Origin of the sequence: Dactylosporangium sp. NPDC000555 (assembly GCF_040300025.1) — a bacterium.
Taxonomy (GTDB): Bacteria; Actinomycetota; Actinomycetes; order Mycobacteriales; family Micromonosporaceae; genus Dactylosporangium.
In genome coordinates this window covers 1-57,671 of sequence record NZ_JBEPDB010000026.1, presented here as the reverse complement: position 1 = coordinate 57,671, position 57,671 = coordinate 1, and the positions used below count along the sequence as shown (strand labels likewise).

Genomic DNA, 57,671 nt, shown 5'->3' with positions numbered 1-57,671 from the left:
CATGACAATGCTGTAGCAGTTGAAGATAATCTCCTCGTGGCTCAGCGGCCGGCCGCCAACCTCCTGGGTGACCAGCAGGCTCACGATGTCGTCGTACGGCTTGGCGCGGCGCGACTCGGCCAGCTCGGCGAAGTAGAGCAGCAGGTCGTTGCGCGACGTCCAGGTTCCCTCGGCGGTGGGTTCGCCGTCCGCGGAGGAAAGGGCGGAGGATGTAAGCGAGATGATCAGCGCGCGGTCGCTCTCCGGTACGCCGAGCAGGTCACAGATCGCGGCCAGCGGGATGTACGCTGCGACGTCGTTCGCGAAGTCGCACCCCGGGCGGTCGAGCGCCCGGGAGATCTGTGTCCAGGTGCCGCGCCGCACGCTTTCCACCACGGTCTCCAGCGCGCGGGGGGCGAACGGCCGCTTAAGCGCGCCGCGCAGCGCGCCGTGCCGGGGCCCGTCGGTGACCGCGAGCATCCGGCCAGCCGCCGAGTCGCCACCGTTGAGGAGTGTGTCCAGCACGTTGCCGCGCTCCGAGGTGAACGTCTCGCTGTCCTTGTAGACGGCTGCGACGTCGTCGTAGCGGGTGACCACCCAGAAGCCGTCGGCGTCGCCGGTCGGCCCGTGCCGGTGTACCGGGTCCTTGTCACGGAGCAGGCGCCACAGCTCACCGAGGTCGCGCTCGGCGTGTACGCGGGGGTCGGCAAGGTCGATGCCGTCTAGCGGATCGTTCATGATCTCGTCTCCAGTTCGTGCGGCGACTGGGTGGCTCCCGGGAAGAACGCCGTCGTCGCGCCTGCCGTCTCCCCGCCGTCGACGACGAACTCCTGGCCCGTCACGAAGGCCGCCCGCGGTGAGGCGAGGAAATGGAACATCTCGGCGATCTCCTCCGGTGCGGCGTGCCGGCGGGCCGGGATCCGCTCGTTGACCTCGGCGAGCATCTCCTCGGTGTACTCGGCGCGCTGCATCGGCGTCAGCACCGCGCCGGGCGTCACGCAGGCGGTCCGGATCATCGGGCTCAGCTCCATCGCGAAGGTCTGGCACAACGAGGTGACACCGGCCTTGGTCGCGTTGTAATCGGCGTACAACGGATAGCCGCGGGTGCCGTTGACCGAGGCCGTGGCCAGCAGGACGCCGTACCCCTGCCGCACCATCACCTGCGCCGCGTGCTGCCAGAGCGCCAGCACGCCGATCAGGTTGACGCCGATCGTGCGGCGGACGTCCGCCTCGGTCAGCTCGAGCACGCCGTGTCGCACGCTGATGCCAGCGTTGGCGACCACCACGTCCAGGCGGCCGTGCTCGGCGGCGACCGCGGCGACGGCGGCACCTACCGCGTCCCAGTCGGACACGTCCACCTTCATCCAGGCGGCGCCGCTGCCCGCGGGCTGCCGCGCGATGTCGAGGTTGACGACACGGTCACCGTCGCGGCCGAAGCGTTCCGCCGTCGCGTGCCCGATGCCGCTGGAGGCACCGGACACGATGATCACCCGGGGCGTGCTCACATCAGCACCCGTCGCTGGTCGGGGTGGTAACCGCCGAGACCGCGGCGAAGGTTACGGCTGACGGTCAGCTTCTTGAGCCACCGGTCGGTGCCGTCGTAGCGAGCCTGGAAAGAGCGCCGGCCGTGTGCCGCCACATAGTTGTCGACGATGAGCAGCATGCCGGGCTCGACGACCACGTCCTGCTGCACCCGTTCCAGCTCGGCCATGAAGCGGTCGAGCGTGGTCTCCGCCTCGACGTCACCGGGCAGGCAGCGCATGAACGGCCGGTCGATGCGCAGGTACGGGTTGGGGCGGTCACCGAACAGCACCGCCGTCGGTGTCGGATCGCTGAGCATCCGGCGCATCTTGAGCAGCGCGGGATGGTCGGGGTGGCACATCTCCAGCTGCCGGATGTGCTCGGTGTCCGGCAGGATGCAGAAGCGGTCCTCCGAGAGCACCGTCCGGTCGCGTTCGTCCAGGCGCAGGTCCCGCACCGAGGCGATGATTGTGGGAACCTGGTCGTTGTTGCGCAGTCCCATCAGCAGCAGGTAGTCGCATCGGTTCGGGTGGAACCCGTCCTCGGTGTGGAACTCCAGTAGGCTCTCGCTGCCGTAGCCGCTCTGCCGCTCCTCGTCGCCCCGGATCGGCAGGACGTTCTGGATCAGCCGGCCGTCCTGCAGGGTCGCCCAGCCGAACGGCTCACCCAGCGTCATCCCGCTCAAGGCCAGGAACAGCTCCTGGATCCGAGCCGTGTCGCCCTCGATCGCGGCGCGCCAGTGGCCGGGCGTCGGCCCGACGACCTCGTCGCGGATCGGGAAGCCGCGCACGACACAGGCCGCGGAGTGCTCGGTGCGCCGGAACGACTCGAGGAACATGCGCAGGCGCGGCGGCAGCAGCAGCTCGGACACGGACCAGGCCAGGTCGTAGAACTCCGAGCCGGTCGGGTCGCCGTACTTTCCACGCAGCCGCTCGGCCAGCGCGGTCAGCTGCGCGACCTCGTCCTCGTCCAGGTTGTACTCGACCGGGCGGTCCAGCTGGGCTCCGGTCCGGTGTGTTTCGGTCCTCTGGTGCAGCGATTCGGTGGTCAACGCGCTCCTCATTCCCTAGTGGCCGGATCGGCCGCGGTCGGTCGGTCCTGTGCGGGCCCGCTGCGGGTGGTGCGGGCCCGCGGGTGGAAGCGATCCGGTCGAGCAGGGTCCCGACCTGGAACGGATCGCCGGGTCATTCGGTCCAGGTCGCGATGAACTGGTCGTGCTCGTCCGCGTCGAGCTGCACGAGCGCGGCCGCAGGCGGGGTGATCACCGGGATGGCGCCGGCGTGCGCGGCGGCCAGGGCCAGCTCGGCGACGGTGCGGTGGGTGAAGACGTCGCGCGGGGCGAGGACCAGGCCCTCCTTGCGTGCGCGGGTCACCAGCTGGATGGAGGCGATGGAGTCGCCGCCCAGCTCGAAGAAGCTGTCGTCGATGCCCACGTCGTCGATGCCGAGCAGCTCGCCGACCAGGCGGCAGAGCAGCCGCTCGGCGTCGTCGCGCGGCTCGCGCCGGCCGGCCGGATCGTCGCGGCCGGGTGCGGGCAGCGCCGCCCGGTCGAGCTTCCCGCTCGGCGTGGTCGGCAGTGAGTTCATAGCGACGTACGCGTTGGGCACCATGTACTCCGGCAGCGTGCCGGCGACGTGCTCGCGCAGCGCGGCCGCGCTGGCCGACCGGCCCGCCGTGGGCACGTAGTAGGCGACCAGCCGCTTCACGTCGGGCTGGTCCTCGCGCACGGTCACCACGGCCACGTGCACGCCGGGATGCGCCGTGAGCGTGGCCTCGATCTCGCCCAGCTCGATGCGGAAGCCGCGCACCTTCACCTGGTCGTCGACGCGGCCGAGATACTCTCGATCGCCGCCTGGAGTGCGCCGGGCGAGGTCGCCGGTGCGGTACAGCCGGCCGCCCGGCGGCCCGTACGGGTCGGCCACGAACCGCTGCGCGGTGACGTCCGGCTGGCCAGCGTAACCGCGCGCGAGGCCCGCGCCACCCAGGTAGAGCTCCCCGATCACGCCGTCCGGCACCGGCCGCAGTGCGTCGTCAAGCAGGTACACCCGGGTGTCGGTGATCGGGCGGCCCAGCGGCGGGCTGACCCGGCCGGACAGCGGGGCGCTCATGGTCGCCATGACCGTGGACTCGGTCGGCCCGTACGCGTTGACCATCGTGCGCCCCGCCGACCAGCGCGCCACCAGGTCGGGAGCACAGGCCTCACCGCCGACGACGAGCGCCATCCCGGGCGGGAGGTCCCCGTCCGTGACGGCGGCCAGTGAGGACGGCGGCAGCAGCAGACAGGTCACACCGTAGGCCGCGACGGTCCGTGCCAGGGGCGGGCCGGGCAGCAGCTCGTCCGCGGGTGCCACCACCGCGCAAGCTCCGGTGAGCAGCGCGGCGCAGAACTCCCACACCGAGGCGTCGAAGCTGGGCGAGGCGTACAGCAGCACCCGCCCTCCGGGCCGCAGGCCGAGGCCCTCCTCCTGGTCGGCCAGCATGCTCGCCACCCCGCGGTGGGTCACCAGGACGCCCTTCGGCCGGCCGGTGGATCCGGAGGTGTAGATGACGTACGCGGCACCGTCGGGCCGCCGCGCGACCGCCGGGTCGCCAGGGTCCGCGCAGTCCGCGTCCAGCTCGTCGATCAGCAGGGGGGCCGGCCCGTCCGCCCGGTGCAGCGCCGGCACGCCGGCGTCGCGGGTGGTCAGGACGAGATCGGGCCGGGCGTCGCCGAGCATGAACGCGATCCGGTCGGCGGGGTAACCGACGTCGATCGGCAGGTACGCGCCGCCGGCCTTGAGCACGGCCAGCATCGCCACCAGAGTCCGCGGCGACTTCGGCACGGCGATCGCGACGATGCTCTCCGGGCCGGCGCCACGCCGGATCAGCTCCCGCGCCAGCACGTTGGCCCGCGCGTTGAGCTCGGCGTACGTGATCGTCCCGCCGGCGTGCAGCACGGCCGGTGCGTGCGGCGCCCGGCGCACCCACCGCTCGAACAGCTCCGGGACGGTGACCGGCTCGACACCGCGCACCGAGACGGCCGCGGCTTGCACCGCCTCGTCGCGTTCCCCGGCGCTCAGCAGCGCGATGCCGCCGACCGGGATATCCGGTCGTTCGACGAAGGCACGCAGCACCTGGCGCAGCCGGCCCAGCAGCAGCGCCACCCGGTCCCGCTCGAACAGATCGCCCCGGTAGTTGAGCTCCAGGCTCAACTCGTCGCCCGGCACCACCACGAGGCTCAACGGGTAGTGCGTGGCGCCGGGTGCGACGCCCGCGGCGAGCGCGATCCGCAGTCCGGGCACGGGCCGGCGCACGGCGGCGCCGTCGAGCGGCGTGTTCTCGAAGCCGACCACGGTGTCGAACAACTCGCCGAGGCCGGCGGCGCGCTGCACGTCCGCCAGGCCGAGGTGGTGGTGGTCGATCAGGGCGGCCTGCTCACTCTGCAGCCGTTCGAGCGCGGCGGCCAGCGACTGCGCCAGGTCGAGCCGCACCCGCACGGCGACCATGTTCATCAGCAGACCGACGATCATCTCCGCGCCGGGCAGCCCGGCCGGACGGCCCGCCACCGTCGCCCCGAACACCACATCGCGGCGACCGGTGAGCTGGCTGAGGACGATGGCCCACGCGCCCTGCACCACGGTGTTCAGGGTGACGCCGGCGGCGCGCGCGGCGGCGTGCAGCCGAGCGGTCTCGTCGGTGCCGAGCCGCTCGGCGACGAGGTTCGAGATGACCGCGTCGGCGGCTTCGGCGCCTGGTGCCGCCAGCGTGGGCTCGTCGAGACCGGCGAGTGCGGCCGTCCACGCAGCCACGGCGGCCGGCTTGTCCTGGCCGGACAGCCAGTGCAGGTAGTCGCGGAACCCGGTGACCACGGGCGGGACGGCGTCCGCAGTCGCGGGGTACAGGTCGAAGAGGTCGCGGAACAGGATCGGCAGCGACCAGCCGTCGAGCAGGATGTGATGGTGGGTGACCAGAAGCAGGTGCCGCTGCAGCGCCAGGCGAACCAGCGTCACCCGCAGCAGCGGCGGCGCGGCGAGGTCGAAGCGGCGGATCCGGTCACCGGCGATCAGCTCGTCGAGCCGGACGCGCTGCCGGACCGGGTCGGCGTCGCTCAGGTCCACCTCGATCCAGGGCAGCTCGGCCGCCTGCGGCACGATCTGCACCGAACGACCCGAGTCGAGCTGGACGAACCCGGCCCGCACGCTGTCGTGCCGGTCCAGCAGGTCCCGGAACGCCTGGCGCAACCGAGCCGGCGACAGGTCCCCAGTGATTTCCAGCGGCCGCTGGGTGTTGTAGACGTCGATGCCGTCGGGCGCCAGCAGCGCGTGGAACTGCATGCCGGCCTGGAGCGGCGTCAGCGGCAGGACGTCGGTCAGCGGGGCCGCACAGCGGACCGCCAGCTCTTCGCGCTCGCCGTCGGTCAGCTCCAGCAGCGGACCGGCCGGCGCCGGGCGCGATACCTGCGGGGCATGGTCGCGGGCCGCGGTGGCCAGGGCCGCCACCGTCCGGTGCACGAACACGTCGCGCGGGCTCAGCTCGAGCCCGGCGCGCCGCGCGCGCCCGGCGAGCTGCATGGACAGGATCGAGTCGCCGCCTATGTCGAAGAAGTCCTCGTCGATGCCGGTCGGCGTGCCGAGCAGCTCCTGGAACAGGTCGCACAGCAGCCGTTCCCGGTCGTTCGTCGGCGGCTGCATCTCGCCACGGGCAGCCTCCTGCGGCGCGGGCAGGGCCGTACGGTCGAGCTTGCCATTGCCGGTGAGCGGCAACGCGGCCAGCACCATGACGGCCGACGGCGTCATGTAGTCCGGCAGGGCCGCCCCGGCCGCGCGCAGCACCGCCGCGGTGTCGACGGCGGTACCACCGGCCGGTACCAGGTAGGCGACGAGCCGTCGTACGCCCGGACGGTCCTCGCGCACCATGACGGCCGCCTGACCCACGGTGGCGTCCCGGAGCAGGACCGACTCGACCTCACCGGGCTCGATCCGGAAGCCACGGATCTTCACCTGGTCGTCGGCGCGCCCGGCGAAGACCAGGTTGCCGTCGGACTGCCAGGCGCCGCGGTCGCCGGTGCGGTACATCCGGTCGCCGGGGTGCCCGAACGGGTCCGCGACGAAGCGCTCGCCGGTCATCGCCGGCTCGTTCAGGTAACCCCGGGCAAGGCCCGCGCCGGCCAGGTAGATCTCGCCGGTGATGCCCCACGGCAGCGGGCGCAACCGGTCGTCGAGCACGTAGGCCTGGGTGTTGTCGGCCGGGCGCCCGACCACGGGCCGAGCCGACTCGGGCACACGGCCGTACATGGCGTCGACCGTGCACTCGGCCGGCCCGTACAGGTTGTAGACCGACGTGTCGCCCTCGCGCAGCTGCTGCCAGAGGGCGTCGTCGACCGCCTCGCCGCCGAGTGCCAGCGTCCGCAGCCGGTAACCCGGCACACGCATCAGGTCGGCGGCGAGCAGTTGCCGGGCGAAGCTGGGCGTGGTATCGATCACGTCGATCGCCTCACGGGCGGCGTAGCCGACCAGCGCGTGCGGGTCCTTGCGCACCTCGTCGCCGATGATATGCAGCTCATGCCCGGCGACCATCCAGAGCACCTGGCTCCACGAGGCGTCGAAGACCAGCGCGTTGGTGAGCGCCACCCGGAACACCCGGCCGCCGTCGCGGTTGGTCTCCGGGCGGAAGAATTTCGAGTGGTGGCTGTGGAAGACGTTGGCCAGGCTTCGGTGCTCGACGGCCACGCCCTTGGGTCGGCCGCTCGATCCAGAGGTGTAGATGACGTACGCCAGGTTCGCGGCCCGCAGCGGCCGCAGCCGGTCGGCGTCGGTCAGGTCCCGCGCCGGCCACGGCGAGTCGCCCAGCTCGTCCAGCAGCATCAGCGGCGCACCACCGCCGGGCAGGCGCCCGGCACACGCCCGGGTGGTGAGCACGACCGTGGGACCGGCCTGCTTGCACACCTCTTCGATGCGGGCGGGCGGGTGGTCGAGGTCGATCGGCACGTACGCGGCGCCGGCCTTCAGGATGGCCAGGATGGCGACCACGGTGCCGGCGTCGCGAGGCAACGCCATGCCGACGAAGGACTCCGGGCCGGCGCCGCGCGCCACGAGGGCCCGGGCGAGCCGGTTGGCCCGCGTGTTCAGCTCGGCGAAGGTGAGCCGCTCGCCGTCGGCGACCACGGCGACGGTGCCCGGCGTACGTCGTACCTGAGCCTCGAACAGGTCGGGCAGGGTCTCGGCGGAACGCGGCCGCTGGGTGTCGTTCCAGTGGCACAGGACCGTATCGCGTTCGCCGGCGGTGAGCAGGTCGATCGTGCCGACCGGCCGGTCCGCGGCGGTGACGGCCGCGCGCAGCAGCAGCACCATCCGATCGGCGAGGGCGCCAGCCAGCTCGGGGCCGAACGCGTCCGGCCGGTAGTTCAGCTCCAGCCGCAGCCGCGGGCCGGGGTAGACCGCGAGGCTCAGCGGATAGTGGGTGCCCTCCCGGGTGTCGCCGGCTGGATCCTGCCGCAGCGTGATCGTCAGCCCGGGTACGGCCGTCGCGCTGACCGACGGGTCGATCGGATAGTTCTCGAACGAGACGGTGGTGTCGAACAGCTCGGTCCGGCCGTCCAGCCGCTGGATGTCGCGCAGGCCCAGGTGTTGTACGTCGCTCAGCGCCGCCTGCTCGTCCTGGAGCCGGCCGAGCAGCGCGCCTAGCGACTCGTCCGGGTCGATCCGCACGCGCACGGGGATGGTGTTGATCAACATGCCGACGACGCGGTCGATGCCCGGCACCTCGGCGGGACGGCCGGCGACCGTGCCGCCGAACACCACGTCACGCCGCCCGGTCAGCAGGTTGAGCAGCAGCGCCCAGCAGCCCTGGACCACCGAGTTGACGGTGACGCCGCGGTCGCGGGCGGCGGCGACCAGCGCGGCCGTGGTGTCGGCCGGCAGCTCGCGGCGTACCAGGCGCTGACGCTCGGGCGCCTCGGTGGCGACGCCCGGCGCGACCAGGGTCGGCCCGTCCAGTCCGGCCAGCGCGGCGTGCCAGATGCGCTCGGCGCGGCCCTGGTCCTGCTGGCTGAGCCAGCCCAGGTAGTCCGCGGCCGGGACGGCGGGCTCCAGCTCGGCGGGGTCGCCGCCGCGCCGGTAGAGCCGAAACAGGTCCCGGATGACGATCGGCAGCGACCAGCCGTCGAGCAGGATGTGCTGGTTGGTGATGACCAGTACGTGCCGGTCCGCGGCCAGGCGCACCAGCGTGAAGCGGATCAGCGGCGGGCTGGTCATGTCGAACCGCGCGGTGCGGTCGGCGGCGAGCGCCCGCTCCAGGTGGGCGTGCTGCTCCGCACCCGCGACGTGCTCGAAGTCGATCTCGGCGAAGGCGGGCACCGCGGCCCGGGCGACCGCTTGGATCGGCTCGCCGGAGCGCCGCTGCAAGAACGCGGCGCGCAGGCTGGGGTGGCGCCGCACCACGGCCTCGGCGCAGCGCCGCAGCAGCGCGGTGTCTACGTCGCCGGCGATCTCCAGCGGGGTTTGCATGTGGTAGAAGTCGACGCCCTCACCGTCGTCGTAGAGGGCGTGGAAAAGCATGCCTTCCTGCAGCGGAGACAGCGGCAGGACCGCCTCCAGCGACGTCTGTTTCACTGCGAGACCTCCCATTGCGCTTCGAGCTCGTCGAGCTCGTCCAGGTCGAGGGTGACCAGCGGGCCGATCGGTGCGACGTATGCGGTGTCGCCGGGGCTGAGCGAGCCGGCGGCCAGGGCCAGGGCCGCCACGGTCCGATGGGTGAAGACGTCGCGCGGCGTGATCGCTAGCCCCTCGGTCCGCGCCCGGCCGGCGAGTCGGGTTGCGGTGATGGAGTCGCCGCCGAGGTCGAAGAAGCTGTCGTCGATGCCGACCGGGCCGGCGCTGAGCAGCTCGGCATAGAGCCGGCAGAGCAGCGACTCGCGGTCGTCGCGCGGCGGCCGGCTGCCCTCCACACCGGCGAACCGTGGCGCCGGCAGGGCGGCCCGATCCAGCTTCCCGTTGGGGGTGCGGGGCAGTTCGGCCAGCGTCTCGAAGGCCGCCGGCACCATGTAGTCCGGCAGGGCCGCGGCCGCGGCCGCCCGCAGCGCACCGACGTCGGCGCTCTCCGGCACCACGTACGCGACGATCCGCACCGTGCCGGGCAGGTCCTCCCGGGCGATCACCGCCGCCCGGACCACCGCCGGATCCGCGGTCAGCACGTTCTCGATCTCGCCCAGCTCGATCCGGTGACCGCGGATCTTGACCTGGAAGTCGGCGCGCCCCAGGAACTCCAGCTGACCGTCGGCGCGGCGCCGGCCCAGGTCACCGGTCCGGTACATGCGGGTGCCCGGCGGGCCGTACAGGTCGGCGACGAACCGCTCACCGGTCAGGCCGGCCCGGCCGTGATAGCCGCGAGCCACCTGGGCACCCGCGATGTAGATCTCGCCGGTGGTGCCGATCGGCGCGGGCCGCAGGAACTCGTCCAGGACGTACACCCGCAAGTTGTCGGCCGGCGCCCCGATCGGCACAACGCCGGCCGCCACGCGCGGCACGGCCGCCCAGGTCGTGTAGATCGAAACCTCGGTCGGGCCGTACAGATTCACCAGCGTCGCGTGCGTACGTTCGTAGAACCGCTCCACCAGTGTGGCCGTCATCGCCTCGCCGCCGCAGAACACGTACCGCAGCAGCGGATACTCGCCCGTCTGCTCGCTCAGGAACAGATCCAGCGTCGACGGCACGAACTGGGCGACCGTCACCCGTTCGCGGCGCACCAGCTCGGTCAGGTACCCGGGTTCCTCGGTGCGGGCCGGCTCGGCCACGACGACGGTCGCACCAGCGACGAGTGGCCAGAAGATCTCCCACACCGACGGGTCGAAGCTTATCGAGGTGCGCTGCAGCACCCGGTCGGTGCCGTCGATCCCGAACCGTGACCGCATCCAGAGCAGATAGTTGGCGATGCCAGCGTGGCTGACCACGATGCCCTTGGGCCGCCCGGTCGATCCGGAGGTGTAGATGACGTACGCCGGGTTGAGCGGGTGCGGCTCCGGCAGGTCGCCGGCCGGCTCGGCGGTCACCATCGCGCGGTAGGCGTCCGCGTCCAGCACGAGGACCGGGTTCGCGTCCTCGACCATGTAGTCGATGCGCTCCGGCGGATAGCACGGGTCGATCGGCAGGTAGGCGGCACCGGCCTTGTGGATGGCGTACAGCGCGACGATCAGCTCGGCGGACCGCTCCAGCGTCACCGCGACGACGCTTTCCGGACCGGCGCCGCGGGCCCGCAGCGCATGTGCCAGCCGGGTCGCGTCCCGGTTCAGTTCGGCGTAGGTCAGGCGCCGCCCGGCGCAGACGACAGCTGGCGCGTCCGGCGTGCGGCGTGCCTGCGCCGCGATCAGCGCCGGCAGGGTGAGCCCGGCCGGCGTGGCCGCCGTGTCGTCGCAGGCGTGCAGCACCCGCTCGCGCTCCTGCGCGCTCAGCAGCTCGATCCGCGCCACCGGGGTCAGCGGCGCCGTGACGAACGTCTCCAGCACCGCGCGTAGCCTCCCGACGAACTGCTCGGTGCTGCCGGCGTCGAACACGTCGGCGCGGTAGGTGAGCTCGAGCCGCAGCCGGGCGCCCGGCACCACGATCAGGCTGAGCGGGTAGTGGGTGACCCCGCTGGTGTCCGCTTCCTCGGGCGTGATGCGCAGCCCGGGAACCACCCGTCGGATGGCGGCCCGGTCGAGCGGCGCGTTCTCGAAGACCATCGTCGTGTCGAAAAGCTCACCCGCGCCGGCCGTCCGCTTGACGTCGGTAAGGCTCAGGTGCTGGTACGGTCCGAGCGCCGCCTGCTCCTGCTGCAACCGGGTCAGCAGCTCGGCCAGCGGCTCGCCGGGCCGCATGCGCACTCGCACCGGGACCGTGTTCATCAGCATGCCGACGATGTCGCCGGCACCGGCCAGCCGCGTCGGCCGGCCGGCGACAGTGACGCCGAACACCACGTCACCAGAGCCCGTCAGCGTGCTCAGCAGCAGCGCCCACGCCGCCTGCATCACCGTGTTGAGGGTCAGGCCGCGTTCGCGGGCGGCCGCGGTCAGCGCGCCGGTCAGCTCCTGCGGCAGCTCGGCCACGGTCAGCGCCGGCATGCTCGCGTCCTGGCCGGCGTCACCGCCGACCAGGGTCGGCCCGGGCAGGTCGGCCAGCGCCCGCCGCCACGCCTGCTCGGCCAGCTCGCGCGGCTGCTCGGCCAGCCAGCCCAGGTAGCGCGCGAACGGCACCGGCTCGGAAAGCGCGGCGCGCGTGCCGGTCTCGGCCGCGGTGTAGAGGGTGAACAGGTCGCGCAGCACCAGCGGCAGCGACCAGCCGTCGAAGAGGATGTGGTGGCCGGTGAAGACCAGCACGTGGCGGCCGGGCTCCAGGCGCACCAGCGTGAAGCGCAGCAACGGCGGCCGGGCCAGGTCGAAGCCGGTGGCCTTGTCGAGAGCGAGCAGCTCGGCCAGGCGGGATCGCCGCTCCGCTTCGGGGAGCGTACTCACATCGATCTCGGTGAGGCCCGGATCGGCGCGGCGTGTGATCACCTGCAGCGGCGTACCGGACGCGGACTGATCGAAGCCCGCGCGCAGCGCGCCGTGCCGCTCGACCAGCCTGCGCACGGCGGCGCGCAGCGCGCCGATATCCAGGTCACCCTCGAGACCGAAAACCTTCTGGATCAGGTACGCGTCCACGCCGCCCGCGGCGAACAGCGCGTGGAAGTGCATGCCCTGCTGCAGCGGGGCCAGAGGCAGCACGTCGTCGATGCCGAGGTGCGCCCAGCGCGCCTCGACCGCCGTCCGTTCCTCGCCTGTCAGCGTGAGGAGCGCGCCGGTGGCGGCCACCACAGGCGCGGCGGCGCCGGCGTCCGTGGCGTGCTCCGCCAGCGCGGCCACCGTGCGGTGGGTGAAGATGTCCTGCGGCGTCAGCTCCACGCCGTGCTCGGCGGCCAAGGTGACCAGCTGGATCGCGACGATCGAGTCGCCGCCGAGCTCGAAGAAGTTGTCGTCGACGCCGACTGCGGTGGCGCCGAGCAGCTCGGCCATGAGCTCGCAGAGCATCCGCTCCCGCTCGGTGCGCGGCGCGGGGCTCTCGGCCGTGCCGGTGAACTCCGGCGCGGGCAGTGCCTTGCGGTCCAGCTTCCCGCTGGCCGAGCGCGGCAACTCAGGCAGGGACACGAAGGCGGCCGGAACCATGTGCTCGGGCAGCACCTTCGCGGCCAGCCGGCGCAGGCTGGCCGCGTCAGCTGTGGCGCCGGGCTCGGGCACCACGTAAGCGACGAGGCGGCGCAGGCCCGGCGGGTCCTCACGGACGTCCACGACGGCCTGACGGACTCCGGGATGCCCGCACAGAACCGTCTCGATCTCGCCCAGCTCGATCCGGAAGCCGCGCAGCTTGATCTGTTGGTCGGTCCGGCCCAGGTAGACCAGCTCGCCGTCGTGGTCGCGCCGGGCCAGGTCGCCGGTCCGGTACATCCGCGCGCCGGCGGGCCCGCCGGGGTCGGCCACGAACCGCTGCGCGGTCAGCGCGGGCCGGTGCAGGTAACCGTCGGCCAGGCCCGCGCCCGCCAGGTAGATCTCGCCCGCCACGCCGGCCGGAACCGGGCGAAGCGCGTCGTCGAGCAGGCGGACCTCGGTGTTCACGATGGGGCCGCCCATCGGGGGCACCGTGTGCCCGCTCAGCGGTGAGCTCATGGTGGCGATCACCGTGGACTCGGTCGGCCCGTACGCGTTGACCATCCGGCGGCCCGTGGACCAGCGGGCGACCAGGTCGGGCGGGCAGGCCTCGGCGCCGACGACGAGCGTGACGCCCGGCGGCAGCGCGTCCGGCGGCATCAGCGCCAGCGAGGACGGCGGCATCAGCAGACAGGTCACCCCGGTCCGCGCGATGAGTCCGGCGAGGGCCGCGCCCGGCAGCAGCCGCTCCGGCGTGGACACGACCGCGCAGGCGCCGGTCAGCAGCGCCGTGCACAGCTCCCACACCGAGGCGTCGAAGCCGGGCGACGCGAGCTGCAGCACCCGCTGCCCCGGCCCCAGGCCCAGCGTGGCGACCTGGGACGTCAGCAGGCTGACGATGCCGGTGTGCGGCACCATCACACCCTTGGGCCGGCCGGTCGAGCCGGACGTGTAGATGACGTAGGCGCCGCCGGCCGGCAGCAGCGGGCCGGTGCGGTCGGCGTCGGTGAGATCCGCGTCCGCAGTGGTGGGCGCACCGTATGGCTCGTCGAGCAGCAGCACCGCGGGATGTTCCGGCGCGCTCGCCCGGTCGCTCACCACCAGGTGCGGGCGGGCGTCGTCCAGCACGTAGGCGATGCGCTGCGCCGGGTAGTTCACGTCGATCGGCAGGTAGGCGGCACCGGCCTTGAGCGTGGCGAGCACGGCCACCACCGCCTCGACGCCGCGGGGCAGCACGATCGCCACCCGCTGCCCGGGCCCGGCGCCGCGTGCGACCAGCGTGCGGGCCAGCCGGTTGCTGCGGGCGTTGAGCTCGACGTACGAGACCACCTTGTCGTCGAAGCGGACGGCGTCCGCTTCGGGGGTCCGCCGCACCTGGGCCTCGAACAGCTCGGGCAGCGTGGCGGGCGCCAGCCGCCGGCGGGTGTCGTTCGGCGCGGCGACGAGCGCCCGCTCCGCGTCGGAGATCAGCTCCAGCCGCCCTACCGGCAGGTCGGGGTCGCTGACGGTCAGCGCGCACATCAGGCGCAGGAACCGTTCCTGGTGCGTGGCCACGGCCGCGGCCGTATACCGGGTCGGTTCCGCCTCGAAGTCGATCTCGAGGCCGCCGTCCGTGCCCGGCCGACAGTTGATGTTGAGGTCCGCAACCGGGCCGCCGTTGAGCGTGTACCCGACCGCCGGCACCCCGCCGAGGCGCAGCTCGCCGTTGGTCGGGACGATATTGACGACCACGCTGAACAGGTGACCGTCGCTGGCCTGCAACCGCAGGTCACGGCGCAGGTCCTCGTACGGGTACCGCTGGTGGTCCAGTAGTTCGCCGAGCCGGTCGGCGACCTGTCGCAGCAGCTCGGTGCGGGTCATCGCGGGTTCGACGCGCACTCGCAGCGGCAGCTGGTTGGAGAGCATCCCCGGTGTGCTGCGCGCCGGCGCGTCCCGTCGGGCGGTGACTGGGATGCCCACGGTGACGTCCCGCGTGCCTGTCGCCGCGTGCAGGTACGCGACCAGCGAGGCGATCAGCGGCACCGCCCAGGGCGCCCGGGCGTCGCGGCCGGCCTTAGTCAGGGCGGCGAGGTCGGCGGCCGGAAGCTGGGCGACGTGATGCAGCGTGGGTGGGTGACCGTCACCGGCCGCAGGCCCGGCCGCCAGCGTGACCGGCTCGTCGAAGCCGGCGAAACGCCGCGTCCAGTACGCCCGGTCGACCGCGAACTGTTCGCCGGCGCGGTACGCGGCCTCCTGCTCGATCAGCTCGGTGACCGGGCGCAGCCGGGTGGCCGCGGGCGGCTCGCCGTCCGGCAGGGCGTCGTAGATCTCCGCCACCCGCCGGGTCAGCAGGACGCAGCCGTACGCGTCGGCCAGCACATGGTGGCAGCGCGAATACCAGAAGTAACGCTCGTCGCCGACGCGCAGCAGAGCGTCCACGTACAGCTGATCCGTGCCCAGCCGCAGCGGAGTCCGGTGGTCGCGGTCCATCCAGGAGTGCGCCGCGGCGACGGGGTCCGGCTCGGCCCGCAGGTCGTGCACTTCGAAGCACCCCGACTCGCGGTCGAGGATTTCCTGGCGCGGTCCGTCCGGCCCGTCGTGCAGCCGTACGCCGAACGTGGCGCACTCCCGCTCGGCGGCCGCGATGGCCCGGCGCAGCCGGTCCGCGTCGACGGGCCCGCGCACCTCCAGATAGGTGGCCAGGTTGAAGGCCGGATCGCCCGGCCGCAACCGCTGGGCGAACCACACCCCGCGCTGGGCGGTGGTGAGCGGCAGCAAAGCGCCGGCATCGGTCGGAGAACTCATCTGGCGACGACCACCTTCCGCACGGGACGCCGTCGGACCGGGAGTTGCGCTCGCCGGCGACGGCTCCCCGGCCATGGCGATGCTTCCGCGCGCCGAGCCAGATCTCCAGGAAAGTGACCGGCAACAGTCGTTGCTGGTCACGGCGATTCCTGCCGACGAGTTACCGGGTTCTTGCCTGGAGCCGGCCGCCGATCGATGGACATGATGCGCGGGCGACTACCGGCACACCGGAGAGGACGACCGTTGAACATCCCGGACAGAGCACTGTTGGAATGGTTGGACGAGCCGTCCGCCGAACGAGGTCTTCACTTCGCGGACGCGGGCGACGGGTGGGAGTTCCACTCGTACGCGTCGCTGGCTGCGCTGACCCTGCGCACCGCGACCGCCCTGCGCGAGCGCGGCGTACGCCGCGACGACGTGGTCGTGGTGGTGCAACGGTCCAGTCCCGGGTTCGTGGCCGGCCTGTTCGGCGCGTTCGCCGCCGGGGCGACCGCGTGCTCGATTCCCCCGCCGTTCGCCTTCCAGCGCGCCGACGAGTACGCGACCCACGTGAGCCATCTGTTCGACACCGCACGCCCGGCGCTGACCGTCTGTGACGACGAGTCGCTGGAGCACGTCCGCAAGATCTGCGCTGGAGCCGGGCTACCGGAGCCGGTCCTCTTCGACGAGCTTGTCACCGGCGCCGCGGTGGGCACGCCCGAGGAGCCGGCGGACATCGCGCTGCTGCAGTTCACGTCGGGGTCCAGCGGCTACTCCCGCGGCGTGCGGGTCACCGAGAAGGCCCTGCGGGCCAATCTCACCGCCATGCGGAGATGGCTGGACTGGACGCCCGAGTTCCCCGGCATCGCCTGGTTGCCGGTCCACCACGACATGGGTCTGATCGGCTGCCTGCTGAACATCGTCACCACCGGCTGCGACGGGTGGATGATGCAGCCGCAGGACTTCATTCGGTCGCCGCTGCGCTACCTGCGCTGCATCAGCGAGCAGCGAGTGGGCCTCGCCGCGGTGCCCAATTTCGGGCTCGCCTACATCCTGCGCCGGGTGCGGCCCGCCGACCTGACGGGCCTGCGCTTCGACTCGCTGCGCTCGGTGATCCTCGGCGCGGAACGCATCGACCCCGACGTGCTGGACGCGATCGAGCGGCTGCTCGGCCCGCACGGCTTCGACCGCCGGGCACTGCTGCCCGCGTACGGGGGTGCCGAGGCGACGCTGGCCGTGACCGGCCTGCCGCTGGGCGAGGGCTGGAGCGCGGCCGCGCCGACCGGCGGCGACACGGCCCTCGCCGGCGAGACCCGGGTGGTCGGCTGCGGCCGCCCGCTGGAGGGTCTGCGGGTCAGCGTCGTCGACGACGACGGCGACCCGGTGCCGGATGGCACGGTCGGCGAGATCGTGGTGGCCGGCACCTCGGTGGCCAACAGTTACGCGGGTGACGCGTCCACCGCCTCGGGAACCAGCATCGGCGGCGGCACGCTGCGCTCGGGCGACGCCGGGTTCCTGCACGACGGCCAGCTGTTCGTGATCGGCCGGCTCGGCGATGGCCTCAAGGTGCGCGGCAAGATGGTGTTCGCCGAGAGCCTGGAGGCCGAGCTGCACGCGCGCGGCATCCCGCAGCGGCGGGCGGCGGTGCTGCTGGGCGTCCGTGACGGCGCGCCGACCGGTGCGGTCGTGTTGGAGCTGCCCCAGCCCGGCTGGGGTCGCATCGCCCACCAGGTGCTTACCGAATGGCTCGCCGAGGCCGAGCTCGTGAAGATCACGCTGCCCCGGGGCGCGCTCGCGGTGACCTCCAGCGGCAAGCCGCGCCGCCGGGTGATGTGGGCCGGCATGTGCGGCGGAACCTTGGACGGGAAGGTGGAGCCGCTCACCCCGGCGTGACCAGCCCTCATGGACGAGTGCCCGGTGCGGATCCGCACCGGGCACTCGTCCATGAGCGACGGGTTCACGCGATGGTCCGGAACGCCTCCGGCTTGGCCAGCGACTCGGCCAGGAACAGGTCGCGCAGCTTCGGCGTCAGCAGCCCCAGCTGGCGCAGCACGTGGATAACCTGCTGGAAGAGCAGCTGCCGGTAGCCGAACATCATGGGGTCGTGGCGTGCGAAGCGCAGGCCCCGCTCGACGTCGAGGTCCATCCGCTCCCAGACCTCGCGCAGCAGGAACCGCTTGGACATCAGGTGGATCGCCTCCAGCAGGAAGTCCTCGCGCTCCTGGCGTTCGGCGGTGCTCATCTGGTCGTACATGCCGGTCAGCGACGTGACGCCGAACGCGATGTGGCGCGCCTCGTCGCGGGCGATCATCCGGGTGATCGAGGTGATGATCGGGTCACCGAAGCCGCTGCTCGCCAGCCGCGTCGCGGCCAGCGCCAGCCCTTCCACCACCACCTGCATCCCGAGGTAGACGACATCCCAGCGGGACTCGCCGAGCAGGTCCCGCAGCAGCGCCCGCAGGCCGGGGTTGATCGGGTACGACGTGCGCAGCTTCTCGTCGATGTAGCGCGCGTACGCCTCGACGTGCCGCGCCTCGTCGGCGACCTGGGACGCCGCGTAGACCTTCGCGTCCATGTCGGGAACCGTCTCGACCAGCCGGGCGGTGGTCACCAGCGCGCCCTGCTCACCGTGCAGGAACTGGCTCACCATCCACGCCTGGTACTCCCAGCGGAAGTCGTTGAGCAGCTCCGCCGGGACGGGGCTCTCGTTGCCGACCACGAAGGAGGCGACGCCCGCGCCGTGCTCGGTCAGGTCGGCACCGAACTGGACGTTGTGGCTCCAGTCGATGTCGTAGGTGGCGTTCCACTGCGCGTCCTTGTTCTTCTCGTACAGCTTGCGGATGCGCGTTTCCCGGTGCCCGTAGTCCCAGTTGAGCGACGCCCGGATGTGCGCGTCCACCTCCATCAGGTCCGCTTTCACCTGGTCCAGCGTCATCAGCGTCGCAACGGTCTCGTCCACAACAGTCATCGGGCCGGCAGTCCTCTCAGCGCCTCGGCGAAGGTGGTTCAGTGCCTCGGTGAGTCTTCGTCTCCGCCATGACTCTCGGCGCTCGCACGGCATGGCTCCAGGTAGCGCCGGGGGTAACTTCGGCGGCAGGCTCAGTTGCCGGTCGCTTGCCTGGATGCGGCAGTACCTCTTGGTGAGCATGTGAGCGTGATGACTCAGTCAGCTACTCAGCGACCCACCTATCGTCTTGTGGCCGACCTCGAACGCACGCTGGGCGATCCGTTGCACGGCGACGGGCCGTTCGGCTTCGCGCGGATCGTCGAGCACGAGGAATGCGAGCAACTACCGCCCGGCGCCGTGGACCTGGTCCGCGCATGGGGCTTCTGGGACTTCCTGGTCCCGGAGCACGACGGCGGGCGCATGCGCAACCTGGAGACGGCCTTCCTACTCACCCGCGCACTGGCCCGGCGCAACCTGACGATCGCCATCATGTTCGGCTCCACCGTGCTGGGCGCGATGCCCGTGTGGCTGTACGGCGACGAGCGCCAGCGCAAGCACGTGGCCGCCGGGCTGCTGGGCGGCGGGCTCGCCTGCTTCGGCGTATCGGAGCGCGACCACGGCAGCGACCTGGGCGCCAATGGCACCACCGCCGTCACCACGCCGGACGGCTACCAGTTGTCCGGCGAGAAGTGGCCGGTCGGCAACGCCACCCGCGGCCGGTTCGTGACCGTGCTGGCCGCCCTCGACAGTTGCGGCCCGAGCCTGTTCCTGCTCGACAAGACCGAGGCCGACCCGGACACCATCAGCAACAGCCCGTTCGTCGCGACGGTCGGGCTGCGCGGGCACGACCTCAGCGGAGTCACGCTGGGCGGCACGACCGTCCCGTCCGGCGCGCTCATCGGTCGCCGGGGCCGCGGGCTGATCCAGGTTCTCAAGACCCTGCAGATCACCCGGGTCGCCATCGGTGCGCTGTCGATTGGCACGATGGACTCGGTCCTGCGGATCGGGATCGAGTACGCGCACCGCCGGCACCTGTACGGCGGGGAGATCTATCGGCTGCCGGTGATCCGTGACCTGCTCGTCGGCGCCCACCTGGACCTGCTGATCGCGGAGTGCACGGCGCTGCCCGTGGCGCGGGCGCTGTCTGTGGCACCGTCCCGGCTGAGCCTCTGGTCGTCGGTCGTGAAGTACCTGGTGCCGGTGATCGGCGAGGAGGTCGTGGCACACGTCGGGCGGGTCCTCGCGGCGCGCGCGTACATGCGCGACGACCCCGGCACCAGCGCCTTCCAGAAGCTGCAGCGCGACCACGCGATCGCCAGCGTCTTCGAGGGCACCACCCACGTCAACCTGCTGCACATCGCCGCCCAGCTGCCGCCCGTCGCGGCCGCGGTCGGCGCCGGCGACGCCGCGGCGGACGCGCTGCTCGCGACGCTGTTCGGCTTCTCGCGGGAGATGCCGGCGTGGACGCCGTCCGGCAAGGACCTCCAGCTCACCAACGCCAGCCAGGACGAGATTACCCACGGCTGGCCGGCGGCCGTCCGGCGGCTGCGGGAGGCGGCCGCCTCCCTGCCGGAAAAGGTACGTGCCGACCTCACCGCTATCGTGACCGCGCTCGACGAACGCCGGACGGCCCTCTACGCCGCGATCGCCCGCGACGGCATCGATCCCGCGTCGGTCCGCGGCACGCGGCAGGCCGCCGAGCACTGCGTGCACCACGCCGCGGCGTCCTGCGCGTACGCCTGGCTGCACAACCAGCCGGCCCCGGCCGAACGGCTCATCCTGCTGCTCCAGCGGCTCCGGCAGCGCCTGGACCGGGACACCGAGCTCAGCGAGGAGTACTTCGCGGTGGTGGAGGCGGACATCGAACGCGCCCACGCAGTCGGCGCCACCTTCTCCCTCCTCGGCTAGGTCGCGCCCCGACCCGCCCCGGCCGAAGAGGTCTGGGCGGACACCGAAAGGGCCGCGGATCTCTCCGCGGCCCTTTCGGTGTGCCCGTGGTCAGTGCGCCGGGTCGTTGCCGATGCGGACGGCCTTGTTGTTTTCGTCGACGAAGACCACCCGCGCCTCGAGCTTCGCGGCGAACTCGTCCTCGACCGTGCCGTACGCGATGATGATGACGATGTCGCCCGGCGAGACCAGGCGCGCGGCGGCACCGTTGACGCAGACCACGCCGGAGCCGCGCTCACCCTCGATCACGTAGGTGACCAGGCGGGAGCCGTTGTTGACGTCGACGATGTGTACCTGCTCGCCGACGGCCAGGTCGGCCGCGTCCAGCAGGTCGGGGTCGAGGGTGAGCGAGCCGACGTAGTTGAGGTCCGCCTCGGTGACGATGGCACGGTGGATCTTGGACCGGAGCATCGTACGGAACATGGGATGACGAGCCTTTCCACTATGGCTATGCGATGACGGGGGTCAGTCGCCGTTCATGGCCTCGACGAGCGAGCGGGGTCGCATGTCCGTCCAGGTCTCGCTGATGTAGTCCAGGCAGGCCTGGCGGCTGGCGGCGGGGTGTGCGGTGCGCCAGCCGGCGGGTACCTCGGCGAACGACGGCCACAGCGAGTGCTGTCCCTCGTCGTTGACCAGCACCAGGAAGGTGCCGTCGGCGTTCTCGAAGGGGTTCTCCATTTGTCCATCTCCTTTCAGTTGAGGACGGAGGCCAGCCGGCCGGCCGTCGGATGGTCGAAGACGGCCCGGACGTCGAGGTCGCGGCCGAGGACGGCCCGGACGCGGCCGGTGACGCGCAGCGCCGCCAGCGAGTCGCCGCCCAGGGCGAAGAAGTCGTCGTCGGGGTCGACCCGGTCGTGGCCGAGCACGTCGGCGAAGAGCGCGCACAACATCGGGGTGACGTCGTCCGGTTGCGCGGCGAGCAGCGTCGCGACGGGTTCGGTCGTGCTCTCACCGATGCGGTTGAGGATCTCGAGCAGGTAGTCGGCGGCCGCCCGGGCGGTCGCCGTGGGCACCAGGTCCGGCCGGTGGCTGAACTCCAGGTAGAGTCGCTCGCCGGGTACGGCCATGAGCTTGAGCGCGTAGTGGTAGGCGTCGCGTCCGGCGAAGCCGTCCAGGCGCAGCCGCCCGCCGGTTGCCGGCAGGGCGTCGGCCGACGGGTAGTTCTCGAACACGATGGACGTGTCGAATAGCTCGCGGCGCCCGGCGATCCGCTGGATTCGGGACAACCCCAGGTGATGGTGTGCCATCAGCGCCACCTGGTTGAGCTGCACCCGGCCGAGCAGGGCACCGATCGGCTCGCCGGGATCCAGCCGGATCCGGACCGGCTGTGTGTTGATCAGCAGGCCGACGATCTCCTCGACTCCGTCCAGCTCCGGCGGGCGCCCCGAGACGGTGGCGCCGAACACCAAGTCCTGCCGGCGGGTGATCCGGTTGAGCATCAGCGCCCAGGCCACCTGAACGACTGTGTTCAGCGTGACCTCGCACGAGCGGGCCATGGCCGTTAGCGCCGCCGTGCCGCGTGCCGAGAGCTCGAGCTCCAGGCGCTGCGGCAGAGCGGTGACATCGGCAAGGCCGCGTTCGCCGACCAGGGTCGGTCCGCTCAGGCCGGCAAGCTCGGCGCGCCACGCCGCTTCGGCCGCCGCGTCCTCCTGGGCGGACAGCCAGGACAGGTACCGCTCGTACGGCACCGTTCCGGGCAGCGACGCGCCGGGGTTCGCGTAGAGCTGGAACAGGTCTCGCAGCAGCAGTGACGTCGACCAGCCGTCGACCAGGATGTGGTGCATGCTGAGCAGGAAGCGGTACCGGTCATCGGTGAGCCGCACGAGGGCCGCGCGGACCAGCGGCGGGTCGCTCAGGTCGAAACGCTCCAGCCGGTCCGTCTCCAGCACGTCGGCCAGTTCCAGCTCACGACGGTGCGGCGGCAGCGGGCGCAGGTCCCGCATGATCCACGGCAGGTCGGCGTCCGCGCCGATCACCTGGATCGGCTCGCCCGAGGCCGACAGGGTGAAGCCGGCCCGCAGTGCGCCGTGCCGGCGCAGCAGTCGCCGGCACGCTTTGCGCAACAGGTCGGCGTCCAGTTCACCGACAAGATCGAAGGCCAGCTGAACGTGGTACGGGTCGACGCCGTCGCGGTCGTACAGGGAGTGGAACAGCAGGCCCTGCTGCACCGGGTTGAGCGGGAGCCGCGCCGGCTCGCGCTCATGGACGGCGGTATTGACGAGCCCGCGCAACGCCTCGAACCACGCCGTCGCCAGAGACCGCACGTCGCGTTCAGTAAGCAGGTCCGAGGGCCAGGTCCAGGTGGCGACCAACCGGGATCCGCCCGCGTCGTCCTCAGTGACCGCGTTGAGGTCGATGACGTGCGGTAGCGGCGTGTCCGGGTGCACGCCCGGCGGCAGGACATCCGCCTCCGGCGCGACCCCGACCTCGTCGCCGCGCCGGTCCAGCCGGCCGAGGTAGTTGAAACCGATCTGGGGTGCCGGGTAGCGGCGCAGCACCGGTGCGGTCCGCGGGTTGAGGTAGCGCAGCAGGCCGTAGCCGAGCCCGTGGCCCGGCGTGCCGCGCAGGTGCCGGCCGGCCCGGCGCACCGCGTCAGCCGGATCGCCGCCGCCGGTGTCCAGTCGCGCGGGGTGCAGGCTGGTGAGCCAGCCGACCGTCCGGGACAGGTCTCCGGCGTCGTCGGCGCGCCCGTGCCCTTCCAGGTCCACCAGCACGGTGTCGTCACCGGCGATGCCGCGCTTGCGGCGCCACGCGCCGACCGCTACGGCGAGCGCGCCAAGCAGGACGTCGTTGACGTCCGCACCGAGCGCCGCCGGGACGCTGCCGATCAGCGGCGCGGTGTATTCGTCCGGGAGTGTCAGCGTCAGCGAGCCGGCGGTCGCGTAGGTGTCCCGGGCCGGGTCGAGCGGCCCGTCGGTGAGCGACGGCTCGCCGGGTGAGAGTACGGACTCCCAGTACGGCAGTTCCGCCTCCCGGGCCGGCCGGACGGCATCGGCGGCGAGCCCGCGGGCCCACGACGAGACGGAGGTCGGCACGTCGTCGAGGGCGGTGCCGCGCCACGCGGCGAGCAGATCGGGAAGCAGGACGCGCCAGGAGACGCCGTCCATCACGAGGTGATGGATCACCACGAGGAGCCGGCCGGGCCGTTCCCCCGCGTCGAACCAGACGACCCGGACCATGACGCCGGCCGCCGGGTCCAGCCCCGCGACCGCGGCCCGCGCCTCGCGAGCGATCACGTCGCGCAGCCCGCCGTCGCCCGACCCGGCCACGTCTACGCGGTGCAGCAGGCCGGCGGCGCGCACGGCGCCGGCCGGGGCCGGGTCGAGCGACCAGTCGCCGCGCAGGCTCGAACGCAGTGCGTCGTGCCGGTCCAGGACCTCCTGCAGCGCCTTCTCGATGGCCTCGGCGTGCCGGCCGGCCGGCACCCGCAGCAGCAGCGACTGGTGGAAGCCGTCCACGGTCGCGCCGCGCTCGCGCAGCCAGCCCATGATCGGTGTGGGGCCGAACGGTCCGGCCGCGTCCGGCTTCGCGGCCGGGGACTGCTCGGTCCGGCGTGCCACCGCGGCCAGGGCCCTGACGCTCTTCTGGGTGAAGACGTCCTTCGGCGTGATCACCAGGCCGGCCGTCCGGGCCCGGGCGACTAGCTGGATTGAGATGATGGAGTCGCCGCCCAACGCGAAGAAGCTGTCGTCGACACCGACGTCCGGAACGCCGAGCAGCTGGGCGAATAGCTCGGCCAGCGTCCGCTCGGTCCGGTCGTCGCTGGTCGCCCCGCCGGTGCCGGCGTCCACACCGACCGGTGCCGGCAACGCCGCGCGGTCCAGCTTGCCGTTCGGGGTCAGCGGCAGACCGGGCAGCTCAATGAAGGCGGCGGGGACCATGTACTCGGGCAGCGCCGCCTTCACCCAATCGCGGATCCGCTCGACGTCGAAGCGGTGGCCCGGCGCGCCGACCAAGTACGCGACCAGTTGCGCGACGCCGGGCGAGTCTTCGCGGGCGAGCAGTGCCACCTGGGCCACCGACGGCTGCGCCGCCAGTACCGCTTCGATCTCGCCCAATTCGATCCGGTAGCCGCGGATCTTCACCTGGTGGTCGGTGCGGCCCCCGAACATCAGATTGCCGTCCGGCTCCCACCAGGCGACGTCACCGGTGCGGTACATCCGGGAGCCGGGCGGGCCGTAGGGGTCGGCCGGGAAACGCTCGGCGGTCAGGGCGGGCCGGTTGACATAGCCGCGGGCCAGAGCGGCGCCGGCGATGTAGAGCTCGCCGGGCGTGCCCACGGGAACCACGCGCAGGTGCTGGTCCAGGACGTACAGCCGGGCGGTGTCGATCGGCCGGCCGATCGGGATCGGGCCGGGCCGGGCTGGCGCGCCCGGCTCCAGGCGGTACTCGGCGCAGCCGACCGTCGTCTCGGTCGGGCCGTACTCGTTGATCACCGTGGCGCCGGGGTGGCTCTCGCGCCAGCGGCGCAGCTGCTCGGCCGTCAGCTGCTCGCCGCCCAGCACCAGGTCCCGGGTGGGCGAGAACCAGGGGTCGAGGCCGTCGAGCAGGGGCAGGTGGCTCGGCGTGGCCTTGACGAAGGCCGGCCGGTCGAGGGCGTTACCGGCGGGCGGGGCCGAGCCGTCGAGATCCGCGAGGTGGACGCAGCCGCCGGCGCTCAGCGTGCCGAAGATTCCGGTGACGGTCAGGTCGAACGACGCCGGCGAGTGCACCAGCGCACATTCCGCGAGGCCCGGATAGGCGCGCCGCGCGAAGTCGAGATAGCCGGCGACCGCCCGGTGCTCCACGAGAACGCCCTTGGGCCGGCCGGTGGAGCCCGAGGTGTAGATCACGTACGCGGCGTTGCCCGGTGTCAGCGGTGCCGTACGTTCGGCGTCTGTGAGGTCGCTGCCGTCCTCGCCTGCCAAGGCGGCGGCGAAGCTCGGGTCGTCCAGTCGCAGCGCGCCGGGCGCGGCCGGCACGTCCGCCGTGGCCAGGACGACGACGGGCGCCAGGTCGCCGAGCATGAACGAGACCCGCTCGGCCGGATAGGCGGGATCGACCGGCGAATAGGCGCCTCCGGTCTTGAGGACGGCCAGCAGCGCGACGATCAGGTCGGCCGATCGGGGCAGCGCCACCGCGGCGAAGCGCTCGGGTCCCACGCCGTGCCGGACGAGCACCCGGGCCAGCCGGTTCGCCGCGGTGTTCAACTCGGCATAGCTCATCCGCCGCTCGCCCAGCACCACGGCCGGCGCGCCCGGTGTTCGCGCGGCCTGCCGTTCGACCAGGTCCGGCACGGTCACCTCGGGCGCGGGCACGGCCATACCCGCCCAGTTCTCCAGCAGCATGCCGCGCTCCGCCGCGCCGACCTGCTCGATGTGGCCGACCGGCGTGTCCGGGGCGGCGACGAAGGTGTCCAGCACCGCGATCAACCGGTCGAGGATCCGCTCGGCGGCGGCGTCCGCGAAGGCGTCGGGGCGGTAGTTCAGCTCCAGCCGCAGGCATTCGCTGGGCACAGCGACCAGGCTCAGCGCGTAGTGCGTGGCTCCGGTCGGCGCCTCGGCGCCGGTGTCATCGTCCGCTGAGAGCGCGGTCACGCGCAGCCCGTGCACCGCCTGACCGGCGTCGAAGGTCATCGGGGCGTTGCCGAAGCCGGTGGAGGTGTCGAACAGCTCGCCGTGTCCGGCGAGCCGCTGGATCTCGGCCAGGCCCAGGTGGCCGTGCGCCCGCAGGGCCGACTGCTCGGCCTGCAGCCGGCTCAGCAGGCCGGTGATCGGCTCCGCCGGGTCGAGCCGGGCCCGGACCGGCACGGCGTTCATCAGCAGGCCGACGATGTCCTCGACGCCGGCGAGCTCCGGCGGTCGGCCCGCGTCGGTGCTGCCGAAGATCACGTCGTCGCGACCGGCGAGGTGGCTGAGTACGGTCGCCCACGCTCCCTGCACCACGGTGTTGAGGGTGAGCCGGTGGCCGCGGGCCGCCCGGGTGAGCGCCTCGGTGGCCGTGGCGGGCAGCGTGCGCACGGCGAGCCTTGGCATCGCCGCGGATCCGGCGGCGTCGAGGCCCGGCGCCACCAGCGTCGGCGCGGCCAGTCCCGAGAGCGCGTCGCGCCACGCGCGCTCGGCGCCGGCGCAATCCTGGGCGGCGAGCCAGGACAGGTAGCCGCCGAACGAGGCGGGGGGGTCGGCGAGGGCGTCGGCGCCAGCGGCGTACACGGTCAGCAGGTCGCGCAGGACCAGCGGAAGCGACCAGCCGTCCAGCAGGATGTGGTGATAGGTGAGCGCCAGCACGTGGCGACCCTCGCCGAGCGTGGCGAAGGCGAAGCGCATCAGCGGCGGGTTGGTCATGTCGAAGCGGCGCAGGCGCTCGGCGGCGAGCAGCTCGCGCAGGCGACCCTCCCGCCGGGCCGGCTCCACCTCACGCAGGTCGAACTCGGTCCACGGCGCCCGCACCTCGCGGCGGATGAGCTGCACCGGTTCGCCCGACTTGCGCTGCTGGAAGCCGGCGCGCAGTGCGTCGTGCCGGTTCAGCAGCGTGGTGCAGGCCTCGGACATGCGCTCCGCGTCGACGTCGCCGTCGATGCCGAAGGCGACCTGGATGTGGTAGACGTCCACGCCCTCGTCGTCGTATAGGGCATGGAACAACATGCCCTCCTGCAGAGGGGTCAGCGGTAGGACCGCTGCCAGAGGCGACAGTGTCACTTCGGTCTCCACATCGTCGGGTCCCGGACGGCATGAGTTCCGGCCCGCCGATCGTGTCGGTCGGCGGGCCGTGTAGCCAGGCAGCCGACCGGCAATAGATGTTGCTGGTTCGCTGCCGTCGGCCTCCCGGTTACCGGTACCGGCGTCCACCCGTGGGTGGAGACCGCAGGCCATCGGGGGCGGCACCGGCATTTCGGGGCGGCCGGGTCTCCACCCAGGCGTGGACGCGCGCCGCCGGGCTGCCCTATATCGTGGTGAGGAATTACGGACCATCTGTCGGTGATCTCGCAACAAGCGACCGATGCGCACATTGCCCCGTTAAGGTGCCGAGACGCAGGCATGCCCCACGCCCGAACGAGTTGGCCCAGGAGGCGAACGATGTCCCATGACCTGGCGACCCTGATAGCGACCGTGGTGCTCGTCGTGGTCCTCATCCTGCAGTTCCGGGCCCGCAAGGTGAACTGGACCTTCTGGGTGCTGCCCCTGATCCCGGCCGCCTTCGGTCTGCTCTCCCCGGATCTGGTCGACCCGCAGCACCGCAACCTCTCGATCGCGCTCGACGTCGCCGTCGTCGCGGTCGGTGCGGTGATGGGCGTGATCTATGGGTTCATCGTTAAGGTGTGGCGCGACGCCGAGGACAACGTGTGGTCCAAGGCCACCCCGGTGGCGATCGCCGTCTGGCTCGCCGTGTTCGTCGCCCGCGCCGCAGTCTACTCGGCCGGTCACGCCGCGGGCGTGTACACCGGCGAGGGACCGCTGCTCTTCTCCTTCGGTGCCGTCCTGCTCACCCGCACGGCCGTGGTGACCTGGCGGGCGAGCCGCCTGCGCACCGGGGTCGCCGTCGCGAGCTGACGATGGCCGCCGAGCACACGTGGACCTCCTGGCCCTCCGCCGAAGCGGTGCACCGCTTCGGCGGAGCACGCGCCCGGAGGCTGGTCCGCCGACTGCGGATCGGCCTAGTGGTGGGCGGCGTGGTCCTGGCCGTCGTCAAGGTGCCGCCCGGCCCGCACCCGCAGGGCCGGCGGGTGGCGCTCGCGCTGGTGGGTGTGGCGCTGCTCGCGCTGGCGCTGCGCAGCCGCGGGGCCGCGCTGCGCCACGACGCCAAGGCTCTCGCCGGTTACCTGGCCGGGCTGGTCGCGGTTATCGTGGCCGCCCGGCTGCTCGGCTCCGAACTGATGGCCCTCGGCACGCTGTGGGTCTCCGCCGTCGCCTTCCTGCACCTCGCGCCCAGAGCCATGGCCGTCGGCCAAGCGCTCGCCGGTAACGTCGCGCTCTGCCTCGCTGGCCGCGGGCACGCCTGGGAGCCGATCTCCTTGATCACCCTGGCCTGCCTGGCCGGCGGTTACCTGAGCCGGCTGGACCGCGAGGCGCGGGCCCGGACCCACTACGCGCTGGCCCAGCAGCAACACGCGCTCGAGCAGGAACGGGCGGCCCGGGCGGCCGAGCAGCAGGCCCGCGCGGCGCAGGCCGAAGCGGCGATCCTGGCCGAGCGAGCCCGCATCGCCCGCGATATGCACGACGTGCTCTCGCACAGCCTTTCGGCCCAGCTGGTCCACCTCGAGGTGGCACTGCTGATGATGGAGTGCGGGGGTGACCTGTCCGAGATCCGCCCACGGGTGCACGCGGCCCGGCGGATGGCGAACGACGGTCTCGAGGAGGCGCGGGAGGCGCTCCTGGCGCTGCGCGGCGAGCATCTGCCGCTGGCCCGGCGCCTGGGCGACCTGGCCCGCGACAACGGGGCCGGTTTCCGCGAGACCGGGCCGGCGCGGCCGTTGGCGCCCGAAGCGGCGCAGGCGGCCCGGCGCGTCGTACAGGAGGCGCTGACCAACGCCCGTAAACACGCTCCCGGCAACGACGTGAGCGTGCGGCTGAGCTACCTCCCCAAAACGGTCGAGGTCGAGGTGTGCGACACGGCCGCGACCGGACCGCGGCCGCCCGAGGCCCGGCCCGAGGGGCTCGCGTCCAGTGGCACCGGCACCGGCCTGCGCGGCATGCGGGAGCGGGCCGAGCTGCTCGGCGGCACCCTTGAGGCGGGGCCGGCCGGCTCGGGTTTTCGCGTGCTGCTGAGCATTCCCGCATGACCATTGCGCGAAGGCGCCGGCCGATGGCGGACTTGACACATTATTGGCGAAACTGGTTTATGACCCACGTCACTGCGGCGGAGATCGTCGCACGCTGACGACGTATTGCCCCCTGCGTGGCGGTGAGCCGCGGGACGGACCAGGGTTGTTCCCCCTTGAGCCGCGGCGTATGTTCTGGACAACTTTCGCAGGTCGAAAGCGCTTCCGGTCGGCTTTTCGGCTCCGTGAACGACCAGCGTCCAGATATCACGACAAAGTGGACAATAGCGCATTCATTGACGGATGCGGCAGCCCGTAATCGACAGCAGGCACGGATCCCCCGGGTCCGCGGCGTGCGGCCCCGGGCTGCGCTCTGCACGGCACAGCACCGGCGGCACGCGGCGAACGGGCAGGCCGAAAAGTCTCCCCGTATTCCGAGCGCCCGTCTCATGGGGGAGAGATGAAGGTCAACCATTTCCGTAATCTCCTGGTCAGCCAGCGTAAAGTCGCGGGCTGGAGCCAGGAGGAACTCGCCGAGAGATCCGGTGTCAGCGTCCGGACCATTCGCAATCTCGAAACCGGCACGAACAAGAACCCGCGGCGCGCCTCCGTCGAGCTGATCCTGGCGGCATTCTCCGCGTCGACGACCGGCGGCGGTATCGAGATCTCTCCGGAGCAGCGCCACGCGGTCGCCACGATCGACATGGTGGATTCGCCGGCTGGATTGTTCGACGGCTCCCGGTCCTCGTGGCACGGCATCCGGCCGCGTACCGACCTGGTCGGCCGGCAAGCCGATCTCCGTCAGATCGCGACGGCGGTCCAGCGCGGCCGGGTGACCGTGCTGACCGGGCCGGCCGGTGCCGGCAAGACCCGGCTCGCGCTCGCCGCCGCCGCGCGGATCCAGCCGATGTTCGCCGACGGCGTCTCCGTCGTCGAGCTGGGTGGGGTGCCGCCCGAAGTCGACGACGAGACAGGCGGCCGCCGGAATGTGCGCCAGGCCATCGAGCAGGGGATGCCACCCGTCGCGGGCGACCCCGCCGACGAGCCGGACACCAACCTCCTGCTGGTCATCGACAACGCCGAACACGTCGTGAACTCGGCGTCGCACGTCATCCAGCAGATGCTCGCGGAACATCCGCGGCTGTCGCTGATCGTCACCTCGCGCCGCCCGCTCGCGCTCACCGCCGCGTACGTCTGGGAGGTCGCGCCCTGGACACACCTGCCGAGCGGTTCCTCGGACGCCGCCGAGCTGTTCGTGAACCGGGTGGGGTCGGCCGTGCCGACGCTCGATCTGAGCGACCAGATGGCAGTGGTGCTCAACCTCTGCCGCCGCCTCGACGGGCTGCCCCTGGCCATTGAGGCCGCGGCGCAACGGTTGCGGTCCATCTCGCTGACCACCCTGCTGCGCGGTGGGCCGATACTGCCCATGCTCGGGCCGGCCAACATCGGCGGGCTGTCGCACAACCGGCCCCTGGCGGCCGGCGTACAGTGGAGCTACGACCTGCTGACCGCGGCACAACGGGACTTGCTGCACCACCTGGCGGCCGGGCCGAGCCGTTTCACGATCGACGACCTGGTGCGGACGCCGCGGTTCACAGGGACGGCCGGAATGGCGAACCTCAACCTGCTCGCCGAGCTCGTCGACGCCTCGATGATCCAGGTACGACGCGGGGAGGTCTACGAGTACGAGGTCCTCAACGTGGTCCGCGACTACGTCACCGGCAGGCAGAACTGAGCCGCCGGCGGTTCCCGCCCGGTACGCCGGGGCGGGAACCGCCGAGCTCATCGGACGGCCTTGCGCCGCACCGCTTCGCACGCCTGGCGCAGGGCGCCGGCCGCCCGCTCGAACTGTTCCACCGAAGTCACGACCGGCGGCAGCAACCGCAGCACGGCGGGCGCGGTGAGGCACGGGGCGAGCAGCAGGCCGCGTCGCGCGCATTCCAGCAACGCGAGCCCGGCCTGCTCCAGCGTCGCGAAGGTGAGCACGCCGAAGAGCCCGGTCGTGTGGCCACCGGCGAGCACGTCCGGAAACCGCCGCAGAACCGGTTCGACGCAGTCGCGCAGCGCGGCCGCGGTGGCCGCGAATTGTTCCCCGTACTCGGCGAGCAGCTCGAGCGCCGCGATCCCCGCCGCACACGACAGCGGATGGCCGCTGAACGTGGCCGTGTGGAAGTAGGCGTCCTCAGCGAGCGGCGCGTACAGGGACTCGGTGGCGAGCACCGCCGACAGCGGCATGACGCCGCCACCCAACGGCTTGCCGAACAGCACGGCGTCCGGCTCCGCGCCCGCGGCGACGGCGACGGACACCGGGCCGCACCGGCGCAGTCCGCACTGGATCTCATCGGCGATCACGAAGGCGCCGGCCCGGTGCGCATCCTGGCTCCACCGGCGCAGCAGCGCCGGATCGAGCACCCGGCCGCCGCCCTCGCCCTGCACCGGTTCCAGGATCAGCGCCGCGAACGGCCGCTCCCGGGCCGCCTCGGCCACCGCGTCGGCCCGCGGCGGCAGGTGGCGCACGTCGCCGAGGAAACCCGCCATCGGCTGCCGACGCGGCGGGTCGGACGTGGCGGCGAGCGCGGCCATGGTCTTGCCGTGGAAGCCGCCCTCGACCGCGAGTACGGCCGGGCGGCCCGTGCGAGCGATGGCGAGCTTCAGCGCCGCCTCGACCACGTCCGAGCCGTTCAGCCCGAGCCACACCCGATCCAGGCGCGCAGGAGCGACGAGCTGGGTCAGCGTCTCGCCGAAGCGGACCGCGTAGGGGTTGGCGAGCAGCCGGGTCGAGGTGGGCATCGTGTCGAGAGCCTCATGCACGGCCCGGACCACGTGCGGCGGCCGGTGCCCGAACAGGGGCACGGCGTAGCTGCCGAAGTCCAGGGCCACCCGGCCGTCGGAGAGCCGCACCTCGGCCCCGTCGGAACCCACCTCGACCGCGCCACGCCCGACGAGCCGCTGGCGCGAAACCATGGCTGGCGGGAAGTGATCCGTGGCGGTGGCCAGCAGGCGCACCGCATCGGTTCGCTCAGTCTGGATCTGTTGCGTCAACCTGGTGGCCTTTCCCGGATCAGGGCGCCAGCGCCGGCTGCCGCGCCGAGACGACGTCCGACATGGACACGAGGATGCGGCGCTTGCCGGTGAACGCCTCCCGGCCGTGCGACCACCACATGTTGTCGATCACCAGCAGGTCGTTGCGCTCCCAGTCGAAGCGGCGGGTGTGCCTGGCGAACGCCCAGCGCACCTCGTTGACGTCGTCGTCCGGGATCGGCGCGCCGTCGCCGAAGAAGACGTCGTTCGGCAGGCCGTCCTCGCCGAGCACGCTGACCAGCGCCGAGCGCACCTCGGGCCGCAGCGCCGACTGGTGGAACAGCACGAGGTGGTTGAACCAGATGGCGGCGCCGGTGACGGGGTTGACAGCGAGGCCGGGCGCCTGCCGGCTGGTCCGCAGGCAGTCGTCGTCGCGCCACTGGAAGTCCATGCCCTTGGCCCGGCAGTAGTCCTCGACCGCGGCCCGGCTCCGGGTCTGGAACGCCGCGCGCCAGTCCAGGCCGACGCCGCTGCCGTAGTTGCGTACGTAGCGCAGGCCCCGCTCCTCGACCGCCGCCCGGATCCGGGCCGGCACGTCGCGCAGCACGGCCGACACGTCGGCGATCGGGGTCGCTCCCCCGGTCAGCGCAGGACTGACGCAGTGGAACGCCAGGCGGCCCGGCCACTCGGCGGCGTAGCTCGACTCGTTGTGCTGCGGGATCACCTCGCGGGCGGCGTACTCGGTCGAGGTGAAGACACCGTCCACGACCTCGCTGCGCGGGGTGGAGCGCTCCGTGTACTGCAGCGGCGCGAAACCCACCGCCTGCAGCGCGTGCTGGAACTCCGCGATGCCCGAGGCACGGGCGCCGCGCAGCAGGACCGCGCCGGTCGTGGTCAGGCGCTCGCGCATCCAGTCCGCCTCGGCCTCGGCCGCCGAACCGAGGTCCGCGCCGTGAACCTGCTTGACGCTGATGCCGAACACATCATCCATCTCAGTCCTCCGTCAGGGTCGTCGCCTTGCCCAGGACGAACGCGGTGATCGCGTCCACCGAGCAGAAGTGCGTGAGATTCAGCTCGCCGGTGTCCACCTCGATGCCGAACTCGCCTTCGGCGAAGCCGACCAGCTGGACCATGAACATCGAGTCGATCAACCCGGCGGCGACGATGTCCTCGTCGTCGCGAAACAGCTGGTCGATGTGCTCCTCGAGGTATCGACGGGTCTGCTCGCGAACGCCGGCGGGCGCCAAGGTACGGGTGCCATGGTTCACGCCATGATCTCCTTTCCGAGTAATGGGGGCGCCGCCGCATGCAGCAGCGCGGTCAGGGTCCGATGGGGATCCGCGTACGGGTACGCGTGCCCGCCGGGCAGCACGGTGACCGAGAAACCGGCCGCCGCGCAGGGCCGCCACGACTCCAGCTGCTCGCGCCGGGCCAGCACGTCGCCCGATCCGCCGAACACCCGTAGGTCGCAGTGAACCGGTGCCGGCTCGGCCACCCGGTAGCGTTGGGCCAGCGCGAGGTCGGTGCGGATGGTGTCCATGGCGTACCGCAGGAACCGCGTGTACCGGCGCAGCTCCGGCGGCACGCCGCCGATGCGCTCCAGCCAGCGCAGCAGGCCGTCGTCGTCGAGCTGCGACACCCGCCCGGTCAGCGGGTCGTGCGGCGGGCGGGACGCGGACACCAGCAGGGCGGTCGGCGCCGGGAGCCCGGCCAGCTCGATGCGCCGGGTCAGCTCGTACGCCACCAGGGCGCCGAAGCTGTGGCCGAACAGCGCGTACGGGCTGGTGACCGCGTCCCGCAGGTCCTCGACGAGCGAGTCGGCCAGCTCCTGCACGGTGCCGGGAGCGGGCTCGGCGGCGCGGGTGCCGCGGCCCGGCAGGCCGACCGTGGCGACCTCGACGCCGACGGGAACGGCCGGGCGCCAGGCGGCGAACGAGCTGGCGGTGCCGCCGGCCTGCGGCAGACAGAGCAGCCGGAACCGGGGCGTGCTGCTGCCGAACCGGCTGACGATCGCCGGCGTCCGGACCGCCCCGCCGGTCACGACGATCCGCGCAGGTAGGTGGTGATGCGGGCGGCGAAGGCGTCGGCCAGCCGCGAGCAGAACTCGCCGGACACCCGGTCGGGGTGGTACGCGACGACCAGCCGGGCGCTGCCGTCCGCGGCCGGCCAGACCTCGGCGTAGACCTCGCTCGCGACGCCCGGGTAGTGCGGGCGGAAGAAGCGCGTCGTCAGCCCGTCCAGCGGCAGCTCGCCCGGATTGTTGTCCTGCAGCAGGAACATGGTCTGCCACAGCGCGTTGCGGTCGCCGGCGGCCGGGTTGCGGTGCAGCTCCACCACCTCGGGTACGGGCACGTCCTGGGCGGCGAACGCCTCGGTCACGGCCCGGGCGGTCCGATCGATGGCGTCGGCGGGCGAGATCCGTGGGTCCGGGTGCGGGCGCAGGCAGACGATGTTGATGACGCAGCCGACCGTGCCGCCGAGCGTGCTGTTGCTGCGACGGTTCACCACGGTGCCGACGCCGAAGTCGTGCTCGCCGGTCAGCTCCGCCATCGCCTGGGCGTACGCGCTGAGATAGACCGAGAACGGGCTCACCTGGTGTGCCGAGGCGAGGCGGCGCACGCCGACGACCGTGCCTTCCGGCAGCGGGCGGTCGAACATGCGGCTTGGTGTGCCTTTCGGGCTCTCGGCCCCACCGGGGAAGGTCAGCATACGTACGCCGTCGAGCGCCTTTGTCCAGTAGTCACGCTGGCCGGGCAGGTCCACGTACGGGAGGTGTTCGGCGCGTGCCGCGGCGACCTGCGGCAGCGTCGGCGTCGGCGGCAGCTTGAGCGGCTCGCCCTTCCTGGCCGCGTTGTAGGCGCGGGCCAGGTCGCCGGCCATCAGCCCGGCGGACCCGCCGTCGAAGGCGACATGGTGCACGGCGAAGCCGAACAGGGTGACCGGAACCTCCCGCACGGCCACGTAGACGGCGCGCCACACGTCGCCCTGGACCAGGCGGAACGGCCGGGCCAGCTCGACGGCCAGCAGCTCGTGGGACTGTTCCTCGTTGTCGACCAGGAACTCGATCAGCCGAGGGGCGGGCAAGCCGGACGGTTCGGCGTATGGGACCTGCTTGAACTTGTAGACGGCGCTCAAGTACGCGTGCCGCTCGTGGATGGAGGCGACCGCGGCCCGCAGCGCCCTGCGGTCCGGGCGACCCTCGATGCGCCAGCTGCGTACGCAGTGCAGCGAGAGGTCGTCGGGCTTGAAGACGTGCTTCATGAACATGAACGCCGGCATGCCGGTCAGGGGTGTCATGGCCGCGTCCGGCTCCGCCGGTGACTGCCGCATCGGGGCTTCGGCACCTGTTCGCGCCAGCCACGCCGCCAGCGACCGCACGGTCCGGGTCGTGAACATCTGCGACAGGGGCACCGGGCGGCCCAGCCGGTCGCCGAGCCGGGCGCAGATCTGGCCGAGCTGCAGGGAGGTGACGCCGATCGCGGTCAGCACCACGTCCGGCGGGATGTCCGCGGACATGACGCCGATCACTGCGCGGACAGTCTCGACGATCGTGTCGTGCAAGGTGTCCGGAACCGCCGGCGATGCCTGGGGCGTGTTCCCGCCAGTGGTCGTCCTCGACCGGGTAGGCACGGACATGGGCACTCTCTCCTCTGCTGCTCTCGGTAAGCGCGCCGACGGCGGTCAGGTCGCAAGGATGATGTCCACGGCGCCGGACGGCGTTCCAGGCAACGGATGCGGCAATTGCCCCTGCCGGTTGCCTGCCTGGCCGTGGCGGGCCGGTGGACGGCAGCATCGAGGGGGCCGAATCGACGACCGTTTGAAGAGGTACCGATGCCCCCGTCTGCGTCAACGCTATGGCGAGACCGCGACTACATGAGCTGGTGGATCGGGAACGGGTTATCGGCGCTCGGCAGCAGCATGTCGACGCTCGCCTACCCGCTGCTGGTGCTGTACACGACCGGCTCAGTGGCCCGGGCCGGCGCGCTGACGGCGGCCAACCTGATCGCATCACAGCTGATGACGCTGGTGGGCGGCGGCCTCGCCGACCGGATCTCCCGGCGAGCCGTCATGATTACCGGTTCGCTGGTCCAGGCGGGCGCGCTCGGCACCGTGGCCCTTTTCGCGCGCGGCGGTCCCGTGTCGATGCCCGCGCTGCTGGCCGCGGCCACGGTCAGCGGGCTCGCCACGGGGTTGACCTTCGGCGTCTCGGCGCCCGTCCTGCGGCGGCTGGTCGGCACCGGCCGGATCGGACAGGCCACCGCGCAGGGCCTCGGCCGAGACCTGACCGCACAGCTGCTCGGCTCGCCGCTGGGCGGTGCGCTGTTCGCCGTCGCCCGCTGGCTGCCGTTCCTCGCCGACGCGATCTCGTTCGTTCTCGCCGCGCTGGGCGTCGCGCTGATCCGCAAGCCGCTAGGCCCCGACCGCGCCGAACGCGAGCGCCGGGTACCCGTGACGGCCGACATCGCCGACGGCGTACGGCTGGTGCTGCGGCATCCGTACCTGCGCTTCACCGTCGTCTGGGGAGCGTTGCTCAACGCGGCCGCCCAGGGCTTCTTCCTGTTGCTCATCGCCCTGGTCCGCCACCGCGGCGGCGGACCGGCGACCATCGGCGCGGTCAACGCGACGGCGCTGCTCGGCGGCGTGCTCGGTTCGATCGCCGGCCCGCTCGCGCTGCGCCGGTTGCCGGCCCGCCGGATCCTGACCTCGGCAATGTGGGTGTTCGCCGTCTCGTTCGCCGCCGTCACCCTCGTGCCCCGACCCTGGCAGATCGGCGCGGTCCTGCTGGTCGCCATGACGGCGATGGTGCCGCTCAACGTCGTGCTCGAGTCGTACGAGGTGCGGGTCGTGCCGGACGGCTACAGCGGTCGGGTGACGGCCGTGACCCGCTTCGGCATGCAGTCCGTCCAGTGGGCCGGGCCGCTGCTCGCGGGTGTTCTCGCCGACCACTACGGCCTGCGCGCCGCCATTCTCGTGCCGCTGGCGGTCGTGGTGGTGCTCGCGGTGGCGCTGCACCTGAGCCGATCCACGCTGGCGATCCTGGATGGGCCGCTGGCGCAGGTGCCGGAGCTCGTTCCGGCGGAGATCCTCGCCGATCCGGCGGCATTGCCGGTCCGGGCGCTCACCGATTCGGAGGCATCGCCGGTCTCGTCGCTCGTGAATCCGCCGTCGCGGACATGAGAGAATTCGGTGTGACCGTCAGGGTTCTCATCGCCGATGATCAGCGTCTGGTCCGGGAGGGCCTAGCCACCATGCTCGGCCTGCTGGACGGCATCGAGGTGGTCGGTGTCGCCGTCGACGGGCACGACGCCGTGCGCCAGACCGCGGCGGCCGACCCCGACGTCGTCCTGATGGACCTCGGCATGCCATCCCTCGACGGCATCGGCGCGATCGAGCGACTCGTCGCCGACGGCAGCCGCGCGCGCATCGTCGTGCTCACCACGTTCGCCGACGACGAATCCGTGTTCCGGGCACTGCGCAGCGGCGCGCGCGGTTTCCTCACCAAGAACGCCGGCGCCCACGAGATCCGGCAGGCCATCCTGACCGTCGCGGCCGGTGAGGCGCAACTCGATCCCTCGGTGCAGCGGCGGGTCATCGAGACGTTCGTCGCCAGGCCCGCGCCGCCGCCGGCGCCGTTACCGCGGCCCGATCCCGCCCCGCCGGTGGAGATTCACGAGGACGGCCTGACCGCGCGTGAGGTCGAGGTGCTCACCGAGATCTGTCACGGCCACTCGAACGCCGAGATCGCGCAACGCCTCTTCATCTCCGAGGTGACGGTCAAGACCCACGTCAATCATCTGCTGTCCAAAACCGGTCAGCGCGACCGTGCGGCCTTGGTGGCACACGCTTTCCGCACGGGCCGGGTCCGGCTGCCCTGAGCCGGACCCGGCCCGCCCGCTACTTCGCCGGCTCCGACCCGGCCAGCACCCCGAGCAGCTGCGCGTGAGCGCCGGCCAGCGCTCGCAGCGGCGCGGCCTTCACGACCGTCTCCGCGACCTCGGCGGCAGGGTCGGACAGGGCGGTGATGGCCCCACCGACGCCGTACCGGACCCGGTCGCGGGTGACCACGACCGTGCGGATCACCACGCTCAGATCGGCGGCGCCGGTCAGCGAGAAGTAGCCCATGACGCCCGCGTAGATACCGCGCGGGCCGCCCTCCAGCCGGTCCAGGATCTCCATGGTCCGCGCCTTCGGCGCCCCCGTCATCGAGCCGGGCGGGAACGCCGCGCGGACGCAGTCCACCGCGGTGCTGTCCGGCCGCAGCCGCGCGGTCACGGTGCTCACGAGCTGGTGTGCCAGCGGGTGGGTCTCGATGCGGAACACGTCGTCGGCGGTGACCGAGCCGATCCGGGAGCAGCGACCCAGGTCGTTGCGAACCAGATCGACGATCATCAGGTTCTCGGCCCGGTCCTTGACGTCGGCGGCCAGGTCGGCGGCGAGCGCGCGGTCCTCGTCCGGCGTCGCGCCCCGCGGCCGGGTTCCCTTGATGGGCCGCGACTCCACGGCACCGCCGGCGCCGACCCGCAGGAACCGTTCGGGCGAGGTGCTCAGCACGTTGACGTCGCCGAACTCCAGCAGCGCGCCGAACCACGCGGGGTTCTCCCGCCGCAGGTACCGGTAGGTCGGCCACACCCGCAGGCCGCCGTCCGCCTCGATCTGGTTCGTCAGGCAGATCTCGTAGCTCTCTCCCGCGGCGATCTGGGCCTGGCTGCGCTCGATCAGGTCGATGTACTCGGCCCGCCCATGGCGCACCCGCAGCTCGGGCAGCGGCGGCGGAGCCTCCGGCGCCGGCAACCGCGTACCGGCCATCGCGGCCAGGCGGGCCGCGGTGCCCGCCAACCAGTCCCGGGCGGCGGCCTCGGCACCGTCCTCGGCGAGCGCCAGCAGGTGCATGACGCCCTCTTGGTGGTCGATGAGCACGGCGCGGTCGGCGAACACGAGTACGGCGTCCGGGTCGTCGGAGCGATGGGTGAGCCGGGCACCGCACTTGGCCTTCAGCTCGTACCCCAGGTAGCCGACCCAGCCGAGCGCGAAGCCGCCGGGCAGTCCCGGGTCGTCGATCCGCGCTGCGGCGAGGTCGTCGGCGAGCCAACGCAGCAGCTCACCGTCGAACACGCGGGTGCCGCGCGCCGAGCGTACGGTCAGTGTGCCGGCGACGACGTCGGCGCGGAGCACTCGGGCCAAGGGCCCGATCGCGTCGCCCATCATCGAGAACCGCCCGGTCTCGCCCTCGGACCGGCTGCTGTCCAGCCAGTACGCATGATCGCGTCCCTGGAACAGCTCGGAGTAGGCGACCTCGCCGTCGCACCCGGCCGGGACGGTGCGGGTCAGCACCCGCAGCCGGCGGGCGGGCCGGGCGGCCTGGGCCGGCACCACGGCGGAGGGCCTGGTCCGCCGCCGCGGACGCCCGCGACTGACCGTGAGGTCCCGGAAGTTGGCCAGGATCGCCCGGCCGTGCCGACCGCCGATGGACTCGGGATGGAACTGGACCCCCCACTGCGGCAGCCGCCGGTGCCGCAGGCCCATCACCAGGCCGTCGGCGGTCCACGCGGTTTCCGCAAGCTCACCGGGGACCCGGCTCACCGCCAGCGAGTGGTAGCGGGCCACCGGGAACGCGGGCGGCAGGCCGTCGAACAGGTCGAGGCCGTCGTGGCGGATGGTCGAGGAGCGGCCGTGGAACGGCTCGGGAGCTCGGCTCACCTCGCCGCCGTACGCCTCGGCCAGGCCCTGGTGTCCCAGGCAAACCCCGAGCACAGGTACGTCGCCGGCGCGGATGAGGTCGCGGCAGATCCCGAAGTCCGCGTCCCGGCCCGGGTGGCCGGGGCCCGGAGAGATCACCACGTTGTCGAAGAACACCCGGTGCTCCGGGCGCCACCGAGGATCGTCGTTGACCACGACCTCGGGCTCGGAGCCGTTGATCTCCGCCAGGTAGTGGAAGAGGTTGTAGGTGAACGAGTCGTAGTTGTCGACCAGCAGCGTGCGCATCGCCTGTTCCCGCACGTTCACCGTGGCCGGATCTCGATGAGCAGGTGCTCGATGGTGTGATCGCCCTCGGTATAGGTGTGGCGGCGCAACACCGACAGCCGCCGCCCGGTCTCCCCGGCGAGTCGCTCGAGCTCCTCGCGATCGCCGCGCCCGCTGAAGTGCAGCAGGACCCGGCCGCCCGGTGTGACCCAGCCGGGCGCCTCATGCAGGAAGCGGCGATGCGCCGCGTATCCTGGATCGACGTACGCACACTCATCGATGGATGCGTACCGGTAGCTGCCCGGCGCGTGGACGTAGTTCGAATGCCAGTACACCAGATCGAAGCGTTCCGCCGGGTCCAGCCCGGAGAAGAGATCACCATAGACGGCGCGCACGCTCGGCGAGCAGTGGTGCCGGCTCGCGTTGAGCGCGGCGTTACATACGGCATCGGGGTTGATGTCCGAGGCCACCACCCGCTGGCATCCGGCCAGGGCGGCGGACACCGCGATCACACCGGTGCCGCAGCCGATCTCCAGCATCGACGACGGCACCTCCACGTCCAGGCCGAGCAGGTCCAGCGCGAAGCCCGTGGTCGGCGAGAACACCGGCGCGAAGACACCCGGCAGCAGGTACCACTCGCGACCGTTCAGAACGAATGTGGACGGTCGATCCGGCCTGGTCCGCGCCTCGGCGCTACGCCGCAAGGACAACCTGTAGTCCTGAATCTCCAGCACGATCCCTCCCCGTGAGGACGACCGAACGCTATCGATCGGCCTCGCTCATTCTCATGGCTGGGGCGCGCGGCCGGAAGGTGGGCGAGCGACAGATCCTGCCGCCGCGGCGGTGACCGGGCCATCACCGTTTGGCGAAATCGATCGCCGTCGGTAGCCTCGCTCTGGGAGCCGCGGCTGGACGGCGCGGCGACAACGGGGGAACACATGGAGGAACGTTGCCGAACGGCGACAGCTCAGCCTTGTGCGTACTGGAAATCCTCGCCCAGGGCGGCACGGCGGCCCATCTGCGTCAGCGCATCGGCGCCGCGGTCGCCGCGGCCGACGACAAGGAGGGCCTGCAGGAGGCCGCCGACCTGGCCCTGGCACTCTGCACACAGCTGGAACGACATCAGCACCACGAGAAGGAACTCGCGTCGCTGGTCGACCTCGGCCGCGAGCTGACCGCACCCCTCGAGTTCGACGCGCTGCTGCGGCTCGTCGCCCGTCGCGCGCGTCTACTGATCGGTGCCGATATCGCCTACATCGCGCTGCGGGCCGACGGTGCGACGACCGCCCAGGTTCGCGTCTCCGACGGACACGTCTCCACCCTCAACATCGGCCTGCACGTGCCGATGGGTGCGGGACTCGGCAGCGAGGTGCTCAGCAACCCGTCGCCGACCTGGTCCGCCGACTACATGACTGACGCGCGGATCCGGCACAATCCGGCGGTCGACGAAGCGGTGCGCGCCGAGGGCCTGCACGCGATCCTCGCGACCCCGCTGTCCGGCACGACCGGCCCGTTCGGCGCGCTGTACGTCGGCATCCGCACCGTCCGCAACTTCACGCGCGACGAGGTCGCCCTAGTCAGCTCGATCGGCGACCTGGCCGGCGCCGCGATCCAGCGGGCGCTGAACTTCGATGAGACCCGGCAGGCCGCCGCCGCCGAGACCGGCCGCGCCGAGCTGGCCCGCGCGGAGGCTGTCCGGCTGCGCGAACGGCTGACCTGGGAGCACGAGCTGTTCGACCTGGTGCTCGCCAGCGGCAGCCCGCAGGACCTGCTCGACAGCGCCCGCGAGCGGCTGGGCGGCGCGCTGCGGCTCATCCACGTGAACGGGTCGGTCATCGGTACGGCCGGCGAGCTGCCGGGGCTGGCGCAGGCGGACGAAGAGGCGTACGCGATGGCCGCGCACGCCGCCGCCGGTGTCGTGCCGGTCCGCGACGACCTGCACGTGACCGGCATCCGCGTCGGCCAGGAGAGCCTCGGTACCCTGTTTCACCACGGCCCGGTTGACACGGACATGCTGGCGGCGGTCGCCGCGGTCGTCGCCGTCCTGCTCGCCCGGCCGGGCAAGAATGTCCCACCGGCGGGAGAGGGCCGCAGCGACGTCCTCGACGACATGTTGGCCGAACCCCAGATCCCGCCGCAGCAGCTCGAGCGTCGCGCCGAGCGCATCGGCCTGGACCTGAGCACGCCGCACCTGTTGCTGGTGATCGCGCTGGACGGCCGGCCCAGTACCGACGTGGCGACCTGGACGGCGATGCGCGCACACCGGGTCGGTGGTCTGGCCACCAGCCGCAACGGCGCGGCCGTTCTGATGGTGCCCGGCACCGACCCGGGCGCCACCGCCCGGGCCGTGCACGCCGAACTGAGTCCGCTGCTGCGCGGCTCGATGACGGTGGGCGCGGCCGGGCCGGTGCAGGGTCCAGCCGCCGTCTACCACGGCTACCGGGAGGCGCGGCGCTGCGTGGAGGCGATGAACGCGCTCGGGCTGGCCGGCAACGCCGGCTCGGCCCGGGAGCTCGGCTTCTTCGGTGTGCTGCTCTCGGACAACCGCGACGTCGACGGCTTCGTCGAGGCCACCATCGGCCCGGTGCTCGAGTACGACCAACTTCGCGCCACCGACCTGGCACACACCCTGGACGCCTACTTCGAGACCGGCGGAAGCCCCACCTACGCCGCCCAGCGGCTGCACGTTCACGCCAACACCGTGGCTCGGCGCCTGGAACGCATCACCGAACTGCTCGGCACCGACTGGCAGAAGCCCGAGCGGCAGCTCGAGGTGCACCTGGCGCTGCGGCTCGCCCGGATCCGCCGCCTCATCGGCACCGAGCGCCCGGACACCGCCGACTGATCCGGCCCGGTGGTCACGCCACCGGCTCCCATCCCGCGGCCCGCTCGGCCCGCTCGTTCAGCGCGGCGACCGTGCAGGCGATCGACGCCAGTGTCGTGTGCCGGTGCCAGCCGTGATACGAACGGCCCGAGAAGTCACGCAGCCCCACCCGGTCGGCGAGCGCAGCGTCCTTGTCGGTCCGCGACAGCAGGCGGCACAGCCGCATCCGCTCCGCGACGCCCGCGTCCACGTCGGTCAGCCACAGCTGGCCGCGCCACGGCTGACCCGGCACGCCGAACCCGAACAGGTCGGCCTCACCGCCCCGGCCCGGCAACCGCACCCGCGCCGTGGCCACCAGGGCGGCATCGCCCACCCGCTGCCGCCCGGGACGCGGCCGGCCCATCGCGGCCATGATCCGGTACGCGGCCACCTGCTCACCCCCCAGTCCGAGGCCGAGTGCCGGCGACACGCGCACCAGATAGGGAAGTTGCCGATCCCGCAGGCGCCGCACCACCGCCATAGCGTCGCCTTCTCGCGCGTCCAGGACGACCGGGCGCACCGGCAGCCCGGCGGCCGCGTCGGAGGCCGCCCGCACCGCACAGTCGGTGAGGCTCTCCACGCCGAGCGCCTCCGGAATCGCGGCCCGCGTACGCTTGCGTCGGTCGCTCAGCCAGCCGTCGGGCAGGTGCAACCGACAGTTCACCGGGAATCCGGCGTCCTCGCCGGCCAGCCACACACCGATGGCCTCCTGCGCGTTCATCACCTGTCCCCGGTCGCGCACGAATCGTTTCGTGACACCGACCGAATGCTCACCCACCTTGGGGATCAGCATCGGCCGCACCACCCACGCGCCCCCCGGTGCCCGCCTCGACACATAACCGGCCAGCGCCTGCCACACGGCACGCCAGTCCCACGTGGAGCTGGTGACGAAGTGATGCAGCCCCTGCTGGGCCCCGGTACCGTCGGACACCGCCGCGATGTTGCGGATCGACTTGCGACCGTGGGCCCCGAGCAGGCCCCGCACGTATCGCCGGCCCTTGTCACGCTGGTCGCTGCGGCGCAGCGACACGAACGCGGCGGCACACACCTCGTCAAGCAATTGGTCCCGCGGACCGGCGGACGGCACCGCCCGAATCCGGGTAACGACGTCGGACATCCGTGCACCACCCTCGCTAACCGATCACGTATCGCCATCGACGGAGTCACCGTAGGCAACCGATCACGCCACGGGTCAGGTGCACGAATCCTCTATCTCACGCAAGCAACGGTGGCCGGAACCCCATCCAGGACCGGCGTCCCCGGGGGTTACCCCGACCGCGGTGGTTGCAGAACCATCAGGCAGCGGCTCGTTTCGGGCCCGCGGGCCCCGCACCGGTGCCGGCGCCGGGCCGATTCCCCTTTTCAACACGGTGGTGGCCGAACCACCGCACCCGCTGTCCGGGCGTTACGGCCGCGGCGCGGTCATTGGTCGCCGGTGCCCGCGGAGATCGCCGGTGGCTCCGCCTCCGGAGGCTCCGGCGCGTGGTCGAACCAGATGGCGGGTCAGCGCGAGGTCTTCGGCGCTCAATCCGGCCATCACACTCGCGGCGCGCGGCCGCAAGACCTCGGCGGTGTAGCAGGCAGGCCTACACCTGCTCATCGCACCCTGATGCCTACCGCATTCCCGCCCACGAGCGACCCGACATGCCTCCGACAGATCTTCGCAATCACTCAGGGTGTTCGTATCACTGTGGGAGGGCCCTCGATGATGGGCGCTGGGCGATGAGGCCCGGCCCGTTGGGCACGGGCCGGGGTAACCACCTACGCGACGGCCGCTTCGGCGAGGTCCAGCCGCAGAGTGGTGGGGTGGCTGGGCCGCTTCCGGGTCTGACAGTGCCGCCCGGGCGGTACGTTGCCGGGACGCTCCGTGTGTTCCGCGCGCCGGTGGCCATCGCCGCCGACGCCGTCGTCGTGGGCGAGGCCGGCCTGGTGACGCTTATCGCCGGCACCTGGTCCGGCGCCATCGGGCGCTGCGCGGCACGTGTCGCTGCCGGTCGGGATCGCGCTCCTGGCCGGGATGACGGCCGGCGTCGCTTGGACGGTGGCCGCCGTGGCGGGCCTCGCCGGCCCGCGCGTCGAGCGGTTCGTCGCCACGCCCGCCCAGGTGCCGGCGACGGCGTGGTCCTGGGCCGGCCGGACCCCGCCGAGCCCGGTCGCAACGCCAAGCCCGGCGATGGGGCCGGACTCGGATCCGGTCGGGGTGCCGGAGCGGTCCGCGGCCGGAGACGGATGGGTCGTGCCGTGACGGGCCGCCGCTACCCGCCCTCGGTGACCACCCGCTTGGGCTTCGGCGGTGGTCCCGGCTGCCAGGCGAAGGCGAGCGAACCGCCGATCAGGCCCAGCAGCAGGCCGATCAGGAAGCCGCCCAGGTTGGACGTGACCCAGGAGGCGAGCGCCATGAGCAGCGCCAGCACCGAGTAGAACGTCCGGCTGACGGGAGAGAACCACAGCAGCAGCCCGCACAGCAGCATGATGATCGGCACGAGAAAGCCGGCCAGGCCCTGCATGCCGACGTGCAGCACCACCGGCAGCGGGGCCTTGACCGTCAGGAAGATCTCGACGGCGGCGGCGACGATGAACAGGCCGCCCCAGAAGGGGCGGCTGCGCCGCCACCGCCGGAAGGAGCGCCGCGCCCGCATCGCTCAGCAGCCCTCGCTGCTGAAGCTCATGCGCAGGCCCGGCAGGTTGAACGTCGAGGCCGTGGTCGCGTAGTTGTTCTGCCGCAGGTGCTTGATCGAGACCGCCTCGGCCTGCTGGCCGAAGATGCCGATCCCGCCGGTGGCGCCGGGCACCCGGGTCAGCGTGCTGGCGTCCTGGCCGATATCGATCTTGGTGAACGACGCGTCGCCGCTGATCAGGTCGGAGTCGACGATGAGCTTCGTGGCGGTGACGGGGTGCTCCGCGTTGCCCGCGGTGAGCCGCAGGTTGGTGCCGCCCAGGTTGATGCTCTGGCACAGGTTGGTCAGCTTGGCGTTGTCGATCGCCGACACGATGAGGATGAGCTGGCCCCCGGTGTCGCCCTCGTTCGGGCTGCCCGGCGCCATCTGGTCGAGCACCGCGTACTGCTCGAATCCGGTGCCCTGCAGCTCATCCGCGGTCACCACGAACGGCAGGCCGGACACCGAGAACGAGGCGGCGATGACGCCCTGCCCGGTGAGCACCACGAGGCCGGCGGTGACCATCGCGGAGATTCCCATGGTCAATGCGAATCGGCGCCACCGGGTCTTTCCCTGTGGCTGTTCTTCCTGATCATCTGGATCGGACATCGGGACTCCTTCCAAGCGGCCATCCGCAAGTTACTCGCGAGTATCGATCAGGTCAACCCGTGGCGGCCATGTTTCGCCAATTGAAAACTCTGGCGGTTTTCGACCGATGATCATTGATCGTCGAGAATGGTCTGTTGACGTTAGATACTCCACGGGTTTACAACTCATCGCACCCGGCCGAACCCAGCAGGAGGAAATCCATGCGCAAGAGACGTCTGTCCGGCGCGGTCGCGCTGATGACCGCCGGAGTGCTCGCCGCCTTCGGGTCGCCGGCCGGCGCCGCCGCCGCGAAGCCGACCGGCATCTACGCCGGGATGGGCGACTGCCCGCTGTCCAGCCCGGTCCTCGCCGACCCGGGCAACCAGCAGGTCGGCTGCGTCATCTCGGTGACCCGCGGCGGCAGCGTGACCATCGGCTCGACCACGATCGCGCTGACCGAGCCGATCACGCTGCAGTTCGGCGTGTACTGGCCGGCCGGCTCACCGACCGTCGAGTTCCCCGACGGCACCGTCGCCAACGTGTTCAGCACCGTGCCGCCCGCGAACGGCCGGACGCTGACCTCGTCGCCGCTGCAGGTGCCCATCCCCGGGCTGGCCAACTTCCTGCCCGGCGTCACCAGCGTGTTCGCCCAGGTCGAGCTGGCCGGCCCGGTCACCGAGTTCGTCCCGCTGGCCACCGGCGAGCCATACGCGGTGTTCCGCCTCCCGATCAAGCTCCACCTGTTCAACGCGCTCTTCGGGCTGCACTGCTACATCGGCTCGAACAGCCGCCCGATCGTGCTGGCCCCGACGACCGGCACCACCAGCCCGCCGCCGCCCAACGGGCCGATCACCGGCGACCCCGGCGTCATCGACCTCGCCTCCGACCCCAACGGCTTCGGCGCGTTCGTGGTGTCGTTCACCGGCGCCACCCTCGTGGACAACAGCGTGAGCGTCCCGGTCGCCGACGGCTGCGGCATCGCCGGATCGCTCGACTGGGTCATCAACACCGTGTTCGGCCTGCCCGCCGCGGCCGGACACAACACCGTCGTGTTCAGCCGGACCAACACGTCGCTGGCCGTCGACTCGAGCCTCGCCGACCTCAAACAGGCCATCGCCGCCTCCGCCCGCTAGCGGGCGCGGCTCCACACGAGAAAGGCCCCCGCCATGCGCAAGATCTGGACCCTCTCCGCCGCCGCGCTGGTCGCGGTACTGGGCGCCGGGCTCGCCGCCACCCCGGCGCACGCCGCGACCGTCGACGTGCTGACGTACGTCAGCCTCGGCGGCCCCAACGCGAACAACGGCGACACGGTCTCGGCGCCGCTGAAGACCGGCACCCTCGCGACCTTCTACAACACCCCCGGCGGCACCAGCTACATCAAGTGCTCGGTGTCCAACTTCGGCGCCACGGTCGTGAATAACGTGCCCGCCCCCGGCACGGCGGACGAGTCGGTGACCCTGCAGGACTTCTCGTCGTGCACGCCGGTCAACATCCCCACCGTGACCGCGGTGCAGAGCGTCGTGGTCGACAACCTGCCCTACGCCACGACGGTCACCTCGCCGCCGAGCTACGCGGTCAAGGTGAGCGGCACCACCGCGGCGCCGATCCAGACCACGATCAAGCTCACCTCCGGCCTGGGCACGATCATCTGCGTGTACCGCGCCGACGGCAACCTGGTCAGCGGCGTCGCCTCCAACGTCGACTGGTCGATCAACTTCGCCAACCAGAAGTTCAACCGCTTCTCGGGCCCGTCGGCATGCTTCCCGAACGGCTACTTCAGCGCCGTCTACGCCCCGGTGAAGAACAAGCCGGGCGCGCTCGTGTACGTCAACTGACCACCCTCGCGGGGTGAGGCGAGGCGGTCCGCGGTCGCCGGGACCCGGGCCGTCTCGTCACGCGGTCCGGCTCGCCCGGCGGCGCGGCGCCGGCCCGGCTCAGATGAGGTGCTGCCCGCCGTCGACGTCGTAGGTCGCGCCGGTGAGCGCCGTGTTGGTCATGAGGTGGACGGCCAGCGCGGCAACGTCGGCCGGACCGACGACGCGCTGGATCGGCAGGGTGGCGCGGAGCTGGTCGCGGCGCCGATCGAGGTCGTCGCCGAGGAGCCGGGCGGACAACTCGGTGTCGACGAAGCCGGCGGCGACGAGATTGACCCGGACCGGTGCCAGTTCGATCGCGAGGTTGGCGACGAGCGCGGGCATCGCCGCGGTCAGCGCACCGGACAGCAGCAGGCCGGGGCCGGGACGCCGGCTGCCGGTGCCGCCCATGAACAGCAGGGATCCCGTGGTGCGAAGCCTGCCGGTGACGGCGCGGGCCAGGTGCAGCGGCAGCCACAGGTGCTCGTCGACCAGGCGGCGCGCCTGGGCGAGGTCGAGCTCGGCCAGGCGCGCGTAGTAGTTGCCGCCCGCCGTGACCATCACGTGGTCGACCGGGCCGTGCAGGTCGGCGAAGAACCGTCGCAGGTCGTCGGGATCGGCGGCGTCGAAGGCGGCAGCGCGCACGGCATCGACTTCGGCGGCCGCTCGGGCGAGGCGGTCCGGGTCGCGGCCGACGAGAACGACCCCGGCGCCCTCGCCGCGGGCCTGACGGGCCGTTTCGAGTCCGATGCCGGCGCTCCCGCCGAGCACGACGACGGTCTGGCCGGCCAGCCGCGGTGCGCCGCCCGTCATCAGAGGCTGTCACCCGTGCCCGGGACGAGGCCCTCGACCCGTGTGCTCGCGACGTACCGATCGCATTCGGCGAGGAATCGGCGCGTGTGCTCCTGGCGCCGGTGGTCGTCGAACGCCTCGCGATCGCGGTACACCTCGTAGACCACCCGCGCCAACGGCTCGTCGACGACGTGGTGCATCGTGTACACCAGCGTTCCGGGCTCGTTCGACCGGACCGCCTCGCCGGTTTCGCCGGCGAGGCGATCGAACGCGCGAGCCGCATCTTCGTCTCTGAGATCGAACCGCACCAGGAGCCCGAACATGTGCACCTCCGGCGCCAGCGTAGCCCGGATGCCGGCACCCGCCGCCCGGCCGCGAAGGCGATTCCGCGGGTGACGGCGCCCATCCGTTTGGCTGGTCAGCGGACGGTGAGGTAGTCGACGTTCGGTCCTCCGCCGGCCGTCGTGGCCGTGGCCCGGATGGTGTTGGTGCCGGCGGTCACCGGGACGGTCACCGTCACGTCCTGCCAGGTGTCCCAGTTGGCGGTCGGGTTGAACGCGACCCCGGCCGCGACCACCGTGCCGTTGACCGTGATGTCCATCGGGCGGTTCGTGGTCGTGCCGTTGGAGATCCGCAACGTCGCCGTCGCGGTGCCCGCCGCCGGCACGCTCACCGACCACTGCACATAGCTGCCGGCGACGTTGGCGTAGTCCACGAACCCGGCGCCGGAGTAGCCGAGGTGGTTGGTCGCGACCGTGCCCTGCGAGATCGTCGCGTTCTCCGCCTCGTACCGCACGATCCCGGCCGGCGTCGCCGGGACGGTCTGCGTCGTCGTGTTCCACCCGGAGACCCGAACCGACGGCGTCGCGCCGGCCAGGTCGCTCGTGCGGTACGTGGCGGTCAGCGTCTTGGACTCGCCCGGCCACAGGCTGATCTCGTTGTCGTCCCACCGGACCGGCAGCACCGGCTTGCCGGCCGCGTTGACCACGTGTGCGTCGAGGTAGAACGCGGGCGTCTTCGCGGTCGAGGTGTTCCTGAGCGTGACGGTGGTCGTCGTGGTGCCGCCCGCCTGGCTCGACGAGGCCGTCGCCGACACCGGCGCCTGCGCCATGCTCGAGAGCCCCTTGAGGTTGGCGTAGCCGGTGGTCGGCGCGTAGTACCAGTCGTTCCTCGCCCAGTCGATGGTGTCGGCGGCGGTCGACAGCCAGTAGACGTTGCGACTGACCTCGGTTCCCGCGGAGTCGAGCAGCACGAGCTTTGCGAGGTACGTGCCGGCGATGCCGCTGATCGACGACGGCACGGTCAGCGCGGTGGCCCGCCCGCCGTCACCCGGGACCGTCAACGCCGCCGAGGTCTGGGCGAAAACCTCGGTGCCGTCAGGGTTGTACAGATTCACCTTGGCGACGAGACCGCCGGCCGAGGCGTGCCGCTGGTTGACCACGACGACCGAGCGGTTGTCGTACGAGTACTGCACGTGCAGCGGCTCGTTGGCCTTCTTGGCGCCGTAGTAGGCGCCGTTCTGGTCCAGGTAGTAGTCGAACAGCTGCCAGTGCAGCGAGGTCCAGCCGCTGTTGAGCATCCAGTAGATGACGCCGTCGGCGGGGTTGGACGAGTCGGTGAAGTTGCGCCGGTACGCCTCGAACTGCGCCCGGACGTTCTCGTACTGGGCCAGCTGCGCCTTGCGGACGTAGTCGTCCAGGCCGGTCGGCGCCCCGTACCGGCCGGTGATGGCGTTGTCGAAGATCTTCAGCGTGTTGAAGGTGCTCGACGAAGATCGGTGGTATTGCGCGGCGGTGGGGCTCTGCCACAGCGTGTCGAGCTCGGCGCTGGACATCATCCGCTTGAGCGTGTCCATTGTGGGCACATCCGGCCCGGCACTGGTCTCCGAGTTGAAGCCCCAGGCGCCGCCGCTGTCCGAGTGCGCCTTGTCGTACCAGTAGTTCGGCGGAATCCAGTCGTACGGCCCGCTCATCTTCATCCCGGACGAGCCGGTCAGCGGCGCCGATCTGTCCGACGCCGCGGCGATGACCGGGGTCGGCCAGTCGGCCGCGTTCAACGCGTCCACGTAGTTCTTCTCGATGGTCGCGTCGGGCGCGAAGTCGCTGCCGATGAGGAACCCGATGACGCTCGGATGGTCGCGCAGCCGAGCGGCCTCGGCGGCCATCGACGCCTTCGCGATCGGGTAGTCGCCGGGGGTCCAGGGCTCGCCCGGCTCGCCGCCGTTGACCTGGCCCTCCCATTTGTCGCAGCACTCCCAGCCCGGCAGCGTGAGGATGCCGTACCGGTCGGTCAGGTCGAAGAACTCGTCCGCCTCGATGTGCCCCTCGAGGCGGATGGTGTTGAGTCCGAGGTCGAGTGTGTAGCGCAGCTTGTCTTCGACGTACCCGGGGTTCCACCGCAGGAACAGGTCCGGCGACCAGCCGCCGCCGCGGATCTGCAGCGGTCGTCCGTTGATGCTGTACCGGCGGTGGCCGCTCGCGTCCAGCGGCGCCTTGACGTCACGCACGCCGAACCGGTCGTGCGCGGCGTCGGTGACCGTGCCGCCCGCCGACGCGGTGAGGTTCAGGTCGTACAGCGGCTGAGCGCCCATGCCGGCCGGCCACCACACCTGCGGGTTGGCGAGCGTCACCTGGGGGAAGGTGACCGTCCTCGTCTCGTGCGCGGCCAGGCTCACGGACTGGGACAGCGAGGTGCCCGCGACGCTGCCCGTCACGGTCGCGGTGACCGCGGCGGCGGAGTCGTTGCGCACGTCGGCCTTGGCGGTCAGCGTCGCGCTGTCCAGCGCCGGCGTGCTGAGCTTCGTGACCACGTGCGCGTTGCGCAGCGCCACCGTGCCGGACCGGCGCAGCAGCACGTCGCGCACGATGCCCATGTTCTTGTCCGGCGGCGTCTGCACCCAATCGATCCAGCCCATGGTGAGGTCCCGGTTGGGGTCGTTCGGGTACACCTTGACGGCGATGCTGTTGACGCCACTGTGGACGATCGCGGTCAGGTCCAGCTCGTGCTGGGTGTACGCGCCGGCGACGGTGCCGCTCGTGGCGACCTGGGTGCCGTTGACCCAGACGTCGGCCTTGGACAGCACCCCGCTCACGGTGACGAAGGTGCGCAGCCCCGCCTCGGTGCCGAGCGAGAAGTCCGCCCGGTACCACCACGGCACGGCGAAGTCGGCGGTGGGTATCGACCTCATGTTGGTGGAGTAGAACGGATCCGGGTAGACGTTGTTCTGCAGCAGGCCGGCGAGCACGGTCGAGCGCGCCGATACCGGAAGCCAGCCCGGCGCCGCGTAGCCCGGCTGCGAGATGGTGCCTCCGTTGTCGCTGGTCTTGCCGGACGACTGGATGACGAAGCCGGGGATCGCGGTCGACTCGCCGGGAGCGGCGGAGACCGGGACGGCGGCCGTCGGTGCGGCCGCGGGGCGGGCCGCGGCCGTCGCGGCGCCGGTGCCGGTGCCGCCGAGCGCGACCAGCGTGGCCGCGACGACGAGCAGGCGCAGCGGGGATCGGGTGCGTACCTTGCGCAGCATGAAGCCTCCCGGCTGATGGGTGGTCTGCGCGAACTGTTAAAGACACTTACTATTTAACGAGTATCGATGCTAGGCGCGTGGCTCGGGTGCGGTCAAGACGCCGCGATGTCGAGACATCGCGGGTTGACCTGCTTCGCGGGCGGCCCTAGCATCGATGACCATCTGTCAGTAAGGTTCCCTGACAGTTACCCCACAGAGGGAGGGAGTCCATGGGGAAACGCAGACAGCGAGCCTTGCTCGCGGTGATCGGCGTCGCGAGCGTGGTGCTCGGCGTCCTGGTCTCCGCCGGACCGGCGAGCGCGGCGCCGACCCGCTACGAGGCGGAGAACGCGACGATCTCGCAAGGCGCGGTGGAGTCCAACCACCTCAACTTCTCCGGTGCCGGATTCGTGAACAACGACAACGTCGCCGGCAGCTACACGCAGTGGACGGTGAACGCCGCCAGCGCGGGCACCGCCACGATCACGATCCGGTACTCCAACGGCACCACCACCGCGAGGCCCGCCGACATCGCGGTGAACGGCACCGTGGTCTCCGCCGCGGCGTCGTTCGGCAGCACGACCAACTGGGACACCTGGGCCGGCAAGACGCTCACCGCGCCGGTGAAGGCGGGCTCCAACACCATCCGCGTCACCGCCACGACGGCGAACGGCCCGCCGAACCTGGACTACCTGGACTTCGAGGTCGGCTCCGGAAGCGGCGGTGGCGCCCCGACCGCGGCCGAGCTGCTGGCCAAGGTGACCACGTGCAACCAGATCTCCAACGGCAAGTACAAGACGGACTCTGACGTGGCGACCGCGACCATCGCCGTGTGCCAGAAGACGGGCGCCGTGTTCTGGAAGGCCGACATGGACATCGACTGCGACGGCGTGCGCACCACCCAGTGCAACGAGAACACGGACTGCTGCTTCCAGGCGGACACGGCCTGCCACACGTCGGGCAACACCCCGCTGAACGCGGCCCAACTGCCCTACGTCGTCGTGCCCAGCGCGAGCGCCATCTGGAACTACACCAACTACCAGATCGGCTGTGGCACTGTCGTCGCCGTGATCTACAACAACCAGGTGCTCTATGCCGTGGTCGGTGACACCGGACCCACGGGGATCATCGGGGAGGCGTCCTATGCCACCGCCAGCGCGCTGGGCATCAACCCCGACCCGAGCAACGGCGGCACCGATTCCGGCGTGACGTACATCGTGTTCCAGGGCTCGCAGCGGGTCTCCCCGATCGAGAACCACAACAACGCGGTGACGCTCGGCCAGAGCCTCGCTCGCACCTTCGTCAACAGCAACTGATCCGAAGTGGGACAGACCCTGCCGGCGGGTGCGCCCGCCGGCAGGGTCGCTCACGTGTGCAGCCGGGCGATCGCCGACCGCGCGACCTCGGCGGCCGCGTCCCGCAGGCGTTCCGTGCCCGGCGGCGTCGCGGAAGTCACCTTCAGGCGCACCCCGACCTGCGTGCGGCCGTCGAGCGCCCACAGCTGGTAGGTGCGCACCCCGCCGTCGCCGATCTGGTAGCCGAACGCGCCCGAGCCGATCCCGGCGATGTCCGCGGCGCCCGGGGGCGCGTGCGCCCGCGCGTCGGCGAAGCGCCCGGCCGCGCCGGCCGCGTCCGCGCCCACCAGGGCGGTGACGTCCGCGGCGATCTGCAGGTCGTCCCCGGCGAAGGGCCGGTCGCAGGTGTACGACGTGTAGCCAGACTTGTCGGCGTGGTCCCCGGCGGCCGGCTGCGTCGCGGCGGCACCCAGCCCGGCGACCGGCCCGAAGTCGACGGCGGCGCAGAGGTCGAGCGGCCCGGGCGGCGTACCGGCACCGCTGCTGATCGCGGTGGGGCCGGTCGTCGCGGCGGGCGCGCCGGAGCTGCCGCCCGCCGCGGACGGACCGGGTGTCCCTGACGGCGTCGTCGCCGTCGCCGTTGTCGGCGCCGTCGTCGTGAATGTCGTCGTGCTTGTCGTCGCCGATCCGGGCGCGGAGCCGTTGGCGGCCCGGTTTCGTGCGGCCGGCGGGCCGCCGCCCAGGGTCGCGACGGCGAGCACCACCAGGGTGACGACCACGGCCCCGATGCCGGCAATGGTCCACCACGCCACCTTGCCGAGCCGCCGTCGCGGGCCGGTCGAGGCATCCATGGGCGCAGTATCGCAGAACCGGGCCTTCGTGGCTGGCCGAGACATGCATGTCGATCGAATCGATATAGATCGAGGTACGTGGGCGCGGTCAGAACTCGTAGGCGCCCCGGTCGTCGTACGGGCGGGGACCGATGCCGGTGTTGGGCACGGCCGGGTCGTCGCGGCGCGGCGTGCCGTTGATGTCGACCGGCTGCTCGCCGTCGACGCCGGAGTCGGCCGAGTCGATCGCGGGCGAGCCCTGCGACAGGCGCAGGTTGCCGCCGGCCGCGTTGACGAACAGCGGGTTGGCCTGCAGGCCGTGTTGCTCCTGGCCGGTGGCGGCCCGCATCGCCGCCAGCGAGGCGAACGACGAGCCGAACACGTACATGGTGCCGGGCTTGCTGAGGTACACGAGGTTGCTGTCCACCACCGTGGTGGCCGGGGCCGAGTCCCAGATGCCGATGTTGCCGGCGCGCCGGTTGCAGGCGATGCCGTTGTACGCCGGGTAGACCGCGTTGTCGACGGCGATGTTGTTGACCACGACGTAGTTGCCGGACGTGCCCTCGACATTGATGCCGCTGGTGCAGTTGTGGTAGACGGTGTTGCCGATCAGCCGGCCGCCGGTGACGTTGAGGTTGTCGATGCCGTGGTCGCCGTTGTTGTACGTGACGTTGAGCGTGGCGAGGGAGTTGTCCGCGCCCGGGTAGAACTGCAGGCCCGAGTCCTCGTTGTCGTGCAGGACGTTGCCGATGATCGTGTTGTCCGGCCCGATGACGTCGATGCCGTTGGCGTTGCGGCGGTACTCGTTGGCGTTGAACGACGACTCGTTGCCCTGGACCGTGGTCTCGCTGGTGTCGGCCGCCAGGTAGATGCCGTGGTCGCTGTTGTGGTGGGTGAAGTTGCCCTTGACGGTCGAGTCGGTGGTCGACTTCAGGTAGATGCCCGCGGCGATCCCGCCGCTCACCGGGGTGCCCGCGCCCGAGACGGTGTTGCCGGAGATCACGATGTGGCTCGACGACTTGACCGAGATGCCGTACGACGTGGTTTCGGTGACGTTGAACCCGCTGATCGTCACGTACGACTTGCCGGACACGACGAAGCCGCTGGTGCCCCCGGTGACGGTGACGGTCGCGCCGGCGGCGGGCCGCAGGGTGATCGGGCTGCCGGCCGTGCCGCTCTTGCCGACGGTGACGGACTCCGAGTACGTACCGGAGGCCACGACGACGGTCTGGCCGGCCGTGGCCACCGTCGCACCCTTCTTGATGGTGCAGAACGGCTGGGCTTGGGTGCCCGGGCCGCTGTCGGAGCAGCCCGGGCCGCCGACGTAGAGGAACGGATCGGCGGCGAACGCGGGGGCCGCCCCCAGCACGCCGATGAAGGCCAACCCGCACAGACCGCCGGTGAGGGCGCCGAGCCGGGCCAGCCGATGAGCGCACGACATGAACACTCCAGTGTGAACAGGATCGGAAATGACCGGCTCATGCTGCTGGCGGCGGCCGGACGACACGTCCTGCAAAAGCCGTAGTTTGCGCTCACCCTCGGCGAGGTCGCCCGGGTGTTCACCCGGCCTGCTCACCCCGGGCCTACCACGTCCGCGCCATCGGTACCACCCGATGTTGCGGCATGGTGTGGCGATGCAGGACATCTCGCTGCTGGTGGTCGACGACCACGCGCTGTTCGCCGAGGCGTTGCAGGCGCGGCTGTCGCGCGAACCGGGCCTGCGGCCGATCCGCGTGGCGTTCACGGCCGCGTCGGCGCGGGCGTGCCTGGCGGATCACCGTTCGCAGGTCGCCCTCCTCGACGTGGCGCTCGGCGACGACAGCGGCGTCGAGCTGGCGGGCTACATCGCCGAGACCGCGCCCGCCACCAAGATGGTGATGCTGACGGCGGCCGATACGCAGGAGTCGGCCGAGGAGGTCGTCGCCGTGCTGCGCCGCGGCGCGCGCGGGTGGCTGCCCAAGACCGTCGACGTCGACCACCTGGTGCGGGTGATCCGCGGGGTGGCGGCGGGTGAGGCGTGGCTGTCACCGCGGCTGCTGGGGCTGGCGCTGCCGGCGCTGCTCGCGGGCGGCGGTGCGGCGCGGCCCAGCCCGCTCGGCCGCCTGACCGCGCGCGAGCGGGAGGTCCTGCAGTTCCTCGTCGACGGGATGAGCCGGGCCGAGATCGCGCTGCGGCTGCACCTGTCGGCCAACACGGTGCGCACCCACACCCAGAACCTGCTGTCCAAGCTCGAGGCGCACTCGACGCTCGAACTGGTCGCGGTGGCCATGCGGCAGGGGCTGCGCGTGTCCGGTCGCTGACCCCGGGCCGGCGGCGCGGACCCCCCACAGATGGCGTAGACGGACCTGCGCCGAGCACGGGATGGCCGGCCGCTCAGATCGCCTTAACCTCACGGTCATCTGGTGTTCATCGGGTGTCTACCCGGGGCGGAGGGCGTTCGCGTGGAAGTGAGCGAAGTCGCGATGCGGCTGGTTCGCCGGTACTGGGCGGTGCTGCTGCCGGCGGTCCTCCTGCCGGTACTGCTGACGGCCGTGTACGTGACCAACCAGCCCGCGCGGTACACCGCCGGCGGGCGCGTCGTCGCCTCGGCCACCGTACCCCGGTCGCTCGCCGAGGCGGCCGCGGTCGTCAGCCAGGTGCGGGCGATCGCGACCAGCCCGGATGTCGTGCGGCGCGGGCTGGAGCCGGCGCACCTGCCCCGCGACGCCGGTGCGGTCGTGGACGCGGTGACGGTGACCGGCCTCGGCAGCTCCGCCCTCGTGGAGATCGCCTACACGGACCGCGACCCGGCCATGGCGCAGCGGGTCGCCGCGGCGCTCGTCACCGCCGTCGCCGGGCAGCTCGACGCGCTGCGCGCCGGCGCGTTGCCCGGCACGATCCAGGACCTGAACCGGCAGCTCACCGACCTGACGGCGAAGCGGGCCCCGATCGCGGCGCAGGCGCAGGCCAGCCCGCGGGACCCGGTCGCGCAGAACCACCTCGCCGGCATGGACCGGCTGATCGCCGACCTCACCGCGGACCGCGACCGGCTGTCCCAGGACGCCGCCACGGCGGGCCGCGCGACCGTCGTCGACGCGCCGGCCGTCCCGTCCCGGCCGGACCCGTCGGGGCTGCCCGGACGGCTCGCCATCGCCGGCTTCGCCGGGCTCGCCGCGGGCCTGATCCTGGCCGGGCTCAACGAGATCGCGCGGCCCCGGGTGTCCGGCGCGACGCAGGTCGGCCGAGTGCTGCGGGCGCCGGGGCTGGGCCGGCTCGACGCCGACCCGGCGGTGCTGGCCGACCT

At 72.0% G+C, this 57,671-nt stretch carries 38 protein-coding genes (1 of these 38 running past the window's edge); 14 read left to right on the top strand and 24 right to left on the bottom strand.

Going from position 1 to position 57,671, the window contains the following annotated elements; translation table 11 throughout:
• The 5 genes from ABT297_RS18030 to ABT297_RS18010 form a co-directional block, all read right to left on the bottom strand.
• Window positions 1–717 carry the 5' portion of a cytochrome P450 gene (locus tag ABT297_RS18030; RefSeq protein ID WP_350550487.1) on the bottom strand. Its footprint begins 489 nt before the window's first position, so the window shows 717 of its 1,206 coding nt (coding positions 1–717); it begins with the start codon at window positions 715–717; the stop codon falls past the left edge of the window.
• Window positions 714–1,484: an SDR family NAD(P)-dependent oxidoreductase gene (locus ABT297_RS18025; RefSeq protein WP_350550484.1), complete on the bottom strand. Its 771-nt coding sequence runs from the start codon at window positions 1,482–1,484 to the stop codon at window positions 714–716. The genes ABT297_RS18030 and ABT297_RS18025 overlap by 4 nt, the downstream gene beginning before the upstream one ends.
• Complete coding sequence (gene gntD / locus ABT297_RS18020) at window positions 1,481–2,551, bottom strand: guanitoxin biosynthesis L-enduracididine beta-hydroxylase GntD (protein WP_350550481.1); 1,071 nt, start codon at window positions 2,549–2,551, stop codon at window positions 1,481–1,483. Before gntD ends, ABT297_RS18025 begins: the two co-directional genes overlap by 4 nt.
• Before the next feature lie 133 nt (window positions 2,552–2,684).
• The gene (locus ABT297_RS18015) at window positions 2,685–9,089 is read right to left on the bottom strand and encodes a non-ribosomal peptide synthetase (RefSeq protein WP_350550478.1); all 6,405 of its coding nucleotides are present in this window, start codon (window positions 9,087–9,089) and stop codon (window positions 2,685–2,687) included.
• Complete coding sequence (locus tag ABT297_RS18010) at window positions 9,086–15,415, bottom strand: non-ribosomal peptide synthetase (protein ID WP_350550475.1); 6,330 nt, start codon at window positions 15,413–15,415, stop codon at window positions 9,086–9,088. Before ABT297_RS18010 ends, ABT297_RS18015 begins: the two co-directional genes overlap by 4 nt.
• A 243-nt stretch (window positions 15,416–15,658) precedes the next feature.
• On the opposite strand from ABT297_RS18010, the gene ABT297_RS18005 reads away from it, so the two are divergent.
• On the top strand, window positions 15,659–17,287 hold the full coding sequence (locus ABT297_RS18005) for an AMP-binding protein (RefSeq protein ID WP_350550472.1): 1,629 nt from the start codon (window positions 15,659–15,661) through the stop codon (window positions 17,285–17,287).
• Between the two features lie 64 nt (window positions 17,288–17,351).
• Here the strand turns inward: ABT297_RS18005 and ABT297_RS18000 are convergent, their stop codons facing one another.
• The gene (locus tag ABT297_RS18000; RefSeq protein WP_350550469.1) at window positions 17,352–18,362 is read right to left on the bottom strand and encodes a ferritin-like domain-containing protein; all 1,011 of its coding nucleotides are present in this window, start codon (window positions 18,360–18,362) and stop codon (window positions 17,352–17,354) included.
• Window positions 18,363–18,590: 228 nt separating this feature from the next.
• Between ABT297_RS18000 and ABT297_RS17995 the strand changes: the two genes are divergently transcribed.
• The gene (locus ABT297_RS17995) at window positions 18,591–20,249 is read left to right on the top strand and encodes an acyl-CoA dehydrogenase family protein (protein ID WP_350550466.1); all 1,659 of its coding nucleotides are present in this window, start codon (window positions 18,591–18,593) and stop codon (window positions 20,247–20,249) included.
• A gap of 90 nt (window positions 20,250–20,339) precedes the next feature.
• On the opposite strand, the gene panD is transcribed toward ABT297_RS17995, so the two are convergent.
• From panD to ABT297_RS17980, 3 genes are read right to left on the bottom strand one after another with little or no spacing between them, the layout of a single operon-like run.
• A complete protein-coding gene (panD, locus tag ABT297_RS17990; RefSeq protein ID WP_350550463.1) occupies window positions 20,340–20,711 on the bottom strand; it encodes an aspartate 1-decarboxylase in 372 nt (123 codons plus the stop codon).
• 42 nt (window positions 20,712–20,753) lie between these two features.
• Window positions 20,754–20,966 carry an MbtH family protein gene (locus ABT297_RS17985; RefSeq protein WP_350550460.1) on the bottom strand — a complete coding sequence of 71 codons (213 nt, stop codon included), beginning with the start codon at window positions 20,964–20,966 and terminating at the stop codon, window positions 20,754–20,756.
• A gap of 14 nt (window positions 20,967–20,980) precedes the next feature.
• Complete coding sequence (locus ABT297_RS17980) at window positions 20,981–26,965, bottom strand: non-ribosomal peptide synthetase (protein ID WP_350550457.1); 5,985 nt, start codon at window positions 26,963–26,965, stop codon at window positions 20,981–20,983.
• A 378-nt stretch (window positions 26,966–27,343) separates the two neighbouring features.
• On the opposite strand from ABT297_RS17980, the gene ABT297_RS17975 reads away from it, so the two are divergent.
• The 3 genes from ABT297_RS17975 to ABT297_RS17965 all read left to right on the top strand — a co-directional run bounded on the left by ABT297_RS17975 (window position 27,344) and on the right by ABT297_RS17965 (window position 30,760).
• Window positions 27,344–27,817 carry a hypothetical protein gene (locus ABT297_RS17975; RefSeq protein WP_350550453.1) on the top strand — a complete coding sequence of 158 codons (474 nt, stop codon included), beginning with the start codon at window positions 27,344–27,346 and terminating at the stop codon, window positions 27,815–27,817.
• 2 nt (window positions 27,818–27,819) lie between these two features.
• Window positions 27,820–29,046 carry a sensor histidine kinase gene (locus tag ABT297_RS17970; RefSeq protein WP_350550450.1) on the top strand — a complete coding sequence of 409 codons (1,227 nt, stop codon included), beginning with the start codon at window positions 27,820–27,822 and terminating at the stop codon, window positions 29,044–29,046.
• A gap of 439 nt (window positions 29,047–29,485) precedes the next feature.
• Entirely contained in the window at window positions 29,486–30,760 is a 1,275-nt protein-coding gene (locus ABT297_RS17965; RefSeq protein ID WP_350550448.1) for a helix-turn-helix domain-containing protein, read from the top strand.
• Window positions 30,761–30,807: 47 nt separating this feature from the next.
• Here ABT297_RS17965 and ABT297_RS17960 read toward each other — a convergent pair whose 3' ends face one another.
• The 5 genes from ABT297_RS17960 to ABT297_RS17940 all read right to left on the bottom strand — a co-directional run bounded on the left by ABT297_RS17960 (window position 30,808) and on the right by ABT297_RS17940 (window position 35,682).
• The gene (locus ABT297_RS17960) at window positions 30,808–31,989 is read right to left on the bottom strand and encodes an aminotransferase class III-fold pyridoxal phosphate-dependent enzyme (protein ID WP_350550446.1); all 1,182 of its coding nucleotides are present in this window, start codon (window positions 31,987–31,989) and stop codon (window positions 30,808–30,810) included.
• Window positions 31,990–32,086: 97 nt separating this feature from the next.
• Window positions 32,087–33,037 (bottom strand): TauD/TfdA family dioxygenase, encoded by a 951-nt coding sequence (locus ABT297_RS17955; protein ID WP_350550444.1) that lies wholly within the window; start codon window positions 33,035–33,037, stop codon window positions 32,087–32,089.
• A gap of 1 nt (window position 33,038) precedes the next feature.
• Entirely contained in the window at window positions 33,039–33,314 is a 276-nt protein-coding gene (locus ABT297_RS17950) for an acyl carrier protein (protein ID WP_350550441.1), read from the bottom strand.
• Window positions 33,311–34,087 (bottom strand): thioesterase II family protein, encoded by a 777-nt coding sequence (locus ABT297_RS17945; protein WP_350550439.1) that lies wholly within the window; start codon window positions 34,085–34,087, stop codon window positions 33,311–33,313. The genes ABT297_RS17950 and ABT297_RS17945 overlap by 4 nt, the downstream gene beginning before the upstream one ends.
• Window positions 34,084–35,682 (bottom strand): condensation domain-containing protein, encoded by a 1,599-nt coding sequence (locus tag ABT297_RS17940; RefSeq protein WP_350550436.1) that lies wholly within the window; start codon window positions 35,680–35,682, stop codon window positions 34,084–34,086. Before ABT297_RS17940 ends, ABT297_RS17945 begins: the two co-directional genes overlap by 4 nt.
• Window positions 35,683–35,919: 237 nt before the next feature.
• Here ABT297_RS17940 and ABT297_RS17935 point away from each other — a divergent pair, with 237 nt between their 5' ends.
• Complete coding sequence (locus ABT297_RS17935) at window positions 35,920–37,224, top strand: MFS transporter (protein ID WP_350550433.1); 1,305 nt, start codon at window positions 35,920–35,922, stop codon at window positions 37,222–37,224.
• Window positions 37,225–37,235: 11 nt separating this feature from the next.
• A complete protein-coding gene (locus ABT297_RS17930; protein WP_350550430.1) occupies window positions 37,236–37,922 on the top strand; it encodes a response regulator transcription factor in 687 nt (228 codons plus the stop codon).
• Between the two features lie 19 nt (window positions 37,923–37,941).
• On the opposite strand, the gene pabB is transcribed toward ABT297_RS17930, so the two are convergent.
• Window positions 37,942–40,050, bottom strand: a complete 2,109-nt coding sequence (gene pabB / locus ABT297_RS17925; protein WP_350550428.1) for an aminodeoxychorismate synthase component I — start codon at window positions 40,048–40,050, stop codon at window positions 37,942–37,944.
• Window positions 40,047–40,742 carry a 50S ribosomal protein L11 methyltransferase gene (locus ABT297_RS17920; protein WP_350550425.1) on the bottom strand — a complete coding sequence of 232 codons (696 nt, stop codon included), beginning with the start codon at window positions 40,740–40,742 and terminating at the stop codon, window positions 40,047–40,049. Before ABT297_RS17920 ends, pabB begins: the two co-directional genes overlap by 4 nt.
• Before the next feature lie 239 nt (window positions 40,743–40,981).
• Between ABT297_RS17920 and ABT297_RS17915 the strand changes: the two genes are divergently transcribed.
• The gene (locus ABT297_RS17915) at window positions 40,982–42,853 is read left to right on the top strand and encodes a helix-turn-helix domain-containing protein (RefSeq protein WP_350550422.1); all 1,872 of its coding nucleotides are present in this window, start codon (window positions 40,982–40,984) and stop codon (window positions 42,851–42,853) included.
• Window positions 42,854–42,866: 13 nt separating this feature from the next.
• On the opposite strand, the gene ABT297_RS17910 is transcribed toward ABT297_RS17915, so the two are convergent.
• A complete protein-coding gene (locus ABT297_RS17910; RefSeq protein ID WP_350550419.1) occupies window positions 42,867–43,988 on the bottom strand; it encodes an IS701 family transposase in 1,122 nt (373 codons plus the stop codon).
• A gap of 864 nt (window positions 43,989–44,852) precedes the next feature.
• Here ABT297_RS17910 and ABT297_RS17905 point away from each other — a divergent pair.
• Window positions 44,853–45,116 (top strand): hypothetical protein, encoded by a 264-nt coding sequence (locus tag ABT297_RS17905; protein ID WP_350550417.1) that lies wholly within the window; start codon window positions 44,853–44,855, stop codon window positions 45,114–45,116.
• 10 nt (window positions 45,117–45,126) lie between these two features.
• On the opposite strand, the gene ABT297_RS17900 is transcribed toward ABT297_RS17905, so the two are convergent.
• On the bottom strand, window positions 45,127–45,510 hold the full coding sequence (locus ABT297_RS17900; RefSeq protein ID WP_350550414.1) for a DUF6114 domain-containing protein: 384 nt from the start codon (window positions 45,508–45,510) through the stop codon (window positions 45,127–45,129).
• Between the two features lie 3 nt (window positions 45,511–45,513).
• Entirely contained in the window at window positions 45,514–46,137 is a 624-nt protein-coding gene (locus ABT297_RS17895; protein ID WP_350550411.1) for a DUF6230 family protein, read from the bottom strand.
• Window positions 46,138–46,337: 200 nt separating this feature from the next.
• On the opposite strand from ABT297_RS17895, the gene ABT297_RS17890 reads away from it, so the two are divergent.
• Window positions 46,338–47,249: a hypothetical protein gene (locus ABT297_RS17890; protein ID WP_350550408.1), complete on the top strand. Its 912-nt coding sequence runs from the start codon at window positions 46,338–46,340 to the stop codon at window positions 47,247–47,249.
• Window positions 47,250–47,282: 33 nt separating this feature from the next.
• Window positions 47,283–47,951, top strand: coding sequence for a Tat pathway signal sequence domain protein (locus ABT297_RS17885; RefSeq protein ID WP_350550406.1), 669 nt, complete (start codon window positions 47,283–47,285; stop codon window positions 47,949–47,951).
• Between the two features lie 99 nt (window positions 47,952–48,050).
• Here ABT297_RS17885 and ABT297_RS17880 read toward each other — a convergent pair whose 3' ends face one another.
• The 3 genes from ABT297_RS17880 to ABT297_RS17870 all read right to left on the bottom strand — a co-directional run bounded on the left by ABT297_RS17880 (window position 48,051) and on the right by ABT297_RS17870 (window position 52,284).
• Window positions 48,051–48,782 (bottom strand): SDR family oxidoreductase, encoded by a 732-nt coding sequence (locus ABT297_RS17880; RefSeq protein ID WP_350550403.1) that lies wholly within the window; start codon window positions 48,780–48,782, stop codon window positions 48,051–48,053.
• The gene (locus tag ABT297_RS17875; protein ID WP_350550400.1) at window positions 48,782–49,084 is read right to left on the bottom strand and encodes a putative quinol monooxygenase; all 303 of its coding nucleotides are present in this window, start codon (window positions 49,082–49,084) and stop codon (window positions 48,782–48,784) included. Before ABT297_RS17875 ends, ABT297_RS17880 begins: the two co-directional genes overlap by 1 nt.
• Window positions 49,085–49,179: 95 nt before the next feature.
• Window positions 49,180–52,284, bottom strand: a complete 3,105-nt coding sequence (locus ABT297_RS17870; protein WP_350550397.1) for a glycosyl hydrolase 2 galactose-binding domain-containing protein — start codon at window positions 52,282–52,284, stop codon at window positions 49,180–49,182.
• 209 nt (window positions 52,285–52,493) lie between these two features.
• On the opposite strand from ABT297_RS17870, the gene ABT297_RS17865 reads away from it, so the two are divergent.
• Complete coding sequence (locus tag ABT297_RS17865; protein WP_350550395.1) at window positions 52,494–53,579, top strand: glycoside hydrolase family 75 protein; 1,086 nt, start codon at window positions 52,494–52,496, stop codon at window positions 53,577–53,579.
• 50 nt (window positions 53,580–53,629) lie between these two features.
• Here the strand turns inward: ABT297_RS17865 and ABT297_RS17860 are convergent, their stop codons facing one another.
• Window positions 53,630–54,409, bottom strand: a complete 780-nt coding sequence (locus ABT297_RS17860; protein ID WP_350550393.1) for a hypothetical protein — start codon at window positions 54,407–54,409, stop codon at window positions 53,630–53,632.
• Window positions 54,410–54,497: 88 nt separating this feature from the next.
• Entirely contained in the window at window positions 54,498–55,829 is a 1,332-nt protein-coding gene (locus ABT297_RS17855) for a right-handed parallel beta-helix repeat-containing protein (RefSeq protein ID WP_350550391.1), read from the bottom strand.
• 193 nt (window positions 55,830–56,022) lie between these two features.
• On the opposite strand from ABT297_RS17855, the gene ABT297_RS17850 reads away from it, so the two are divergent.
• On the top strand, window positions 56,023–56,688 hold the full coding sequence (locus ABT297_RS17850; RefSeq protein WP_350550389.1) for a LuxR C-terminal-related transcriptional regulator: 666 nt from the start codon (window positions 56,023–56,025) through the stop codon (window positions 56,686–56,688).
• Between the two features lie 141 nt (window positions 56,689–56,829).
• A partial coding sequence (locus ABT297_RS17845) for a GumC domain-containing protein (protein ID WP_350550387.1) occupies window positions 56,830–57,671 on the top strand: 842 nt, incomplete at its 3' end.

Coding starts and splice junctions, on each gene's coding strand:
- ABT297_RS17955 (WP_350550444.1), bottom strand. CDS start 33,037: ATGGATGATGTGTTCGGCATCAGCGTCAAGCAGGTTCACGGCGCGGAC.
- ABT297_RS17970 (WP_350550450.1), top strand. CDS start 27,820: ATGGCCGCCGAGCACACGTGGACCTCCTGGCCCTCCGCCGAAGCGGTG.
- ABT297_RS17895 (WP_350550411.1), bottom strand. CDS start 46,137: ATGTCCGATCCAGATGATCAGGAAGAACAGCCACAGGGAAAGACCCGG.
- ABT297_RS17985 (WP_350550460.1), bottom strand. CDS start 20,966: ATGGAGAACCCCTTCGAGAACGCCGACGGCACCTTCCTGGTGCTGGTC.
- ABT297_RS17865 (WP_350550395.1), top strand. CDS start 52,494: ATGGGGAAACGCAGACAGCGAGCCTTGCTCGCGGTGATCGGCGTCGCG.
- panD (WP_350550463.1), bottom strand. CDS start 20,711: ATGTTCCGTACGATGCTCCGGTCCAAGATCCACCGTGCCATCGTCACC.
- ABT297_RS17890 (WP_350550408.1), top strand. CDS start 46,338: ATGCGCAAGAGACGTCTGTCCGGCGCGGTCGCGCTGATGACCGCCGGA.
- ABT297_RS17935 (WP_350550433.1), top strand. CDS start 35,920: ATGAGCTGGTGGATCGGGAACGGGTTATCGGCGCTCGGCAGCAGCATG.
- ABT297_RS17875 (WP_350550400.1), bottom strand. CDS start 49,084: ATGTTCGGGCTCCTGGTGCGGTTCGATCTCAGAGACGAAGATGCGGCT.
- ABT297_RS17885 (WP_350550406.1), top strand. CDS start 47,283: ATGCGCAAGATCTGGACCCTCTCCGCCGCCGCGCTGGTCGCGGTACTG.
- ABT297_RS17960 (WP_350550446.1), bottom strand. CDS start 31,989: ATGGTTTCGCGCCAGCGGCTCGTCGGGCGTGGCGCGGTCGAGGTGGGT.
- ABT297_RS17870 (WP_350550397.1), bottom strand. CDS start 52,284: ATGCTGCGCAAGGTACGCACCCGATCCCCGCTGCGCCTGCTCGTCGTC.
- ABT297_RS17965 (WP_350550448.1), top strand. CDS start 29,486: ATGAAGGTCAACCATTTCCGTAATCTCCTGGTCAGCCAGCGTAAAGTC.
- ABT297_RS17900 (WP_350550414.1), bottom strand. CDS start 45,510: ATGCGGGCGCGGCGCTCCTTCCGGCGGTGGCGGCGCAGCCGCCCCTTC.
- ABT297_RS17880 (WP_350550403.1), bottom strand. CDS start 48,782: ATGACGGGCGGCGCACCGCGGCTGGCCGGCCAGACCGTCGTCGTGCTC.
- ABT297_RS18000 (WP_350550469.1), bottom strand. CDS start 18,362: ATGACTGTTGTGGACGAGACCGTTGCGACGCTGATGACGCTGGACCAG.
- ABT297_RS18010 (WP_350550475.1), bottom strand. CDS start 15,415: ATGAGTTCTCCGACCGATGCCGGCGCTTTGCTGCCGCTCACCACCGCC.
- ABT297_RS17940 (WP_350550436.1), bottom strand. CDS start 35,682: ATGTCCGTGCCTACCCGGTCGAGGACGACCACTGGCGGGAACACGCCC.
- ABT297_RS17860 (WP_350550393.1), bottom strand. CDS start 54,409: ATGGATGCCTCGACCGGCCCGCGACGGCGGCTCGGCAAGGTGGCGTGG.
- ABT297_RS17910 (WP_350550419.1), bottom strand. CDS start 43,988: ATGTCCGACGTCGTTACCCGGATTCGGGCGGTGCCGTCCGCCGGTCCG.
- ABT297_RS17850 (WP_350550389.1), top strand. CDS start 56,023: ATGCAGGACATCTCGCTGCTGGTGGTCGACGACCACGCGCTGTTCGCC.
- ABT297_RS17855 (WP_350550391.1), bottom strand. CDS start 55,829: ATGTCGTGCGCTCATCGGCTGGCCCGGCTCGGCGCCCTCACCGGCGGT.
- ABT297_RS17975 (WP_350550453.1), top strand. CDS start 27,344: ATGTCCCATGACCTGGCGACCCTGATAGCGACCGTGGTGCTCGTCGTG.